Origin of the sequence: Massilia sp. TSP1-1-2 (genome assembly GCF_049896185.1) — a bacterium.
Taxonomy (GTDB): domain Bacteria; phylum Pseudomonadota; class Gammaproteobacteria; order Burkholderiales; family Burkholderiaceae_D; genus Telluria_A.
In genome coordinates, this window is record NZ_JAFCTU010000039.1 from 1 (window position 1) to 52029 (window position 52029).

Below are 52029 nucleotides of genomic sequence, written 5' to 3' on the forward strand. Positions count from 1 at the left end.
TAGTGTGTTTCGAGATACTCACATCATATCAAGCACTTACGGCATTCTTGCCCTTTTTTATGCAAAATCCAGGCTAGTCTACCCTTGCCCATGTCGGCCCTTTATCTCCAGTGATTGCAATTCGTTCCAGAACAATTTGGTGACCGTGATTTCCCGGAGGATTGCACAGCATATTTGCGTTTGCACGGATCTGATACGCAGCGTTGGGCATGTTGCCTATCATAACGTAGACAAAAGTTGTACGCAGCGAATCCCGAGTCCATGCGGTCCGCATAATTGTTTTTAAGTGCTAATCGAGATTTCGCTATTCCGGTCTTAAAACGATGCATAATGAAAACGCTACAGTTAGTAACAATGAACTTAGTACCCTTGCAGTTGAATCTACATTCCCTTCGCCGTCCACCACGATCAATCGTCCACTGAAGGTGACAATATGAAATTAGGTAGCGCCACGATAATTTCTTTCCTGACCCTTGCTGTTGTCTCCGTTGCTGCGGTCGCTGCCCCAGGCACACCAATTGGAGGAATCATCGTCAAAGGCGGGAAAAATCCGGGAGGGCAGATGCTTGTGTTGGGGACGACAGATGCCGAGGGCAAATTCAAGATTAAGTTTGCGGAGAGTGGCGACTACAAGCTTGAATTCGTTGGCAGAGTGAACAAAAATTTGGTTGCGCGGGGCGCCGACGACGTAGGTCTTGAGTATGCTGTACGAGCGGTCGCTGACACGCAGAAGCTACTTCAAGGCGCAAGTCATACAGCACGCTTTTCGAGCAACCTGGGAAATGCTCAGCTTGTGGTAACGGTGCCAAAAGGTGGTGCCGAGATTGCCGGAGTGCTCCAAACCACCAGCCCAGTCGAGGCCGGCCCATCGGCCGAGCGCGCTATTAATGAGAGCGGCGTAAGCGTGAAGTCATCGAAACCGAAGGGTAGCAAGTGATCTCGAACCAAGCCGAGTACGGAATTTTCGATGAAGGTCACATCCACACGCGTGCCTGTTCCAGGGTTTCAGCGGCACTACTGCGCGCCTTCGCGACCCAGATAGTACCAGTACTCCTGAGTCCAGGTAGCGCATCAATAACGGTCTGATTCGCGCAGCTTTCGAATGAATTCCCCTGCTGACTCTGTCTGCGGAGTCATCTGTGCGCGGTGTTCGGCAAGACTGGACATTTGCTTGCGCGCAGGCTCGCTGGGCACGAGCTTCACAACCGCACGCCCACGCTTGGTAATCGAAATTTCCTCGCCGGCTTCGGCCAAGCTGATCAAGCGACTCAGTTGTGCCTTTGCCTCGGCAAGCGTATAGGTGGACATCGTTCCCGCCTGACTATTCAGATGATCATCTGCTCATAGCACGTGACTCAGTCGCGGGAGCCTGTCGTCCCGACGCCTACACTTTACGATCGCGCCGGGCCACATATATATGCGCGAAAGAATAGTCAGTCCGAGCCATCATAAATCTCGCCCTCATCACCGGATACGAACGCGGCCAGCTCAGAGGCAAGCAGCAAGGCGGCAGACATAATGGGATCATCACGGAAAGTAGAAGACGGCGCCTTGAAAGAAATTTTCCCTCGATTCCAATGAAACACTCTCGCCCATTGGCCTTCCACCAAGATTGCTACGGTCCCGTCCTGGCCTTGCACGGCGATTTTTGCTCCGGTCACGGGGTTTATGGCTGTTGAATTCGCCTCATCCAATTGACGCTCGCCGTGCGCTGTTACGGTCGCAATCCATTCCACCAGTTCAATCGGATCTTCGCGCTCGATGTGCAGTCCGTATGCCACTACTGTTCTCCTGATGTCGAATTCGGCGGCGCCAAGTCGCCACTGTTTTGGCGCGCCAGCACATCATTAACGATGAGAAGCCTTGCGTGAGTTGCACGAACGGTCAGCAAGGCCGGTCTCGCCAATCGAAGTCCATCTGGCGCGCCGTGCTTGTCGCAAGGCGATGATCGACAATCCGCGCTACCAGATGAAGGCTCATGTCGATGCCAGCGGAAATGCCGGCGGAGGTAACAACGTGGCCTTCGTCCACCCAGCGTTGCCCATCGAGCACGTTCACCGAGGGAAACATCGCCTGCATTTCCGCGATATCTTCCCAATGGGTTGTCGCTGCCTTCTTTTCCAGCAAACCAGCTTTGCCCAGGAGAAACGCGCCGGTACAGATGGAGGCCGTGATCCGGGCGCTCCTGGAGCATGCTTCGATCCATTTGGACACTTGCGGCTTGGCCAATTCTTCAGTGACGATTCCGCCCGGGACGATCAACAAATCAATGGGGGGATGATCCTCAAAGTCATAGTCCGGAACCACACGCAGACCGGCGCGTGCCCGCACTGTTGCCTTCGATTGAGCCACCGTGAAGACATCGAAGGTCGAGGTTTCGGTGCCGTGAAGTCGTTTGAACACCCGCGATGCGGTACTGAACACTTCATAAGGGCCGGCGAAATCCAGCACCTCTACGTTCTCGAACAGAAAGATGCCCACCGTGCATACCATGCCCACTCCGTAAATCAGTAGCGCATAAAAAGCGACATGACCATGCCGGCCACGACAATGAGCGGAATGAGCGCCGCAGCCAACGCAATCCCGGCGCGCACCTTGGCAGTACGAAGGGCGTAAGCGGCCAGGCCTATCGCAGCAATGAGGCTTAGCGCCCCCGCAAAAAACACCGCCGTCGACCATTTCCGCGCTGCTTCAACCTGCTCGCGTGCATCCGGCGCAGGATCGCCCATCTGGGAGAATACCCCGAACAGCGCCAGCGGCCACGCCACAGCAACAAGAATGAGGGCCAGGTTTGCTGCCGTCGTTTTTTTCATGATCCGCCATATGCAAGATGACTGCGAGTGAGCACGTCATGCATCGGCATGCCGTTCAAAGTGCAGACGGTCGTACCACACGCCGCCAAGCTCGAAACTGCGCTTGGAACGGCCGTACTGCACGAACCCATTGCGCTCCAGCACGCGCACCGATGCTGCGTTTTCCGCGCGCGCATCGGCCTCGATGCGCAGCAGGCCAAGCTGGCTGAAAGCAAGCGCCACGACTTGGCGCACTGCCTCGCTGGCATAGCCCTTGCCGCCTGCCGACTCTGCAATGCGATAGCCCAGGACGGCAGAATGATAATGCGCGCGCTTTACTCCGCTCAGGTTGGCCCTGCCAACAAGGTCACCGGCGTCGTCCTTTACCAGAAACTGGTAGCCACGATCGTGGGCGGCATCGGCGAGCGCTGTTTCAATTGCTTGTGCCACGCCTGCGGCTGAATAATAGGAAGGCAGCCTTGCATTGATGTTCGCTTCGAAAAACTGCCGGTTCCTCAATTCAAAATCAAGCAGTTCACGAACATCAGAATGGCCCGGAGATCTCAAGGCGACCGTCGCGTCGGCCACATTAGAAGCCATCAACATTCATCCTATCTGGATCCAGGTGGTCTTCAGTTCGGTGTACTTGTCGAACGCGTGCAGGGATTTGTCACGCCCATTGCCCGACTGCTTGTAGCCGCCAAAAGGCACGGTGATATCGTCGCCATCGTACTGGTTCACATGCACCGTTCCCGCCCGCAGCGCGCGCGCAGTCTGGATCGCCTTGCTGATGTCGCGCGTCCACACGGCCGCCTGCAGGCCATACGGCGTGCCATTGGCCTGTTTTACCGCATCCTTGATGTCGGTAAAACTGAGCACCGACAGCACCGGGCCGAAAATCTCTTCCGAGGCGATGCTCATCGAACTGTCGACCTGGTCGAACAAGGTGGGCGCGACATAAAAGCCGCCCGTTTCCGTGCGCGCCGCAGCGCCGCCGAACAGCAGCTTGGCGCCGGCCTGCTTGCCCTGCTCGATGTAACCCATCACGGTCTTCATCTGTGTGGCGTCGACAATGGCGCCCATTACGGTGGCCTCGTCGAGCGGATCGCCCGGCTGGTACTGGGGCATCAGTGGCAGCGCTTTTTCCAGGAACGCATCCTTGATCGATGCTTCGACAAACAGGCGCGAAGGCGCGTTGCAGCTCTCGCCCTGGTTGAAGTAAATCGAGCCGATGGCGGCTCTGACGGCGGCGTCAATGTCCGGGCAGTCGGCGCACACGATATTGGCCGACTTGCCGCCCAGCTCAGTCCAGGCGCGCTTCAGGTTCGACTGGCCCGCCATCTGCAAGATCTGCTTGCCGACCTTGGTCGAGCCGGTAAAGCCGATGCAATCGACATCCATGTGCAGCGCGAGCGCGGCGCCAGCCTCGTGCCCGTACCCCGGAACGACATTGAACACGCCGGCGGGAATGCCCGCCTCGAGCGCGATCTCGGCCAGGCGCAAGGCCGTCAGAGGCGACTTTTCAGACGGTTTGAGGATCACGCTGTTGCCGGCGGCGAGCGCCGGGGCGATCTTCCAGGCGGCCATGATCATCGGGTAATTCCACGGCACGATGGCGGCCACCACCCCGACCGGCTCGCGCGTGATCAAGGCCAGGCTGTTGTCGGCGGTGGGCGCGATTTCATCGTAAATCTTGTCGATCGCTTCGCCATACCAGCGGATGCAGTTGGCCGCCGCCGGCACGTCCACGCTGCGGCTGTATTTGATCGGTTTGCCCATGTCCAGCGTTTCCAGCAGCGCCAGCTGATCGGTATTGGCCAGCATCAGGTCGGCGAACCGGATCAAGGTGCGCTTGCGCTGCGCGGGCGACTGGCCGGCCCAGCGCCGGTCCTCGAAGGCGGCGCGGGCGGCGGCCACGGCGTCGTCCACGTCGGCCGCCTGGCAGCGGGCGATGGCGCCCAAGTTGCGCCCGTCGATGGGCGAGATATTGTCGAAACGCTGTTCAGTCCTGGACCACACCCGCTCGCCGCCGATGAATGCGCGTCCGTCCGGCTTGACTGCCGCTGCCTGGTCATGCCAATTTGTTGCCGCCATTATTGTCTCCTCGCTGGATTTTGCCCTGGCGCGCCGTCGATATGGCGCACCCCGTTTGCCACAGTGTCGCATGTTAGACACTGGACCAAGTTTTCATTTTGACCAGTGTTTTGTCCCGGTATAATCCTCAGGTTTTGCCGCCGGCCATTCTTGCCAAAAATCAATATCAGACTTTGTTTTCCTGGGAGTGACGATACATGAATTACACACTGATTACCTGCGTGGTGATCTATCTGCTCGCCACGCTCGGCATTGGCGTCTGGGCCGGCACCCGCATTAAAAACACCGCCGACTTTGCCGTCGCCGGGCGCAGCCTGCCGCTGATCATGGTGGTGACCACCACCTTCGCCACCTGGTTCGGCGCCGAAACGGTGATGGGCATCCCCGCCCGCTTCGTGCAGGGCGGGCTCAATGCCGTCGTCGAAGACCCGTTCGGCGCAGGCTTTTGCCTGATCCTGGTGGGCATGTTCTTTGCGGCCCGGCTGTACAAGCTCAATTTGCTCACCATTGGCGACTACTACCGCCAGCGCTACGGCAAAGGCATCGAGATCTTTTGTTCGGTCGCTATTATTTTAAGCTACCTCGGCTGGGTGGCCGCGCAAATTACCGCGCTCGGCCTGGTGTTTACGGTACTGACCAACGGCGCCATGAGCGAAGCGGCCGGCATGATCGTGGGCACGCTGGCGGTGCTGGTGTATGTGGTCGCGGGCGGCTTTCTGGCCGTGGCCATCACCGACTTCATCCAGATGATCGTGCTGGTCATCGGCCTGTCCATCATCGCCTATTTCGCGGCCGACCTGGCCGGCGGCGCGGACCAGGTGTTCGCCATGGCAAACCGCGACCACCTGTGGAAGTTCCTGCCGCCGCCAAAGTTCCATGACATGGTGTTCTTCCTGGGCGCGGCCGTCACCATGATGCTCGGCAGCATTCCGCAGCAAGACGTGTTTCAGCGCGTCATGTCGGCCAAGAACGCGCCCACCGCGCGCGCCGGCGCCATGATCGGCGGTGCGAGCTATATCTTGTTCGCCTTTGTGCCGATGTTCATCGTTGCCAGCGCCGTGCTGGTCATGGGCCAAAGCGGCGTGGACATGGTCAAGAATGATTATCAGCGTCTGTTGCCCACGTTCGTGATGACCAAGATGCCTTTGATGATGCAGATTATTTTCTTTGGCGCGCTGCTGTCGGCGATCAAGAGCACCTCGTCGGCCACGCTGCTGGCGCCGTCGACCAGCTTTGTCGAGAACATCCTCAAGCACCTGCGTCCAGGCATGACCGACAAGCAGCAACTGCTGGCGGTACGCGTGTCGATTGTCGTGTTCGCGGCCCTGGTGCTGACCTATGCGATCAAGATGCACGGCACCTCCATCTACGAGCTGGTCTCGAGCGCTTATCAGGTCACGCTGGTGGCCGCCTTTGTGCCGCTGGTGATGGGCATGTACTGGCAGCGCGCCACCACGCAAGGGGCGATCGTGTCGATCGCCGCAGGCTTGATCACCTGGATCCTGTTCTTCCCGCAGCTGACAACGTGGGGTGAGCATTTCCCCGGTCAGCTTGCCGGCTTGATTGCAGCGTTCATCGGGATCGTTATCGGTTCGCTGATGCCGCAAGTGCTCGGAGACCGCAAGGTGCCGTAGGGCGTAAAAGCGCAAGCGCATTACGCCAATGTTCGCGTCAACGTGACGCGGACATTGGCGCAATGCGCTGCGCTTTTGCGCCCTACGGGTTGCGTCGTGGCAGAATCGGTTCGCTGATGCATTACATCAACGTGACGCGGACATCCTGGTTTTACATCCAGCCGCGCTGCTGCAGGTCGGCCAGCGTGGCGTCGAGGCAGAACCGGATCTTAGCGACCATCTCGTCGATCTGTGCGCACGTCATCACCAGCGGCGGCGCGATAATCATCCGGTCGCCGACGGCGCGCATGATCATGCCATTCTCGAACATGTGGCCGCGGCAAATCATCCCCACCGACTGATCTGGCTGAAAATACTCGCAGTCGTGCACATTGGCTGCTTTCTTGCGCACCAAATTCAAGCCCGCGACAAAGCCGCAGCTGTTGGCAAAGCCCACCAGCGGATGGTCTGCCAGCGCGGCGAACTTGGCCTTCAGGTATGGCCCCGTTTCCAGCGCCACCTTCTCGACCAGCTTTTCCTCGAGCAGGATATGCAGGTTTTCAAGCGCCGCCGCGCATGCGACCGGGTGGCCCGAATACGTGAAGCCGTGATTGAAGTCGCCGCCTTTATCGATCAAGACCTTCGCAACCCGGTCGCCCACCAGCACGCCGCCAAGCGGCACATAGCCCGAGGTCACGCCCTTGGCAAAGGTGATCAGATCGGGCTTGATCTGCATGAGCTCCGAACCGAACCAGGCGCCCAGGCGGCCAAAGCCGCAAATGACTTCATCGGCAATGAGCAAGATGCCGTACTTGTCGCAGATGCGCTGGATCTCCGGCCAGTAAGTGGCCGGCGGGATGATCACCCCGCCCGCGCCCTGCACCGGCTCGCCGATGAACGCGGCCACCTTGTCGGCGCCCACTTCCAGGATTTTTTTCTCGAGCCAGCCGGCGGCCACCAGGCCAAATTCGTTTTCGCTCATGCCCTGGCCTGACTCAAGGTAGTTCGGCTGGCCGATATGCTCGATCCCGGGAATCATCCCGGCCTGCTCGTGCATCCCTTCCATGCCGCCCAGGGCCGATCCGGCCAGCGTGCTGCCGTGGTACGCGTTGTAGCGGCTGATGATGGTGTGGCGGCCCTGGTAGCCCATCAGGTCCCAGTAGCGGCGCACCATGCGCAGGTTGGTGTCGTTCGCTTCCGAGCCCGAGCCGGTGAAAAACACGTGGTTGAACTGCGGCGGCGAGAGCTCCACCAGCAGAGCGGCCAAGCGCACGGCGGGCACATTGGTGGTGTTGAAAAAGCTGTTATAAAACGGCAGCGTCTCCATCTGCTTGTAGACGGCTTCAGAAATGCGGGTGCGCCCGTAGCCGACGTTCACGCACCACAGGCCCGACATGCCGTCCAGGCTCTTGTTGCCTTCCGAATCCCACAGGTAGATGCCATCGCCGCGCACCATCACGCGCACGCCCTTTTCCTTCAGGGCGGCGTGGTCGGTGAACGGATGCATGTAGTGCTGCGCATCGAGCTTGCGGATCAATGCGGTGTCGTAGATTTCATGAACGGCCGCCTTGACGCCGGCAAGGACGGCAGCGGCTGGTGCTAAGGATTGTAGTGGCATGATGGACCTCGGTTTCGTGTTGATGTTCAGACGTGGAGCAGCAAGTGTTCGCGTTCCCACGGACTGATGACGGTCATGAATTCCTGGTGCTCCAGGTCCTTGATGGCCGAATACACGTCGATGAAGCGCTCGCCGAGCACGGCGCGCAGCTTGTCTTCGGCGCGCAGCATGGCCAGCGCTTCGGGCAGGCCTTGCGGCAGTTCGAACGGCATCTCGTAGGCGCTGCCGGTCATCATCGGGGTCGGCTCGAGTTGCTCGGTCATGCCCAGGTAGCCGCAGGCGAGCGTGGTTGCCAGCGCCAGGTAGGGATTGGCGTCGGCGCCGATGATGCGGTTTTCCACGCGCCGGTCCTGCACGCCCGATTCGGGCACGCGAAAGCCCACGGTGCGGTTGTCCAGGCCCCACTGGATGTTGATCGGCGCTGCCGTATGGCGCACGATGCGGCGGTACGAGTTCACATACGGCGCGACGATCGCCATCGCCGACGGCATGTAGCGCTGCAGCCCGCCGATGTACTGCTTGAACAGGGGCGACGCGGAACCGTCTTCGTTGCTGAAGATGTTCATGCCGGTCTTGGTGTCGACCACGCTCTGGTGCACGTGCATGGCCGAGCCGGGTTCGCCGGCCATCGGCTTGGCCATGAAGGTGGCGTACATGTCGTGCTTGAGCGCCGCTTCGCGCAGCGTGCGCTTGAAGAAAAACACCTTGTCGGCCAGGCCCAGCGGGTCGCCGTGCTGGAAGTTGATTTCCATCTGGCCGGCGCCGATCTCGTGGATCAGGGTGTCGACGTCCAGGTTCATCAGTTCGCAGTAATCGTAGATGTCTTCGAATAGCGGATCGAATTCGTTCACCGCATCGATGGAGTACACCTGGCGGCTTGTTTCAGCACGTCCGCTGCGCCCGATGGGCGGCTTCAGAGGCAGGTCCGGGTCGATGTTCTTGGCCGTCAGGTAGAACTCGAGTTCAGGCGCCACGACCGGCTTCCAGCCCTTGTCGGCGTACAGCTTGAGCACGCGGCGCAGCACCGTGCGCGGCGCGAAGTCGACCAGTTTGCCGTCCGAAAAATAGCAGTCGTGGATGACCTGCGCGGTCGGGTCAACCGCCCACGGCACCATGGTGATGGTGGTCGGGTCGGCCTTGAGAATCATGTCGCGGTCGGTGGTGGAAATGGCGCGGTCGTAGGCGCCGTCGGCGATCGGGTAGTTGCCCGTCACGGTCATGCCCAGCACCGCCTCGGGAATGCGCATGCCGCGCTCCTGCGTGAACTTGGCGCGCGGGAGGATTTTGCCGCGCGCGACGCCGGTCAGGTCGGGAATCAGGCATTCAATTTCGGTGACTCGTTTTTCATTGAGCCACAGGTCCATGTCTGTATAGGTAAAGTTTTCGCGAATTGCCATGATTGTCTCTCGGTAGTCTTGCTCAAACGCCGGACGAAAAACGTCCCGTGCGTACTATGGATGCTGGCGCGCTTGCGTGTCTGCGGGCGAAGCTAAGGAACCGGCGCGCCTTTTTTTGCGCAAAATGCGCGGCAGGCGTCGCCGAACGCGCCGAACATGCGCATCGAGTCGGGGTTCTCAAGCAGCCGCCATTCCGGGTGCCACTGCACGGCCAGCGTGAAGCCGGGCGCCGCAGGCACCGAAAACGCTTCGACCAGGCCATCGTCGGAGCGCGCTTCGATCGCAATCCCGTCGGCCAGGCGGTCCACGCCCTGGCCGTGCAAGGAATTGACCGCTATGTCGGTGGCGCCGCCCAGGATGCGCTGCAGCGTGCCGCCCGGCGTGAGCGTGATGCCGTGCGCTGGCGCGTACTGCGCCTCGAGCGGCAGCGCCGGGTCTTCGCGGTGGTCCATCTTGCCCGCCACCTCCTGCACTGCCTGATACAGGCTGCCGCCCAGGGCCACGTTCAGCTCCTGGAAACCGCGGCACACCGCAATGACGGGAATGCCGCGCTTGATCGCCTCGCGGATCAGGGGCAGCGTGGTGGCGTCGCGCCCGGGGTCTTGCGGCAGTTCGGGGTCGTACACGTCCTCGCCATAGTGGCTCGGGTGGACGTTGCTGGCCGAACCGGTCAGCATGATGCCGTCGCAGGCATCGAGGATGCTTGCCAGGTCAAGCGCATCGCCCAGCGCAGGGACGATCAGCGGCGTGCAGCGCGCCCCGAGGACGACCGCATCGACGTATTTGATCTGCGCCGCGTAATAGGGATGCTCGCCTATGGCGCGGGTGCATGCTGGAACGAGAACGATGGGACTGCGCATAAAGCCTGCCAGTGTAAAAGTGCGGCACTCAGCACCATCATAAAGCCAATTCGGGACGATTGCGAGTGCCGATTGATGTATATCGAACAAGTGCCTAGCATACTTGCTTATGGCGAAGGATGCCAACACGCCGGGCTCTTTTCCTTACCGAAAGGCAATGGAGCGGAGCACGCAAGCTTGCCAATTGGGCTAACATGGATGATCTTCCTCCGACTCAGAAAGCCGATCATGCTGAACCTGAAAGACCCTACCCTGCTGCGCCAGCAATGCCTGTTAGATGGCGAATGGTGCGATGCCAACGATGCGAGCACCATCACCGTGTTCAACCCGGCCACCGGCGAGCAACTGGGCACGGTGCCGCACATGGGCGCGCTCGAGACCAAACGCGCGATTGACGCCGCCAACGTCGCCTGGCCCGCGTGGCGCAAAAAAACGGCCAAGGAGCGCAGCGCCATCTTGCGCAAGTGGAATGACCTGATGCTCGCCAACGCGGACGACCTGGCAGTCATCATGACGGCCGAACAGGGCAAGCCTTTGAGCGAATCGAAAGGCGAGATCGTTTATGCGGCTTCGTTCATCGAATGGTTTGCCGAAGAAGGCAAGCGGGTGGCGGGCGACACGCTGCAGTCGCCCTGGGCCGACCGGCGCCTGATGGTCACCAAGGAGCCGATCGGCGTGTGCGCGGCCATCACGCCGTGGAACTTCCCGGCGGCGATGATCACCCGCAAGGTCGGTCCGGCGCTGGCCGCAGGCTGCCCGATGGTGGTCAAGCCGGCCGAGCTGACGCCGTTTTCAGCGCTGGCGCTGGCGGTGCTGGCCGAACGCGCCGGTGTGCCCAAGGGCGTGTTGAGCGTCATTACCGGCGACTCCAAAGCGATCGGCGGCGAAATGACCAGCAACCCGATCGTGCGCAAGCTGACCTTTACCGGTTCCACCCAGGTGGGGCGCATTTTGATGCAGCAGTGCGCGCCGACAATCAAGAAGCTGTCGCTCGAATTGGGCGGCAATGCGCCTTTCATCGTGTTTGACGACGCCGACCTCGATGCGGCGGTGGAAGGGGCGATCGCGTCCAAATACCGCAATGCGGGCCAGACCTGCGTGTGCGCCAACCGCCTGTATGTGCAAGATGGCGTGTACGAGCAATTTGCCGAAAAGCTGGTCGCTGCCGTGGGCAAGCTCAAGGTCGGCAACGGCCTGGAAGAAGGCGTCACGCAAGGGCCGCTGATCGAAGAAAAGGCGGTCGTCAAGGTCGAGGAGCACATCGCCGACGCGCTGGCCAAGGGCGGACGGCTGCTGGCCGGCGGCAAGCGCCATGCGCTGGGTCACAGCTTTTTTCAGCCGACCATCATCGCTGATGTGACGTCGGCTATGCAGGTGGCTTCCGAGGAGACTTTCGGGCCGCTGGCGCCGCTGTTTCGCTTTAAAACCGAGGACGATGTGATCGCGATGGCGAACGACACCGAGTTCGGGCTGGCGGCCTACTTTTATTCGCGCGACATCGGACGCGTGTGGCGCGTGGCCGAGGCGCTGGAAAGCGGCATGGTGGGCGTGAACACGGGGCTCATTTCGAACGAGATCGCGCCGTTTGGCGGCGTCAAGCAGTCGGGCCTGGGGCGCGAAGGATCGACCTACGGGATCGAGGATTATTTGGTAATCAAGTACATTTGCATGGGTGGGATTTAATCTGGAGTTTAATCCGGAATCTAATCTGGATATTCATTGTATTTTCGGGCGTCGCCGCGCACTTTGTCGGCCGGGTATTTGGCGCGGTTGAGGATCATTTTCTCCTCGACCGCGGCGCCCAGGTCGACATCGAGCTTGTCGGCCAGGCGCACCAGGTAGACCAGCACGTCGGCCATTTCGTGGCGCACCTGTTCGAGCTTGGCGGGGCCAAGTTCGGCGGCCCCGCCGCTGTGCAGCCACTGGAAGTGTTCGAGCAGTTCTGCCGCTTCCACGCACAGGGCCGAGGACAGGTTCTTGGGCGTGTGGAACTGGTCCCAGTCGCGTTCGGAAACAAAGGTGCGCACGGTGTCGCGGATGGTGGTCAGGTCATGGCTCATCGCTTTATCCAATGGTATTGCCCGCATCGTCGCACAAGGTACGCCCCGTATGTCGGAAAAGCGTAGCGCATTCCGACAGGTGTCCACGGGACGCGAACATGTCGGAATGCGCTTCGCTTTTCCGACCTACGGACCTACGGCCCATGGCGGCGCAAAGCTGGAATGCGCTTTACACAGTGTATTCCTCGAGCCGCGACACCAGCTTGGGCGCCAGTTCTTCCGCGCCGCTCACGCTCATGCCCAGGTCGCGCAGCAGGCCGTCGTGCAGGCCATACACCCAGCCATGCACTGTCAACTCCTGTCCGCGCTCCCACGCGTCCTGCACCACCGTCGTCTGCGCGGTATTGACCACCTGCTCCGTCACGTTCAGTTCCACCAACCGGTTCGCGCGCGCGCCCGAGGCCAGCGATTCGCCCAGATATTTCTCGTGCTTTTGCGAGACGTCCTGCACGTGGCGCAGCCAGTTGTCGGCCAGGCCGATGCGCTTGTTGACCATGGCCGCATGCACGCCCGAGCAGCCGTAGTGCCCGCAAATAATGACGTGCTTGACCTTCAGCACGTCAATGGCAAACTGCAGCACCGACAGGCAATTCAGGTCCGAGTGCACCACCACGTTGGCGATGTTGCGATGGACGAACAGCTCTCCCGGGGCCAAGCCAAGCAGCTCGTTGGCGGGCACCCGGCTGTCGGAACAGCCGATCCACAAATACTGGGGTGACTGCTGGTTCAGCAGCGATGTAAAGAAGCTCGGGTTGCTGGCAACCATCGCCGCCGCCCAGTCCTGGTTGCGGGTAAACAGAGCCTGAATGTCTTGTTCTGATTGCGTGGTCATGTGGGATCCGTCGAGTCAGTATGATTATCATAGGGTGGAACAACGAAGCGCCTTCCACCAAAGGCACGCGTCAAGGCGACGCATGCCTTTGGTGAAAGGCGCTTCGCCTCTTCACCGTACAGTAGCGCACCTTGCGGGTGCGATATTTTACTCGAAAAAATCCTTCACCTTGTCCATCCACCCTTTGCTCTGCGGGCTGTGCTTGGCGCCGCCCTCGGCGGTTAGGCGTTCGAATTCCTTGAGCAGGTCTTTCTGCTTGTCGGTCAGCTTGACGGGCGTTTCTACCGCCACGTGGCAGAACAGGTCACCCGCGTAACCGGAACGCACGCCCTTGATGCCCTTCGCTTTCAGTCGGAACGTCTTGCCCGATTGCGTACCTTCGGGGATGGTGAACGATACCTTGCCCGACAGCGTAGGCACTTCGATCTCGCCGCCCAAAGTCGCCTTGACGAACGAAATCGGCATCTCGCAATGCAGGTCGTCGCCTTCGCGCTGGAACACGGTGTGCGCCTTGATGTGGATCTCCACATACAGGTCGCCCGCCGGCCCGCCGTTGGTACCCGGCTCGCCATTGCCAGACGAGCGGATGCGCATGCCGTTGTCGATACCGGCCGGGATCTTCACTTCCAGCGTCTTGTTGCGCTTGATGCGTCCCTGGCCGCCGCATGGTGCGCACGGATCGGTAATGACCTTGCCGTTGCCGTGGCACTTGGGGCAGGTCTGCTGGATGCTGAAAAAGCCCTGCTGCATGCGCACCTGGCCGTGACCTGCACACGTGGTGCAGGTGGTCGGCGACGTGCCCGGCTTGGCGCCCGTGCCGTGGCAAGTGTCGCACTTGTCCCAGCTTGGCACGCGGATGGTGGTGTCGAAGCCGTGTGCTGCCTGCTCGAGCGTGATCTCGAGGTTGTAGCGCAGGTCGGCCCCGCGGTAGACCTGGGGACCGGCACCGCGCCCGCGGCCGGCGCCACCGCCGAAAATATCGCCGAAGATGTCGCCGAAGCTGTCGGCGAAACCGCCGCCGCCAAAGCCGCCGGCGCCGCCGCCACCCATGTTCGGGTCCACGCCCGCATGACCGTAACGGTCATACGCTTCGCGCTTTTCCGGATTGGTCAGCATCTCGTACGCTTCTTTGACTTCCTTGAACTTCTCTTCCGATTCCTTACTGTCCGGATTGCGGTCCGGATGGTATTTCATCGCAAGCTTGCGGTACGACTTCTTGATTTCTTCATCCGAAGAATTCTTTGCGACCCCAAGGATCTCGTAAAAATCTCGCTTTGCCATTTGTCGGCACCTTGCTGTGTGACTGAATCTGAAACACTGACTCGTTTATGCAAAAAAACCGAGCCGCAATGGGCCCGGCCGTATCTGGAGGCAGGGGCGCGCGCCCCTGCATCTGCTACTTGGCGTCTTTGACTTCCTTGAAGTCGGCGTCCACCACGTCGTCTTGCGCCTGCTTGCCCGCGTCCGCGCCTGGCTGCTGCTGGCCGGCGTCGCCGCCCGCTGCTTCCTGCTTGGCCTGCATGTCGGCATACATCTTTTCGCCCAGCTTTTGCGACGCGGTCGACAGTGCTGCCACCTTGGCGTCGATCTCGGCCTTGTCGCCGGCCTTGATCGAGCCTTCAACTTCGGTGATCGCCGCTTCAATGGCTTCCTTCTCGCCGCCTTCGAGCTTGTCGCCGTATTCGGTCAGCGACTTGCGGGTCGAGTGCACCAGCGAATCGGCCTGGTTGCGTGCTTCGGCAAGTTCTTTCACTTTCTTGTCTTCTTCGGCGTTCAGTTCAGCGTCTTTCACCATCTTCTGGATTTCCGCTTCCGTCAGGCCCGAATTGGCTTTGATGGTGATCTTGTTTTCTTTGCCGGTGGCCTTGTCCTTGGCGCCGACGTGCAAGATGCCGTTGGCGTCGATGTCGAAGGTCACTTCAATCTGTGGCGTGCCGCGCGAAGCCGGCGGAATGCCCTCGAGGTTGAATTCGCCCAGGCCCTTGTTGCCGGCAGCGATTTCACGCTCGCCCTGGAAGACCTTGATCGTCACGGCAGGCTGGTTGTCGTCGGCCGTCGAAAACACCTGGCTGAACTTGGTGGGGATGGTCGTGTTCTTGTGGATCATCTTGGTCATCACGCCGCCCAGCGTTTCAATACCCAGCGACAGTGGCGTCACGTCCAGCAGCAGCAAATCCTTGCGCTCGCCCGACAGCACGGAACCCTGGATCGCGGCGCCGACAGCGACGGCTTCGTCCGGGTTGACGTCCTTGCGCGGCTCTTTGCCGAAGAATTCCTTGACCTTTTCCTGCACCTTTGGCATGCGGGTCATGCCGCCGACCAGGATGATGTCGTCGATGTCGGATACCTTGACGCCGGCATCCTTGATCGCCGTCTTGCATGGCTCGATGGTGGCCAGAATCAGTTCCTCAACCAGCGACTCGAGCTTGGCGCGCGTCATTTTCAGGTTCAGGTGGACCGGCGCGCCGTTCGCCATGGCGATGTACGGCTCGTTGATTTCGGTCTGCTGCGACGACGACAGTTCGATCTTGGCGCGCTCGGCCGAAGCCTTGATGCGCTGCAGGGCGATCGGATCTTTTTTCAGATCCAGGCCGTTAATCTTCTTGAATTCGTCGATGATGAAGTCGATGATGCGCTGGTCGAAGTCTTCGCCGCCGAGGAAGGTGTCGCCGTTGGTCGAGAGTACTTCGAACTGCTTTTCGCCGTCTACGTCAGCAATTTCAATGATCGAGACGTCGAACGTGCCGCCGCCCAGGTCATACACGGCGATCTTGCGGTCGGCCTTGTCGTTCTTGTCCAGGCCAAACGCCAGTGCGGCGGCGGTCGGCTCGTTGATGATGCGCTTGACGTCCAGGCCCGCGATCCGGCCGGCATCCTTGGTTGCCTGGCGCTGCGAGTCGTTGAAGTATGCCGGCACGGTGATGACCGCTTCCGTGACTTCTTCGCCAAGGTAGTCTTCGGCCGTCTTTTTCATCTTGCGCAGCACTTCTGCGGAGATTTGCTGTGGCGCGAGCTTTTTGTCGCGCACGCCGATCCATGCATCGCCGTTGTCGGCTTTGAGGATCGAATACGGCATCAGGCCAATGTCTTTCTGGACTTCTTTTTCGTCGAACTTACGGCCGATCAAGCGCTTGACCGCGAACAGCGTGTTCTTCGGATTGGTGACCGCCTGGCGCTTGGCCGGCGCGCCAACCAGAATTTCGCCATCTTCCTGGTAAGCAATAATGGAAGGCGTCGTACGCGCACCTTCAGCGTTTTCGATTACCTTTGGCTGACCATTTTCCATGATCGCGACGCAGGAGTTAGTTGTTCCCAGGTCGATACCGATAATTCTGCCCATGATGTTTTCCTTTTATTTACTTAGTTTCAGATAGCTTGGATATTTGGTAAAACGGCGCGCTTTCAAGACCTTGGAGCGCGGCAGGCGGACTTTATTTCGCCTGCGCCGCCGTGACGATGGCTGGCCGCAGCAGGCGGTCAGCGATCATGTAGCCCTTTTGCAACACATTGACGACGGTATTGGCTTCCTGCTCGGCGGGCACCACGGCCACGGCCTGGTGCTTCATCGGGTCGAGCTTGTCGCCCTGGACTGGCAGGATTTCAACCAGGCGGTTCTTTTCGAACGCCGAGGTCAGTTGCTTGAGCGTCATTTCGACGCCTTCCTTCAGGGACTCGACCGACGGGGTCTCGACCTTGAGCGCCATTTCCAGGCTGTCGCGCACGGGTACCATGGCCTCGGCGAAGCTTTCGATGGCAAATTTATGGGCCTTGCTGACGTCTTCCTGGGCGCGGCGGCGGATGTTTTCGCCCTCGGCCTTGGCGCGCATGAATGCATCGTGCATTTCCGCGAGTTTGGCTTCGGTGGCGCTCAACTGCTCTTCCAGGCCGGGTGCGCCGGCTTCAGGCGCGAGGGCCTGATCAATTTCTTCCTGAGTCGCGGACACTTCTTGGTTTTCTTGGTCTTGCATCGAAAAAACTCCTACTATCAATGACTTAGCTGTTAATTGACGTGTCGTGCTAACCACACAGCCCCAAAGATGGGGATGTTAGCTACAGTTTCAAGGGATATAAGTACGCGCCGCTCTGTGTGCAATGTTACAAATCTTACCAAATGGGAGATTCACTTCTGCGCGCGACGGATTACTATGTACTTAAGCGCGCAGGCCTGCGAATTGTCGCTTGCCACGCGTCCAGGAGTTCCCGTCATGAAGTTGCCGCTCATTGCCATTAGCGTCGTCGCCTACACCGTGCTTGCCATGGCGTGGATCGTGTACGCCGGCTTGACGCCTGTCCACCCGCTATTTTAGCAGGCCGGGCCGCCAGGCTCAGCTTGCGCCCAGCTTGACGGCATTGGCGCGCCCCGCTTGGGCATCCTTCAGTTCGGCTTCGCGTTGTGCCGACGTCAGCATGGTCGGCCAGCCCAGCAGGTGTTGCTCGGCCACGTCGGCCAGCGCCGCGATCCACGAGTCGGCCTCGTTCAGGCAAGGTATATAGTGAAAGTCGCGTCCGCCCGCCCCGATGAAGTCGTGCCGCGCTTCCATCGCGATTTCTTCCAGCGTTTCAAGACAATCGCTGGTAAAGCCCGGGCAGATCAGGTCGACCCGCTTGAACCCTTCCTGCGCCAGCTTTTGCAGCGTGGGCGCGGTGTAGGGTTGCAGCCACTCGGCCTTGCCGAAGCGCGACTGGAACGTCACCAGGTACTGCTGCTCGGACAAGCCCAATTCGGTGGCCAGCAGGCGCGCCGTCTTGTAGCATTCGCAGTGATACGGGTCACCCAGCATCAGCGTGCGCTTGGGCACGCCATGAAAACTCATGATCAGCTTGTCGCCGCGCCCGTTCGCTTCCCAGTGCTTGAGCACGGTGTCGCGCAGCGCGCCGATATACGCAGGATGGTCGTGATAGTTGCGGATCAGGCGCAGTTCGGGCACGTTGCGCACCTTGGCGTAGTGGGCGAACACCGCGTCGTTGATCGAGGCGGTGGTGGTGCCGGAATATTGGGGATAGGCGGGCAGAATCAGCACCCGCTCGCAATGCTCGGCCTTGAGCCGGTCCAGCACCTCGGCCAGCGAGGGCGAGCCGTAGCGCATCGCCATCACCACGCCGACCTTGTGGCCGCGCTGGCCGAGCGCGCCGCGCAGCAGCGTCGCCTGCTTTTGCGTGTGCACCTTGAGCGGCGAGCCTTCCTTGGTCCAGATCTGCGCGTACTTGGCGGCCGATTTCGACGAGCGAAACGGCAAAATGATCAGGTTCAGAATCAGCCACCAGACGGCGCGCGGGATTTCAACCACGCGCGGGTCCCACAGGAATTCTTTCAGGTAGCGCCGCACGGCCGGCGCGGTCGGCTCGTCCGGCGTGCCCAGGTTGACCAGCACGACGGCGGTCGTGCCCACGGTCCCGTGGGTGTACGGTGGTTCTTTGCGATAGGCCATGGTTGATCTGGAGAGTGAGGGCGAAGGAACGATATTATCCTAGATTACCGTGTTGCTCGTCGGATCGTCCGCGAACCGGGGTCAGATCACTTCTGCCGATGGGACAAAGTGGTCTGACCCCTGTTCACAGGCAACTATTCGTCCACATGCGCCGGCACTGCGGTTGGGAATGGCATGCGCGCCATGCGCGAGCGGGTGCAAGAACAAGGCGGAACGCTCGAGCATGGCCACTGCCGCCCCGGGTTCGCCCCTGTGCCCGAAGATAGAGTCATGAAACTCTGCCAGGCATCAGAACTGGCGATGCACCTTCAGCACGCGACCATAGCCGACCGTGCCGGTTTCCCACAGATTGAACTCGTCGTTGTGCTTGAAAAACGGCAGCGCGAGGTCGGGAAACAGGAACTCGACCTCGAGCGTGCGCGACGCGCCCAGTTCGAAGCCCGTCTCGCGCGGCAATTCGCACCTGAACGAAAAATGCTGCCCGCGCGCGCTCAGAATGCCCCGGTACTCGCCCCCCGGCAGCGCTTCGGCGCGCCCGCCCCGCTCGGTGGTCAGCAATTTGAGCTTGACGGTAATGTCGGCAATGATGGGATTGTTCACAGGGCGATTGAGAGTTAAGGAGCGAGGCCATTATAGATTCTTACCGGCCCGCCATTCCAGCCTTTTCAGGCGGATGTGACAATCGCCGCCGTCGCCCGCCGCACCACGGGCAGGATTAGCAGCAGCACGGGAAAGGCAAACTGCCACGACCAGGCCCAGGCCCGAATCCACATCGCGGCCACGCCCGGGACGAGCCCGACCGCCTGCAATAACTTGAACCAATCGGTACGATTATGTAAAGGGCAATCAGGACGCCAGCAGTTCGCGCGCGTGCTTGCGCGTGGTCGCCGTGATTTCCAGCCCGCCCAGCATGCGCGCCACTTCTTCCACCCGCGCCTTGCTGTCCAACACGTCGATGTGCGACACCGTCTTGCCGCCCGCGGTGGTGTCCTTGGCCACCTGGAAATGCTGGCTGGCCTGGCTGGCCACCTGCGGCAAATGGGTCACGCACAGCACTTGCCGCTCCTGCCCCAGGCGCTTGAGCAGGCGCCCCACCACTTCGGCGACCGCCCCGCCGATGCCGCTGTCGACCTCATCGAAAATCAGGGTCGGCGTGGTCGTCGCATTCGAGGTGATCACGGAAATGGCCAGCGCAATGCGCGCCAGCTCGCCTCCCGAGGCCACCTTGGCCAGCGGGCGCGGCGCCACGCCGGCGTGGCCGGCTACCAAAAATTCGACCTGCTCGACGCCGCTCGCGCTCGGCTCGCAGGGATTGAGACCCACGACAAAACTGCCGCCCGTCATGTTCAATTCCTGCATCGCGGCCGTCACCTGGGTGCTGAGCAATTTGGCCGCCGCAGTGCGCGTTTTGGACAACTTGCCGGCCGACGTCACATAGCTGGCCATGATTTTTTCTTCCTGCTTGCGCAAGCCGTCCAGGTCGGTGGCGTCGGCCAGCTGCTTGAGCCGTTCGGACAGCACGACGTATTCCCCGGGCAGGTCTTCGGGCGCAACGCGAAACTTGCGCGCGCTGCCGTGGATCGCTTCCAGGCGCGCTTCCACCTGGCGCAGACGCTCCGGATCGAGATCAACCCGGTCCAGGTAATCGTTAAGCGCATACACGGCTTCCTGCAGCTGGATCAGGGCCGGCTCCATGCAGTCGAGCACCGGCTGCAGCTGGGCGTCGATGGCCACCAGCTTGCCCAGCTTGATGTTGAGCGACGAAAGCTGCGACAGGATCGGATGGTCCGATTCGGAGATCGCCGCCAGCGCCTCCTGCGCGCCTTCGAGCAAACTGGCCGCGTGCGACAGGCGGCTGTGCTCGTTGCCGATCTCGGCCCATTCGCCCGGCTTGACGGCCAGCTTTTCCAGTTCGCCCACCTGCCACTCCAGCCGCTCGCGCTCCATCAGCACGTTCTTGGCGTTGCTCTCGAATTCTTCGCGCTGCCTGGCCAGCGCGCGCCAGCTTTTGTAGAACGCAGCCACCTGCTGCGCGTCGCCGGCCGCGCCGGCATCCTTGAACGCGGCCTGGTTGTCGAGCAGCGCGCGCTGGGCCTCGGTTTTGAGCAGCGACTGGTGCGCGTGCTGGCCGTGGATGTCGACCAGCATGTCGCCCAGGTCGCGCAGCTGGGTGGCGGTGGCCGCGATGCCGTTGATGTAGGCTTTCGAGCGCCCCGCATTGTCGATCACGCGCCGCAGCAGCGCGCCGCCCTCCTCCAGCGCGAATTCATTTTTGACCAGCCATGCCTGCGCCGCGCCGCCGACCGCAAAATCGGCCGTGATGTCGGCCTTGGACGCGCCTTCGCGCACCACGCTGGCGTCGCCGCGCCCGCCGAGCGCCAGTTGCAGCGCGTCGATCAGGATCGACTTGCCGGCGCCGGTCTCGCCGGTAAACACCGAGAAGCCGCTTGAAAACTCAAGTTCGATCGCGTCGACAATGACGAAATCGCGAATGGAAAGTGTACGCAGCATGAGTCTTTTGAAGTGATGGTGGTCGGCGGGGTGGCGTGCGCCTAGCGCAGCTTGCCTTCACCCGAGGGGTATTCATTCCAGTGCAGCTTTTCGCGCAGCGTGTCGTAGTAGCTCCAGCCCTGCGGATGCAAAAACGTGATGTGGTTGGGCGAGCGCGAAATGACGATCCGGTCGCCGTGCAGCAGGCTGGCAAAGGTTTGCATGTCGAAGTTGACGCTCACGTCGCGCCCGCTGACGATTTCGATCACGATCTCGCTCGAGTCGGGCACCACGATCGGCCGGTTCGACAGCGCGTGCGGCGCAATGGGCACCAGCACGACGCCGTTCAGGCTGGGGTGCAGCAGCGGGCCGCCGGCCGACAGCGCGTACGCGGTGGAACCGGTGGGCGTGGAAATGATCAGGCCGTCGGAGCGCTGGTTGTACATGAAGTTGCCGTCGACGGTGACCATCAGTTCGGCCATGCCGGCGCCGGCGCCGCGCGCCACCACCACGTCGTTGACGGCCAGGCCGGAGGCGATCTGTTCGCCGCTGCGCATGACGCGCCCTTCGAGCAGCGTGCGGCGTTCCGAATTGGCGTTGCCGTTCAGGATTTCAGCCAGCGCCGGGATCATGCGCTCGATCGGGATATCGGTCATGAAGCCCAGGCGGCCCTGGTTAATGCCGATCAGCGGCACGTCGAACGGCGCCAGCTTGCGCGCGATGCCGAGCATGGTGCCGTCGCCGCCCATCACGATCGCCGCGCAGGCGCTCGCGCCGATGGCCGCTACATCCACCACCTGCAGACCGGTCGGGCCCACGTGGGCGGCCGTTTCCGCCTCCAGCACCACGCGGTAGCCGGCCCCTTCAAGGAACTGGACGATGCGCGCGATCGCTTCGTCGATGCCGGCGGTATTGGGCCGTACGACGAGCGCGATGGTTTTTTGCGTTTCAAGCGTAGCTGGCATAGAAATCTCGGCGGTGAGGGAGTAGCGACACGCAGGAGATTAACCCATATCGGTGGCTTCTGCCAGCCAGAGGCGTGGGCAGCAATGCTGTATGCATGAACAGTATAATCCCGTGGACGGCTTTCCGGCAAGCGCCAAGGCTATGCCATGACGGCGATTGCGTACGATGCGAAGATGCCGGCCAGGATGCTCAGCAGGTGCAGCAGCGCCAGCACCGCCCAGCGCACAAACGTCTTGGCGCGCGAACCGCCGTAGACGCGCCGCATTGCCAGCGGCAGGTAGACGATGAGCCAGACGGCCAGCGCAAAGTCGAGCAAGCCGACGTTCAGGAAACTGGCCAGCAAAATCAGGCTGAACATGGCAAAGGCAAAGGCGTTGGTGTGCAGCGCGAACAGCAAGTGTTCGCCGTAGCGCCGGCCGGAACCTGCGTACAGCAGCTTGAGATAAGCGGCAAACAACGGCATCAGGATGAACATTGCGTAGGGCACGTAAGCGAAAAACGCGGCGCCGAGCAGTTTGCTCTGCTCGGCGGCGGGCCGCGCGTTGAAGGCCTTGAGCTTTTGTTGGAGCGGCGCGGGAACCGCGCGCAGGATCATCAGTTCCGGGCCCCCCGGGTCGGCCTGTTGGATGGTGACCATCGGCTCGCCCGTGGCGGCTTGTTCGTCGACCTTGCCCACCGGCGTGCCGGCCAGCTTGAGCACGAAGAAAAACAGGATGCTGAAGGTCAGGTACACGCGCAGCGGCTGCACGTAACGCACGCGCCGTCCGGCGATGTATTCCGCGCTCAGCAAGCCGGGGCGCAGCAACAACTTGCGCACCGTGGTCCACAGCTTGCCTTCGAGCGCGATGTAGTGGCCGACGAATTCGTGGATGAATTCGCCGGCGCTGGGCACGTGCAGCGTGGTTTCTTGCCCGCACAATGCGCAGTAGTGGTAGCTAACGGCTGCGCCGCAATTGTGGCAGTTGGCAGTTTCTTCGTCGTGCGGGGCCGGATGGGTTGTCACTGATGTCTCGTCGCTGTTGCGGAAGGCAAATGTTACCGGTTTTGTTGGGAAAAATACATCATTCAATTGCGCGACCATCAAGTTGGCGCCGGGATAACATGCGGCCATTCACAAACCGAAGGAGCAGCATATGGTAGCCGAGACCCCGGACCGGAAGATTAACACGGACGTAAAGGTGAAGGATGATGGCGTAAAGCGCCTGCCGCACGAGCGCGACGAGTCGCCCAATGGCACCGATACCGACCCGCGCGGCGTGATGAAGCAGGCCGCCGACGACCTGGCCCAGGGCCTGGTTGACACCGACTTGCATGGCATGCGCGGCGTGGAAGAGAGCGTGGCCGGTAGCGGATCGAGTACCGGATCGGGGCAGGCAAGGCCGCGCGAGGATGCCAAGGATGGCATGCGGCATCATGATTCGGTTGTGCCGACCAATACCAAGCCGGAATAATTGGCCGCGAAAAAATGGGACACTTGGCCACAGCGTCACCTGCGGACGATGGGATTGCAGCATCTTTTGTCGCTCAAAGGTATGTGCGGCCCCGTACAGATACTGGTCACAGCGCAGTCCATCATGGCTGCACATTCATTTGCAAGGAGCACATCATGATCAAACGTTCAGGCAGCGCCGTCTGGAGCGGCGGCATCAAGGACGGCAAGGGAAATATTTCCACCCAGAGCGGCGTGCTCGACAACACGCAATACGGTTTCAACACGCGCTTTGAAGACGGCCCCGGCACCAACCCGGAAGAGCTGATCGGCGCGGCGCACGCGGGTTGCTTCACGATGGCACTGTCGGGCAAGCTTGGCGAAGCCGGCATGACCGCCACGAGCTTGAACACGACCGCCACCGTCACGCTGGAAAAGCAGGACGCCGGTTTTGCCATCACCGCCGTGCACCTGAACCTGGTCGCCAACATTCCAGGCGCCAACCAGGAAGCCTTTGACGCGGCCGTGCTCGACGCCAAGCAAAACTGCCCCGTGTCCAAGCTGCTCAACGCCACCATCACGCTCGACGCCCGCCTCGAAGCGTAAGCGCCGTCAGCACGCCGTCAGCACGCCGTCAGCAAACAATCGTCCGAGCGCTTAGAATCGCATCTTCTCCCTCTTTCAAGGATTACGATGCGCATTCTGCATACCATGCTCAGGGTTGGCAACCTGCAGCGCTCGATCGATTTCTATACCAAGGTGCTCGGCATGACTTTGCTGCGCACCAGCGACAATCCCGAATTCAAATACACGCTCGCCTTTGTCGGCTACGGCGGCAATCCGGATCACGCTGAGCTGGAACTGACCTACAACCACGGCGTAGAGACCTACGAGATGGGCACCGCTTACGGCCACCTCGCCATCTCGGCCGATGACATCGTCGCCGCCTGCGCCTCGGTCAAGACCAACGGCGGCAACGTCACACGCGAGCCCGGTCCGGTCAAGGGCGGCAGTACCGTGATCGCTTTCGTCACCGATCCGGATGGCTACAAGATCGAGCTGATCGAGCGCAAGGATGGCGCCCGTGCCGGGGGCCTCAACGGGCCTGGTTAAATCCCCACCACTTCCTTGATACAGCCGTACAGCGCGTCCCACTTGAACGGTTTGAACATGTAGCCATCAGCGCCCGCCTTCAAACCCTTCATCACCTGTTGGTCCGACACTTCGGCCGTCACCATGACGACCGGCACCCGGGCCCAGTCGTCCTTGCGCCGGATGACGCCGAGGATGTCGAAGCCGTCCTGGCCGGGCATGCCAGGCAAACCGATATCGAGCAGCACCAGGTCGGGCGGCGCGCCGTCGTTTACGATGGCCAACGCGGCCGGCACATCGCCGGCAACCTGCACGAGCATGCCTTTTTCGGTCAGCAGCAGCACCAGCAGTTGGGCCAGTTCCTCATCGTCTTCCACCACCAGTGCCTTGCGTCCGACTTCGCCGCCGGCCCGGCTCGACCCCGTCTTGGTACCGTAAGAATAAAAGCCCGATGAGCGCAGTTCGCTCGCCCCGCGCCGCGCCGCGGCCCATACCTGCACGCTTTCCTGGGGCGACAATTCCTCCACCGTGAGCGTCGGCAGCGCCTCCGGAAAGTCACTGCCGTCCAAACTTGAGGAGGGCGTGAATGCAATCGTATCGGCATCGTTGCGGTCATGCTCAAAGACGCGTATCAGTCCATGCTCGACCAGCGCGGCCAGCACCGGCGCATACTTCCCTTCCACCAGCGCGCCACTGTCGATCAGCTTGCGGACGCTTGCCGTGCCGTTGATGAGTGCCAGGACGCGCGCATGTTCGCGCGCCAGATTCTTGCCGCCAGATCTGAACTCGCCCATTCCCTTGGCGGTCTTGCTGTAGACAGTCGATGTATCCATGGTCTCTCCTAGCTTGCCGTTTGCATGATATTCAGCAGTCGCGCCACTTCCTCGACGTCGGCAGCAGTGCGCGTTTTCTGCCCGAGCAGGTCTTCCAGCAGCAGTTCGATCAAGCCTGCCTGCTCGCCCAGGGCATCGCACCCGAAGGAGCCGGCAGCGCCGGTCAGCGAATGGAGCAGCCGGTGCAGCTCGACCCAGTTGGCGTCGATGGCGGGGTCGAGGCGGCACAGCGCCAGCGCCGCATGCATTTTTTCGTAGCGCACCGGCAGCCGTCCAAGGAATACCTTGGCCAGCACGTCAAATTTGGCCTGTACGGCTTTTTGTTCGGGCGTCATGGCGCGGCCTGTTCGAACAGCGTGCGCACCTGCTGCGCGAGCAGCATCGGATCGAACGGCTTGGCGATCACGCCAATGGCGCCGATCGATTTGTAATAGCTCACTTCCGCCGCCTGCACCTTGGCGGTCATGAAGATCACCGGCGTGGCGGCAGTGGCGGCAATTGTGCGCAGCGCAGCCAGCGTCGCCGGACCGTCCAGGCCTGGCATCATCACGTCGAGCAGGATCAGGTCCGGGTTCAAGCCGGCAGCGGCCGCTTGCAGTGCCTCCTGGCCCGAACTGCAGGTGCGCAAAGTCATTCCGCCGACTACTTCCAGCGCCATCTGCGCCACCATCTGGATGTCCGGGTCATCCTCGACGTACATTACAAGCCTGATCTCACGCATGGTTTCTCTCGCATGTACGATGCGTTCTTATCTTGTGGTTCATGGTTGCTCGCTCGCCAGCGGCAAGTCGAAATAGAACTCGGTGCGCATCCCCGGCACGCTGGTAAAGTCGATCGTGCCGTGGTGCTTTTCAATGATCGCCCGGGAGATGTTCAGGCCCAGTCCCGTGCCGCCCTTCTGGCGGCTGTCGGTGGCGTCGGCCTGCGCGAACTTCTGGAAAATCCGGTCGCGAAATTGTTCCGGAATGCCCACCCCGTGATCGGTCACCGACACGCGCGCCACGCCGGCCAGCCGGCGCAAACGCACTTCAACCACATCGCCTGACGGGGCGAACTTGGAGGCATTCGAGAGCAGGTTGATCAACACCTGCAGCAGGCGGTCGGTGTCGACGGCAGCGCGCGTTTCACCGGCGTCGGCGCGCAGGTCGAAGCTGACCTGGAACTGAGCGGCGTAGGCGTTGGTGGCCGCCACCGCCTGCTCGATCAGCGGCAGCAGCGGCTGCACCACGGCCTCAAAACGCATGCTGCCCGATTCGATTTTTTCAACGTCAAGCATGTCGTTAATGAGGCGCACCAGGCGATCGCAGTTCTTGGTGGCGATATCGAGCAGGACCATGGCCGTCGTGGGAATGGCACCGGCGGCACCGCCGGCCAGCAGGCCGAGCGAACCGCGGATCGACGTCAGCGGCGTGCGCAGTTCGTGCGACAGGGTCGAGACGAACTCGTTTTTCAGCTGCTCGATTTTCTTGCGCTCGCTCAGGTCCTGGGCAATGACGACAAAGCCGGCCAACACTTGCTCGTCCCACACCGCCGACACCGACAGCATGACCGGCAGGCGCGAGCCATCCTTGCGCACGTAGGTCCATTCGCTTTCGTCGCGCCTGCCGTCGCGCGCATTGGCGACGATGGCGTCGGCCGGCGCTGCGAGCGGGTGGCCCAGTTCGGCCGCCAGCGCGGCGCCGCGCGCGGCCAGCTCGGCCGGATCGTGCAGGACGGCCAGCGAGCCGTGCGCCTTCATGTCAGCCGCGGTATAACCGAGCATCCGCTGGGCGCCGGCATTGAACATGGTCGGTTTGCCCTGCAGGTTGACAGCGATGATCGCGTAGCGGGTACTGTCGAGAATGGCTTGCTGCAGACCGAGCGTTTCGGCCAATTGGCGGTTGGCGCGCTTTACGTCTTCGCTCGAGCGGCGCCGGTTCGAGATGTCGCGCACCAGGCCGGTGAAGGCGCGCCGATCATTGATGCGCATTTCACTGACCACCAGGTTGGCCGGGAAGCGCTCGCCATTGCTGCGCTCGACGAACACCTGACGGTTGAGCGACTTGCCGTTCTGGATGCCGTTTTTCGCGAGCACTGCGAGATCGCGCGCCAAACCGGCGCGGTAGTGCCTGGCCGCCAGGCGCATGATTGGCTGGCCGATGATGTCCTCAGGCCGGTAGCCGAAGATGCGCTGCGCGGCCGGGTTGAAGGTTTCGATCGTGCCCTTGTCGTCGATCGTCACGATGGCGTCGCCTGCGTGTTCGACAATTGCTTGCAGGCGCGACTCTTTTTCGTGGCAGATCGCGGTTGCCTGCTTGAGCGAATACAGGTTCAATTCCGTCTCGGCCCACTGCGCCAGGTCGCACAGCGCGCTGACGTCAGCGCTTGAAAAATGGCGCGCCTGATGGTCGATCAGACACAGCGTGCCGACGCGCCAGCCGCCCGTATCGTGGATGGGAATGCCGGCGTAAAAACCGATATGCGGCGCACCAGTAACCAGCGGATTGTCGGCAAAGCGCGGGTCGGCCCTGGTATCGCCAACGATCAGCGGCGCCGAGTTCAGGATCGCATGGGCGCAGAAAGCAATACGGCGCGGCGTTTCGGCGAGCGCCAGCCCGGCGTGCGACTTGAACCACTGGCGGTTGCTGTCGATCAGCGTGACCAGGGCAATGGGAACGTTGAACATGCGCTGCGCGCTGCGGGTGATGCGCTCGAAGCGTTCATCGGGCGGCGTATCGAGCAAGTTCAGTCGGCATAGGGCCGACAGGCGTTCGACTTCGTCGGCGATTTCTGGTGGTTCAAGCAAAATAACATTTCCTGCGCAATGTATTTACGCGGCATAAATGCGCCGAGTCCGGTCTTAACTATAGCGCGAAAGAGAAGCTGTGACAGCAGATACGCGAATGCGCAGGCGCGCTGGGTAGCGATTGGGGACGCAGTGCAAGACGGTCACGGCAAAAGTATAGTGGGTGCACGTAAAAAAGCGCCCCGCGAGGCGCTTTTCCGAGAGCTTGCTTGCCTACTTCACCAGCAGATTATTCACCGGTACCAGATCGGCTTCGCGCAGCGAACCTGCGGCCGACTTCAGGCGCAAGCCATTCATAATCGTGTCGTAGCGTGCGCGCGACAGGTCGCGGCGCGTCAGGTACAGCTGGCGCTGGGCGTTCAACACATCGATATTGATGCGCACGCCAACCTGGTAGCCCAGCTTGTTCGACTCGAGCGCTGACGTGCTCGACACTTCGGCCGCCTGCAAGGCGCGCACCTGCGCCAGCCCACTATTGACACCTAAAAACGCCTGGCGCGCGCCCAGGGCAGCGTTGCGGCGCGTGGTCTCGAGGTCGTTGCGCGACTTGTCTTCGAGCGCGATCGATTCCCGCACCCGGCTGGTGACGGCAAAGCCGTTGAACAAAGGCAGGCTGTATTGAACGCCGATCGCGTTGCTGTTGTTCGTGCCCGACACGTTGTACTGGCCGCTGTTGCTCTGACGGCGCGCGTTGGCGACCAGGTCGAGCGTCGGATAATGCCCGGCGCGGCTTTTCTGGATGTCGCGCTTGGCCGATTCATACGCCAGTTCGGCGCTGACCACGCCATAGTTCGCGCTCTCGGCCGAGCTGACCCACGGCTCGATCGCCGCCGGCTGGGGCGCGGCGAGCACCACGCCCGGCTTAAGCGGGACGAGCACGGTCGGCGCGGCGCCAATGATGGCCTGCAGCGCGCTGCGCTTGTTTTCCAGGTCGTTGATGGCGGCAAACTCCTGCGCCACGACCAAGTCGTACGCGGCCTGCGCTTCGTGGGTGTCGGTGATGGTCTGGGTACCGACTTCAAAATTGCGCTTGGCCGAGGCCAGCTGCTCCGTGGTTGCCGTTTTTTGGGCGCGGTTCAGTTCCAGCGTATCTTGCGCGGCCAGCACGTCGAAGTACGCTTGCGAGACGCGCGTGATCAAGTCTTGCTGCGCCTGCGCGAACTGCGCTTCGCTCAGCGCCTGCTGCAGTTTGCTCTGCTGGTAAGTCTGCCAGTTCGCCCAGCGAAACAGCGGCTGCTGCAGCGACAGCGTGTGGGTGGTGGTGCGATATTGCTGGCTGGTGCCGGTGATGATGCCGTTCGCGCCCAGCGCGCCCTCGTTCCATGGGGACGAATCGCCGTCGTTCCTGACGATGCTGCCGTCCAGGCCCACGGTAGGCAGCAACAGGGAGCGGCCCTGGGTTGTCTTTTCCCGGCCGACGGCCAGCGAAGCACGCGCGCTGGCAAAAGTTGCGTCGTTGGCCAACGCCTGCTGGTAGACCTGGATCAGGTCGGCCGCCTGTGCACTAATCGAAAGAAATGCGCTGGCGATCAGCACGGCGATATGGGATTTCTGCATTACATTCTCCGTTGGAGTCATCATCAAAAGGGTTAACCATTACAGCCGTTCCCGCACGCCGCATTTGCCAACTGTCGTCAGTCAATACTTCGGCATTGCCGGGTCTACCTGTACCGCCCAGGCGTGAATTCCGCCCGTCAAATTAAACGTCTTGCCAAAGCCATTGCGCTCCAAAAAGGCCGCCACCTGCATGCTGCGCGCGCCGTGATGGCAGATGCAGACAATCTCTGTATCCTCGTCCAGTTCTTCGATGCGCGCCGGTATGGTGCTCATCGGGATCTGGGTCGAACCGGCGATCTTGCAGGTTTCAAACTCCCAGTTTTCGCGCACGTCCAGCAGCAAGGGCTGGGCGCGGGCGGGATCGGCCAACCATGCCGACAGTTCGGGGGCAGTCAGGTGGTTCATCGCTCAGAAGGTAAAGCGCGAGTGCTTGACCGAGTCCGACAGCAGCTTGACGTTGGTCTCGAACACCTTGACGGTGTCGTACGCCGTTTCCGACAGGCGGGTGATCACTTGCGCCGTCATGACCGGCGCCTGGCCGATGATGGCGGCGATGCGTCCGCCTACCTTGATCTGCTTGAGGAAGGCTTCCGGCAGCGCCTCGAGCGCACCGGAGATGACGATCACGTCAAACGGCGCGCCCGCGTTCCAGCCCTGCGCGCCGTCGCCCAGTTCCACCGTTACGTTGCTCAGGCCGGCACGGGCCAAATTGGCCTGCGCCAGTTCCTTGAGCGCCGGATTGATTTCGATCGTCGTCACGTGGCGCGCCTTGTGCGCGAGCAGGGCTGCCATGTAGCCCGAGCCGGCCCCGATTTCCAGCACGTTCTCGTGCTTTTTGAGCTGGACTTCCTGCAGGATGCGCGCTTCGATCTTGGGCGTGAACATCGCTTCGCCACTTCCGAGCGGGATTTCGGTGTCGACAAAGGCCAGCGCTTTGTGCGCGGCCGGCACGAAATCCTCGCGCTTGACGACCAGCAGCAGATCGAGCACGTCCGAATCCAGCACGTTCCAGGGACGGATCTGCTGTTCAATCATGTTAAAGCGGGCTTGTTCGATATTCATCTATGTACTCGGTGAGAAAATGATAATGCGATATTTTATCGTTGAACGGCCTTAGTTCCCACATCTTAACGACATGGGCCCTCAGATCGCCGGAAATTGCGACAGTCTGCAGTTTAAAGGTAATGAAACCCCGGCAATGACGGACCTGCCGTTGTGGCCGGGTCAAAGGGGGGCCGGCGCGGTCAGCAGGCCATGCAGCGCCATGTCGAGGAAGGCTTCGAGGAACACCATCGGATCGAGGCCGCCCTGGCTGCACGGACCGACCGAATGCTTCCAGGTGATGAGCATGAGCATGGGCGCGATCAGCACCTGGGTCATCACGTTGACGTCGACGGGCCGAAATTCGCCCCGGGCGATGGCGCGATCGAACATGCTGGCGATCATGCTGGTGCTGCGGTTAATGACTTCTTCCTGGTAAAACTGTGCAAGATCGGGGAAATTACCCGCTTCCGACATCACCAGCTTGATGATGCCGGAGGCCTTGGTGGCTCCCAGGCGTTGCCACCAGTTCATCAGGACGCAGCGCATCAGGTCGGCGGAGTGGCCGTCGTAGCTGGAAATGATGTCCTCGGCTTCGCCCAGCGCGGGCACGATGGTGTCGCGCACCACGGCCTTGAAGAGCTCTTCTTTATTCGTGAAGTACAGGTACAAGGTGCCCTTGGACACGCCGGCGCGGCGGGCCACGTCTTCCAGGCGGGTGGAAGCGTAGCCGCGCTCGACGAACAAGTCGAGGGCGGCGGCCAGCAGCTCCTGCGGGCGGGCGTCTTTGCGGCGCTCCCAGCGCGGCTTCATTTCAAAAGGGCATTGCATGCTTCAATCCGGTAACTTACTTGCGAGTCATTAATATAGACCGGTGGTTGCTAAGCGTCAAGGTACTGACGCTGTTGATACGCGCTTGATTGTTGACTGAAATAATAGCCCCTTGAATAGCGACTGCAGCCACAATAAACGACTCTTGAATCAGGCCGCTACAGGGACGACTGGTTCGTGCCCGACGGGAGGCTATTGATTAGGTAGCGCCGCGCGAATCATTTTCAAGTGGCACAGACGACAACAGCACGCTGTCTTTGCCGCCATAGATCTTTCGGAAGCGCAGATAGCCAGCACGGTTCTTGCCGGCGTATGGCTCGCGGCCTTTTGTAATCATCGGAGGTATTTCCTTGCCACCCGCAGTATAGGCATTCGCCAGCTTGAGCTCTTCAGGCGTGAGCTCCATACTATCCTCAGGTCGACGGATACGTCCTTGCCGCATATCCATGCCGAATGTTGCCTTCATTTGGGCCGCGCGAGCGCGCAAGCGCGCACCTTCATCGCGCTTGAAGCAAAGCTCGTCGAGCTTTTCTTTTGTTGCCTTCACCGAGTCAGGGTTGCCGGGAATAATTTTGAACCATGATCGTGAATCATGCACATATTCGTCGAACATGACCGCCACGGCTTCCGACACAGTTGGATATGGCTGATACCACCGAGCGATCTCCTCCCATTCGCTTTTGTGGTCGTTTGAAAATCCGGCTAGCTGCTGCTCAGGTTTGAAATTCTTGCCCGCATTCCCCTTCCATTCCTCGAAATCGGCGATTTCCTGCTCAAATTCCAGGAAGGCACTGTGAAAATCGTTTTTATCGAGCATGTTGCAGCGACTGTAGAATTGGGTCCGCTCGATTGGCGTTTTTCCTGTTGATCGCCGTGACAGGCGCCACTCCATCTGCAAGCGCGCCTGTTCACGCATGATGGCGGTCAGCGAACCACTCTTCACCTTGCATACAGCCAAGTAATTATTCAGGTGTTCGATGGTCGCCTTCTGAATCGCGAAACGGCCCTTCGCCACCTCTGATGCATATTCAAGTTTCAAGGGGACGCCAGCAAGCCTGGCCATCTTGTACATGACCGCTAGAGGAATCCGCGCCAGCATGTCGGTTCCATCTCCCAACTTGCCTTTGCCTTGCTCCTGGGGAGCGTAACCGCAGCCAAGGTCAGAATGGACGCCCGGAATGACAATCTCCCACCAGTTCGGCTGAAGCTGTCCTTCCACGGAGATGGAATCCGATGGAAAACTGCGGCGCAGCTCGTGAGCCGCAACCAGGTGCACGCATGGAACACCGGGAGTCACACGCAGGCTGTGCTCCGTGTCGGCCCACGCGCCATGCCCGTCGAACAATTTCAACAATGGGACGTTACCGAAGGAATTGCCAGCACCAACAGAGGCGACGGTGTCGTACAGCCCCAGGAAGTCGAACGACACGCGAAAGCCACCCAGAGTGTGCGTGTGCTTGGCGTTAGTCATTTGCGCATCAAGTTCACACAGGCTGATCATCCAGTTATTGAACGCCCTGGCTTGGGTGGCTCCGCGGGAAAATCCAAAGGTGGAGATGTGAATCGTCTTGACCGTCCCCGGACCGACCATGTAGCCGCCCGACCCTTCTTCGGTGATCATGAATCCGCTTATCGCTGCATGCAGTCGCTCCAGCAACGCTTTAAAGTCCATTTTAGCGTGGAGCTTCTCACCTTGTAACACATGATTATTTGCAAGTTCTCCTCTCGCCCGGAGCAGTTCTCGGCGTTGATGGGTGAGGGCAATCCTTTTCACTAGAAGCAGCGCTTCAGGAGGGGCAATCAAAGGCGCCTTCAGATAGAAGCGGTGTAAATTATTAATGGCCTGAATCATTGTCCATACGATCCTGCGCTCGCCAAACAGGCCTGCGGCGCCGCCGCCAATACCGTCTACCCCCTCGCCGCTATCTTGGACTGCTTCAAATTTGGAGGCAACGCCGGGAATGTAGACCTTGAAAAAATTATTGAACTGATCTGGCTTGTACGTCCAATCAGTCGAACGGGGAAGGATTTTAGGCACGCACAGGCCGGGATAGCAATCGTACAGGCGCGCGACGTTGGAGTGGTTATTGCCGCCATTCTCGGCATCAATGTAATTGTTCTTGGTGCCATCGAAGAAGAACCCAAAAAAGAGGTTTGTCTTGCACGATTCACCGGGCTTGCCGAATTCTGGTTGCTCGCGTAGCTCGTATTTTCTCAAGTCGCGTAGCTCTGTCTCAGAGAAAAATTCCTCCTTGCTCACAGGGTTAAGGAAATTTAAATCAATGCCTGGAACAAGCATCGTCCCAGCTGCTGGTCTATTTTTCATGGCTGTGCGGTCTTCACTCGCTTCAATTTCTCCTGGGCTGCCACAAGTACCGTCTGATACTCCTCACGCAGAGAGGCAAGAAATGCGGGGTCTCCTGGCCCCTTATAAGTCTTCAATGTCTCCGCTTCGCTTACCATCCGGTGCGCCCACATTTCCTTCCCGTGTTCGACTGGCCGATTTTTCAAGTCTGATAGGGAGCTTTCAGATAGATCGACATCCGATTGCGCTTCTTTCAAAAACCGTGCGTGGAGGATTCGCTGATACGCTAGGCTCGGCACTGGCCAGCCTTTTATTTTACCGGGCCATTGCGGGTGGTCCGGCTGGAAATTACTCGCTACAAGGCTATATTCGTCGACTGCTGTGCGAAGTATCCACAGCTCCGCAGCCTTGCCCTTCTCGTAGGCTGGAATGTCAAGCACAAAACTCTTTTTTTCTGAAGACAAACTTTTCTCCGGCGTCGGCGCGATCCAAACCGTGGCTTTCAGCTCCGCCTTCAGGCCAGGACGCCATTGCTTGGGTAGATTAAAACAGCACACCGTCCCGCCTGCTGCGAATGCCGTGATCGCTTCTTCGCCCGCGCCGTTTTCTTTGTCTGCCGGATCGACAAGCACAAAACCAAATTCTTGCTCAGTATAATTAACGCCATGAATACCCACAGGTACCCGCCCGTCGTCCGGGCGCTCTGGCTTGGCGCATGCAGTTAGCATCGGCAAGACCAGCACCGCACCGGCTACGGCTAAGCGCAAACGATTGATCCATAAACTCATACATTCTCCATCACGGTTGGCACCGAATTTATTGAGCTTGTCCGCCATTGCGGCAGGCTAGACAAGCTTCTATCTATCACCCGGGCCGGCAACGCGCTCATATCACCCTTCGCGTACCTATTCTTTCAGAATCGGCTTCCCATTTTCATGGCTGTGTGGCCTTCACGCGCGCCACGTTATCCTGGGCTTCGACCAGGCCGTTCAGATACTCCTCACGCAGCATGGCAAGGAACGCCGCATCTCTTGGGCCTTTATATGCCTTCAATGCATCAGCTTCGCTCACCATTCGATGCGTCCACGCTCTCATTGCGCTTTCGACTGGCTGTCTTTTTAGGCCAGCCAGCAAGCTTACGTATAGATCGACGTCCGATTGTGCCTCTTCCAAATACTTTGCGTGGAGAATCTTCTGATACGCCACGCTCGGCACCGGCCAGCCTTTTGTTTTTCCAGGCCATTGCGGATGATCAGGCTGGAAGTTACTCGCTACAAGACTATATTCATTGTCTGCAGTGCGAAGTATCCACAGCTCCGCAGCCTTGCCCTGCTCGTAGGCCGGAATATCGAGCACATAGCTCTGTTTCACAGAAGACAAATTTTTGTCCGGCGTCGGCGGAATCCAAACCGTGGCTCTCAGCTCCGCCTTTAGGCCAGCACGCCATTGCTTCGGTAATTTAAAACAGCACACCGTGCCGCCTGCTCCAAACGCAGTGATCGCCTCTTCGCCAGCCCCATTTTCCTTGTCCTCCGGATCGACCAGCACAAAACCAAATTCTTGCGCAGTATAGTTAACGCCATGAATACCCACGGGTACCCGCCCATCGTCCGAGCGCTCCGACTTGGCACATGCAGTTAGCATCAGCAAGACCAGCACCGCACCAGCTTCGGCCAAGCGCGAGCGCAAACGATAGATCCATAAACTCATACATTCTCCATCATTATTTGGCACCCTCTCCGTTCAGCTGTTCGCCAAACTGGTGCGCCATTGCGCCAGGCTGGCTAGGCTATTGTGCCCGTGGCGCGCGACATGCTCGCACCACTCTTCTCGCAAGTCGTCTTCCAAACCCGCTTGCCTTGCCGTGGTGAGCGCAGCACTGACGGCTGCATGCAAGAGCGAGTGCGCAAGATCGGATTCAAACCCACTGTATGCAAGGCGGAACAACACTTCATCAGGCGCGGCGTCATCAAGGATTGCTCCGAACTGAACGTCGTCCAGCACTGCGTCCGCCTCCACCGCGCTTACCGTCCCTGCCACCTCCAAATCAGCCCAGTTGCCATCCCTGCCGATATACGACCAGAAATGCATACTCCCTGTGAACCGGGCGCGCTGGTCCGCGCGGAGCGCTGCAAAACTGCCCGGCAAGCGGCGTGTGTCGGGAAATCGAAAATTGAAGCGCTGCCCATCATTTTCGATGATGCACCAGGCCGCGAGCCGCGCACCCAACTGTTCCAAATTTTCCGTGGTGGCGATGGCACTGACCATCGGCCAGCCACTGCAAGTCCTAAGCTTTGCATCCAGCTGTTCGATCAGCGCGCCGCCTGCCGGCTTGATCAACACAAGGAACGGTGAAACATCCCTGACCGCGTCAGTGCAGCCTGGCAGCGTTTCAAACAGAAGATAAAACGGCACGTCTGTGCTGCTTTGGAAAGGCTTCGAGCGGTACAGCCCCGGGAGAAATGCACCGTCCAGCAGCAGGTAGAGGTGGCACTCATCGGGCAGGTCATCTGCTCGCTGTGCCAACTGGGCTATCGTTTCAGGCTGGTGCGGATCGATAAACATGATTTATCCGACCACCGTGAAAGCGGCCGCCGCCGCGAGGGACTTACGCAGGCACTCCACGCAAATGCTCCGGGGGAGCTCTGGCATCGCCATTGGGCGCCGCTCCGGTCCGAGAAAGCTCTTTTTGCCGGCATGAATAGTAATCTTGCCCGGACACTGCACGACGATATTGCCACCGTCGATAGTGATGTTGGCCCCTCCAGCAGTCGACAAACTGATGCTCTTGGCGGCGGCCCAGTCGATATGCGCATTCGCGCTAATCACATTAACCTCGTTGCGCGCCTGCACCTTAAGCGTGTCGCTCTGCGCCTGGATATCAATCGCGTCCTTGGCCGTAACTATCTGCAGGCCGACATTGTTCTCCCCCGCCTTCACTGCGCCGCCCAGCACGCCTATAGCCTGACCGCTGTGCACCCGCATCTGGCCGCCGGTAATGAGTTGACTGTCCTGCCCGCTCATGAGCGTCACGGTTTCGCCGTTGGCCAGTTGCACGCTCTGCCCTGCAGTAACTCCCAGGCCGCTCTTGGCCGCGATGGCGATGATGGCGTCCGTCGCGTGGGGCAGCTTGCCGTCGGCAGGTTTCGTCTCTTTGCTGCCGGCGTCCGCTTTGGCCTTAGGCAGCGTCTCGGTGCTAACCATGCCCGATACCGCCGTCAGCAGCGACTTTAGTGGCGCGGCCTGTTCATCGAGCACGCTGGCGTTGGCCTTGGCAGCGCCCACGTGCGCCGCCAAGGCCACTGTTTCGTGCTTTTTGGCCGCACCACTGAACGTTTCGCCCAATGCGACCGCTTGCTTAAGCATGGCGATCGCCGGCCCGTTATCGCCCGCGGCATCGCGTGCGCCGGCATTGTGATTGATCTTGTAACTGGTGATGAGCAATCCGGCCCCGGCACGCACCGCGCCATAGGCGTCGGTCCGCAGCTCGGCGCCATGACCGCGGAAACTGCCGCGATAGTTGTCTGCGCTGTGGATCAGATGACCAAGATTGAGCTCGCTGGCGGCGTTGCTGCTCTTGAGCTGAATGCGGCCTTGCCCATCGGTGTCGTCGAACAGCAACTGGTTGTAGCCCGACGCGCCAAACTCCTTGCTGCGCACGCCCCACTGCGCCGATCCGTTGCGATGGCCTTTGCTGTCGCTCGAGGCGCCATGCCACAGCGGGCTATTGCCGCCGGCGATATTGCCCTTTGCAGACGTCGCGTGATCATGGGCCGGGTCGAAGCGCGCGGACTGGCTTTCGCCGCCGCTCTGGCCGGCAGGCGTCGGCGCCAAGCCGCCTTCGCCCTGGCCGTTGTACAAGGCGCCGACAATAATCGGACGGTCTATATCATTTTCAAGGAACTGGACGAGTACTTCCATCCCGATTCGTGGCAGAAACTGACTACCCATCCCACCGCCGGCTGAACGCTGCGCCACGCGCACCCAGCAGGTGGCCTCGATGTTGTCCTGCCAATGAAAGCGGATGCGTACGCGGCCAAGTCTGTCGCAGTACAGTTCATCAGCGCCATTGGCGCTGTCGTTGCCGTCAGGGCCAACGACAATCGCGCTTTGCGAGCCCAGTGCGGTCGGACGTGGATGCTTGCGCCCGGCACTGTCAGGCAACTGCGGGCGCCATGGAACATCAGCCGCTATCGCTTCGAAGCAATTCGCATAGCCCGTCTTGCATGCTTGCGCAACAACCAAAGCGAAATCACCGGGTCTGTTGTCACGCACAATCTCCTGCAGCAGTTCCGGAATGGGCCCGAACAGTTCGGCCAACGCTTGCTGGGCAGGCGACGGCAGGTTGTTGACGCCGACACTGGCAACGCGCACTACCGTGAACGAAGGAGTTTCACCCAGGCGCTGCAACGGGGCATCGAGAATGGTCAAGCGCGTCCCGGCCCGCAGGGTGCGCAAGGTGGAGCGGCCGCCCCACAGTTGGCTGCGCGCTTCGTGCCCTTCCATCTGCAATTGCGAGTAGCGCTGCGCCTGATCCGCATCCGCGAAGGCAAAGTGCCCAGGCGCGTCGAACGATTCAAGCGGGGGAATGCTACTGCCATTTTGCAGCCTCGACGGCGTACTCGCGCCCACCACCTGTTTGGATTTGTAATCGTAACTGAGGACGGTCGTCAGCGAAGTGCTAACCGAGCGCTCGGCGCGCAAACCCTGCACGGTATCCTGACGTTCGCCAGCGCGTGCATTGTGAAACCGAATACCGCCGTCGGCTTCGCTGCTGGCGTCTCGCGGCACGGCGCTCAACTGCGTGCTGTCGGCAAACAGGACCACACCAACACCGTCCTCCGATTGTTCAAAACGCCAAGCCAGGCCTTCCCCGGTCAGAACGCGCTGCACGAAGTCCAGATCAGTTTCGCGATACTGACAACAATAGCCGCGCAGCGGTGCCGCTGCCATGAACGGGCCAGTTTCGTCGCTCCAGCGCCAGATGGCCAGTGGCAAATAGGCTGCAAATACCGACTCGACAATCTCAATCACGGACTTGTCTTGCCACACGCGGCTGTTGCGAACTTGGCTCATGCGCCACATCCATGGCGACAGCCGCAAACGGTAGCGCGCCAAGCCGCCTTCACTACCAAGCATGGACGCTTCGCTGATGTCACCGCTAAAGCTGCTGCGCGTGCCATCGGCCAGACTGATTCGAAGGCAGGCCTGCTGTCCGAGCAGCCGGGCCAGCTCGAGATGCGCGTTAGTCGACAACACGATCACGTCACGCGCACCCACTGCCTGGACCGCCTCGTCCGCGGCAAACGCTTCCACAAGCAGCCCGCCCGATCCCAGCTCGCGTGCACTAGCGCCAACGTCCAGAGCGTACAACCTGGTCGTCGTGGAGAACTGCGCGAGGGCAGTGTTGATCAGTTCTGTCAGGTCGGCACTCATGTGGCCTTTCAGATAAGAAAAAAATTGAAATGTCGAGATCAGCGAAGGTGTGGCGCCAGAACCTTTCTTTAAATACAATATTACACTGCATTATCCTGCGTTGACCATTTCTTTTCGTTATCTGCTGACGAGCACACAGCCGTAAAAAATTGTAAGATATACAATTCTCACCACCAGCCTCTGCCATGACCACCGCTCTCCAGACCAGCCACCTCGCCACGCTCAAGGCCATCGGCATCATCAACGCCAGCCATGTGCGGCGCGCGCTGGCCCATCCACAACTTGCGGAACTGGACGCCTATCCCGACCTGCCGCATCACCTGGTCTGGCTGGTATGCCGCGACATCCTGACCGAAGACCAACTGCGCCAGGCGTGCCGCCACGTCACCGCGACCTATTCGGGCGACGAACTCGATCGCCACAACGCGGTGCTGGCCGAGACGATCGCGCTGCTCGACAGGCTGCGCGACAATTTCAACCAGCAATGGATCGACACGCTGGTGACCAAAAACCTGATTACCGAAGCCGAAGGCGAAAGCGCGCTGGCGAACGTGTCGACCGAAAATGTCCTGGCCTCGCCTGCCGCCGCCCTGGCCTGGATGACCATGGCCGACGTCATCAGCGGCGAGCGCCTTAATGAAATTCGCGCCACGGCCGACCAGGGCAGTGCCGAGCGCCGCGCCATCCTGGCCGAGGCCGAAGGCATCTTCGCCCAGGCCAATGCCGCCGCCCGCAGCATCTTTTGGCGCGAACTGTTCCCCGGTCCGCGCTGGCTGTGGATCGCCGCCCCCGTCCTGTTCCTGGGCTTGATGATCTGGATCAGGTGACCAGGACGGCAGCTTGCTTCCGGCCCGCATGCATCAGCCGTGCGACAAATCGTCCAGGATCGGACAATCGGGACGCCCGTCGCCGTGGCAGCGCGTGGCCAGCGTTTCCAGCGTGCGGCGCATGGCCTGCAGGTCGGCAATTTTGCGATCAAGTTCGTCGATATGCTGCCGGGCCATCGCCCGCACATCCTTGCTGGCGCGCTGCTTGTCCTGCCACAGCGCCAGCAAGGTCTTGATCTGGTCGAGCGAAAAACCGAGCGCGCGGCCGCGGTGAATGAACTGCAGCACTTGCACGTCGCGTGCGTCGTAGATGCGGTAGCCCGCGCTGGTGCGCAGCGCGGCGCCGATCAGGCCAATGGCCTCGTAGTGGCGGATCATTTTGGCTGAGACGCCCGACGCTTTTGCGGTGTCGCCGATATTCATACCGTTCCTTTCGGGCGCCAGCGTTTGAGCAGCAGCGCATTCGATACCACCGACACGCTCGACATTGCCATCGCGGCGCCGGCAAGCATGGGGTTGAGCAGGCCAAAGGCGGCCAGCGGCACGCCCACGGCATTGAACACAAACGCCCAGAACAGGTTCTGGCGAATCTTGTTGTAGGTGCGGCGCGAGATGTCGATCGCGTCCACCAGCAGGCGCGGATCGCCCCGCATCAGCGTCAGGCCGGCAGTGTGCATGGCCACATCGGTGCCCCCGCCCATGGCAATGCCGATGTCGGCGGCAGCTAACGCCGGCGCGTCGTTGATGCCGTCGCCCACCATGGCCACCCGCAAGCCCTGCGCCCGCAGGCCGGCAATGAAGCGCGCTTTGTCTTCGGGCATAAGCTGGGCATGGACCTCGTCGATGCCCAGCAGCGCGGCGATATGCTGCGCGCTACCCTGGTTGTCACCGGTAAGCATGACGCTGCGCACGCCCGCCGCGCGCAGGCGCGCGACCGCTTGCGCGCTCTCGGGCTTGAGCGTGTCGCCAAAGGCGAGCATGCCGAGCAATCTGGGCACAGGGCCAAGCTCGGCCAGCCACGACACGGTCTCGCCGGCCTGCTCATGTTCGCGCGCCAGGTCGGCCAGCGCGCCATCATCAGCCCCATCGACACCATGCTGCGCCAGCATGCGCGCGCTGCCCAGCGCCAGCGCCACGCCGCCCACGCTGGCTGTCACGCCCAGCCCGGCCACGGCCTGGGTCGCGCTGGCCATGGCCGGAACGATACCCGCTTCGCGCGCGGCCTGGCCTACGGCGCGCGCCAACGGATGCTCGCTACCCAGTTGAACCGCCGCGGCCAGCGCCAGCAGCGCATGGTCGTCGCCGTCCAGTGCGCGCCACGTGGTCAGGCGCGGCTTGCCGGCCGTGAGCGTGCCGGTTTTATCGAACGCCATCACCTGCACGCCATGCAGCAGTTCCAGCGCTTCGGCATCCTTGATTAGGATCCCGTGGCGCGCGGCCACGCCAGTGCCGGCCATGATGGCGGTGGGTGTGGCCAAGCCCAGCGCGCACGGGCAGGCGATGACGAGCACCGCCACCGCATTGAGCAGCGCCACGCGCCAGTCGCCGCCCAGGCTCCACCACAGCGCAAACGTGGCCAGCGCGATCAGCACGATGGCCGGCACGAACACCGCGCTGACCCGGTCCACCATGCGCTGGATCGGCGCCTTGCCGGCCTGGGCGTCTTCGACTGCGCCGATAATGCGCGCTAATACGGTCTGCGCGCCCACCGCGCCGGCGCGCGCCACCAGTAGCCCTTCGCCATTGACGGCGCCGCCCACCACTTGGTTGCCGGCAGTTTTTGCCACCGGCAGGCTCTCGCCAGTCAGCATCGATTCGTCGGCGTGGCTTTGCCCTTCGATGACCACGCCATCCATCGGGATGCGCTGGCCGGGACGGATCACAACCTCGTCGCCCACACGCAAAAAGGCGATTGGCGTCACGCGTTCGGCGCCGTTGACGCGCACCGTTGCCGTTTCGGGTCGCAGCGCCTGCAGCGCGCGGATCGCCTCCGTGGTCTGGCGCTTGGCGCGTGTTTCAAGCCATTTTCCAAGGCGCACCAGAGTGATGACCACCGCCGCCGCCTCGAAGTACAGGTGCTCGCCGCCCTGCCCCAGCCATTGGTAAACACTGAGGCCATAGGCAGCGCTGGTGCCGAGCGCCACCAGCAAGTCCATGTTGCCGCTGCCGGCGCGCAGCGCCTTCCAGGCGGCGCCGTAAAAGCGCGCGCCGATCCAGAACTGCACCGGCGTGGCCAGCAAAAACTGCAGCCAGCCGGGCAGCATCAGGTGCACGCCGGCCAGCGCGGCCAGCATGGGTACGATCAGGGGCAGCGTGAGCACGGCGGCCAGAGCGATCTGCCACGATTCCGGTGCGGCGCCCGCCTTTGGCGTGACGTCACTGGCAGCGGCGCCGTAACCGGCCTTTTCGACGGCGGCAACCAGCGCCGCCGGCGCGACGGCGCTGCCGTGCGCATACACGGTGGCCCGCTCGGTCACCAGGTTGACGCTGGCGTCGACCACGCCGGGCACGGCGCGCAAAGCGCGTTCGACCCGCCCCGCGCACGAAGCGCAGGTCATGCCGCTGACCGAAATCGCGGTCTCTACCGGGATGTCGCTGCGTTCAAGGGTGGTTGTGCTCATGGCCGATCTCCGTGCAAACTAGTTACGGCCATCATCGACCTTCCCATTATAGTAAGGTCAAGCGGCGCGCGCACGATACAATCGGCTTGACCTTCCCATAGTGGCAACGTCCAGAATAGCATTTGCCATCTTCCCGCAAGGAGCATCACATGATTACACTGAACGTACCGGACATGAGCTGCGCGCACTGCTCAGGCGTTATTACCAAGGCGCTGCGCGCCCTCGACCCGGCTGCCGTCATTGGTTTCGAGATGCACAACCACCAGGTGCAGGTCGACACCACGCACAATGCCGCCGCGGTCATCAACGTCATGGCGGCGGCCGGCTACCCGGCTACGCTGGCCTAGTCGTGCGCCATGCTCTCTGCTACCTGGCCGCGCTGTTCGCGCTGAGCGGCTGCGCCTCGCTCTCGGCCGACGGCGGCCAGGACGGCGTGCGCCGCCTGGTGCACGAACGCGGCGGGCCGGCCGCACCGGCGCGCGCGTCGCTCGCGGCCCTGCTCGCCCAGCCGCTGAGCGCGGAGAACGCGGTCAGCATCGCGCTGCTAAATAACCGCGGCCTGCAGGCCAGCTACGCGGAGCTGGGCATCGCCGAGGCCGACCTGGTGCAGGCCGGCCGGCTGTCCAACCCCGCCTTCAGCTTTGGACGCCTGCGCGGTGGCGACGGCGTCGATATCGAACGCAAGCTGATGCTGCCGGTGATTGGCCTGCTGACCATGCCGCTCACGCGTGCGCTGGAACAGCGCCGCTACGAGCAGGCGCAGCTGCGCGCTGCCGCCGAGGTGCTGCGCGTGGCCGATGAAACGCGGCGCGCGTGGTACGGCGCCGTCGCGGCCGGGCAAACTGCGCACTACATGGAACAGGTGCAAAGCGCCGCTGAAGCGGGCGCCGAACTGGCGCGCCGCATGCTGGAGGCGGGCAACTGGAGCGCCTTGCAGCAGGCGCGCGAGCAAGCCTTCCTGGCCGACGCGGTGGGCCAGCTGGCACGCGCGCGGCAGGCGCAGGTCGCCGAGCGCGAAAAGCTGATCCGGCTGATGGGATTGTCGGGCGCGCAAACGGGTTTTGTGCTGCCGGAGCGCCTGCCCGACTTGCCCGCCGCTCCGCGCACCATCGGCAACGCCGAAGAACAGGCCATGGCCAACCGGCTCGACATCCTGATGGCGCAAAAGGAACTGGCCGGCCTTGCCACATCGCTGGGCCTGACGCGTGCAACCCGCTTTGTCAATCTGCTCGACGTGAGCTACCTGCACAACAGCGAAGCTGGCGGCGCGCGCGCCACGGGGTATGAAATATCGCTTGAAATCCCCCTGTTCGACTTTGGCGGCGTGCGCGTGGCCAGGGCCGAAGCGACCTACATGCAGGCGCTGCAGCGCGCCGCCGCCGGCGCCATTGACGCCCGGTCGCAAGTGCGCCTGTCGTACGTGGCCTACCATAGCGCCTACGGCGTCGCGCGCCACTACCGCGACCAGGTGGTCCCGCTCAAAAAGCGCATCTCCGACGAGCAGCTGCTGCGCTACAACGGCATGCTCATCAGCGTGTTCGAACTGCTGGCCGACGCGCGCGAGCAGGTCGCCAGCGTCAACGCCGCCATCGAAGCGCAGCGCGATTTCTGGATCGCCGATTCGGCCCTGCAGGCCGCCATGACGGGCGCTGCGGGCCAACACTGACAAGGAAGCGAACAATGGTTACACGCAGGAGTTTTTTCAAGAATGCGGGTGTGGCAGCGGTGGCCGGCGCGGTGGTCAGCCGGGTGGGCGCCGCTTCGCTGCCGGAAGCGGTCACCATGGAAAAAGCCGCCACCGCGCCGCCGCTGCATCCGCCCACCGGGCGGCCGTACAATCCGGTCGTCACCCTCAATGGCTGGACACTGCCGTGGCGCATGAAGGACGGGGTCAAGCAATTTCACCTGGTGGCCGAACCGGTGGTGCGCGAAATCGCGCCTGGCATGAAGGCGCGCCTGTGGGGTTACAACGGCCAGTCGCCGGGGCCGACCATCGAGGTCGTCGAGGGCGACCGCGTGCGCATTTTCGTCACCAACAAGCTGCCCGAGCACACCAGCGTGCACTGGCACGGCCAGCGCCTGCCCAACGGGATGGACGGCGTGACCGGCATCACCCAGCAGGGCATCGGCCCGGGCAAGACGTTCATGTACGAATTTGTCGCGCGCCGCCCGGGCACCTTCATGTACCACCCGCATGCGGACGAAATGACGCAAATGGCGATGGGGATGATGGGGATGTGGATCACGCATCCGAAAGACCCGCACTTCATGCCGGTGGACCGGGATTTTTGCCTGTTGCTCGCTTCGTACGACATCGACCCGGGCAGCTACACGCCCAAGGTCAACACGATGACCGACTTTAATCTGTGGACGTTCAACAGCCGCGCCTTTCCCGGCATCGATCCGATGGTGATGCGCCAGCACGACAAGGTACGGATCAGGGTCGGCAACCTGACCATGACGAACCACCCGATCCACATCCACGGGCACGAGTTCACCGTCACCGGCACCGACGGCGGATGGGTGCCGCCGACGGCGCGCTGGCCGGAAGTGACGACCGACGTCGCGGTGGGGCAGATGCGCGCGATCGAGTTCATCGCCGACGAGCCGGGCGACTGGGCCTTCCACTGCCACAAGTCGCATCACACCATGAACGCCATGGGGCACGACGTGCCCACCATGATCGGCGTGGACCAGAAGGAGGTGCTCGGCAAGATCAACAAGCTCATTCCCGACTATATGGCCATGGGCGAGAAGGGCATGGCCGACATGGGCGACATGGAAATGCCGCTGCCGGAAAACACGCTGCCGATGATGACCGGGAGCGGGCCGTTCGGGGCGGTCGGCATGGGCGGGATGTTTACCACCATGAAGGTGCGCAAGGGGATCGCGCGGGGCGACTACCAGGACCCGGGCTGGTACCGCCACCCGCCGGGAACGGTGGCGCGCGAAGTCAGCGGCGGTGCGCCGCAGCCGGTCAGCGCGCCGGACAAGGCGGCGATGGCGGCCAAGCCCGGCGAGGCGGTAATCGAAGTGACCAAGCCCGGGGGCAAGCATCACCAGCATTGATGGCGCGTTTGCAGGATCATAAAAAGTAGGTCGGAAAAGGACGCAGTCCGCATTCCGACATGCGTCTCGACGGCCCATGTCGGAATGCGCGCTGCGCGCTTTTCCGACCTACTCACTCGCCAAGCGTATACTCCATGCATGACGCCGCCCCTAAGCTGCCGTCCCGGCTGCGGGGCGTGCTGCACCGCTCCTTCCATCACTTCGCCCATCCCCGGCATGCCCGGCGGCAAAGCGGCCGGGGTTCGCTGCATTCAATTGCGCGATGACAACGGCTGCGCCATCTTCGGCCAACCCGAACGGCCCGCCTTTTGCGCCGGCCTGCAGCCATCGAGCGAGATGTGCGGCGCCACCCGCGAGCATGCCATCGCCTGGATTACGGCGCTGGAACTGGCCACCGCGCCCGCTTAGCCGCAGTGAACTTCCCCGCCCGGGCGCACTCCAACTGCTCAGCAAACGATTTTTTCGGCGAAGATCGCAAAGTTGCGGCCTGGATTGGTGCAAATCTGCGGGGCCGGAACGGTCAAGCAGCGTGCTCGTGGTAAGCTTCGACCCCGCAGCACGCCGCCTTCCGGCCCGATTTTCCTCATTTACCGAAAAAACGTTTCATGGATATTATTCTTGCGATAAAAGCGATCGTGATGGGCCTGGTCGAGGGCTTCACCGAGTTTTTGCCCATTTCATCGACCGGCCACCTGATCCTGGCGGGCAGCCTGCTTAACTTCACCGATGAAAAATCGAACGTCTTCAAGATCGTCATCCAGGCTGCCGCCATGTTTGCCGTCTGGTGGGAATTCAGCGCCCGCATCAAGGCAGTTTTCGCCGGCATGTTCAGCGACCCCAAACAGCAAAAATTCATTCTCAACCTCGTGGTCGCCTTCCTGCCGCTGGCCATCCTCGGCCTCTTGTTCGGCAAGCTTATCAAAACCATGCTGTTCCATCCGGTGCCGGTGGCTATTGCGTTCATTGTCGGCGGCTTTGTGATTCTGTGGGCCGAGGCGCGCCAGAAGGCCAACCCAACCGCCGTGCGCGTGCAAAGCGTGGACGACATGACCATGCTCGACGCGCTCAAGGTCGGTTTTGCCCAAGCGCTCGCGCTCATTCCCGGCACCAGCCGCTCGGGCGCGACCATCATTGGCGGCATGCTGTTCGGCCTGCCGCGCAAGGTGGCCACGGAATTTTCGTTCTACCTCGCCATCCCGACCATTCTGGTCGCTACCGTATATGACCTGGTCAAGCACCGCGCGCTGCTCACCTCCAGCGACGTGCCCCTGTTTACCATCGGCTCGCTGGCCGCATTCATCTCGGCCTTCCTGTGCATCCGCTGGCTGCTGCGCTACATCTCCAGCCATGACTTTACCGTCTTCGCTTGGTACCGCATCGCCTTTGGCGTGCTGGTCATCGCCAGCGCGCATTACGGCTGGGTAGTTTGGGCAGAATAATGGCCCCCGACACCGGCGCGCGCGCACTTCATCTGCTGGAAACCGTTTTCGGTTATCCAGCCTTTCGCGGCCAGCAAGGCGAAATCGTCGAACACGTGGCCGGTGGCGGCGACGCGCTGGTCCTGATGCCTACCGGTGGGGGCAAGTCGCTGTGCTACCAGATCCCGGCCTTGCTGCGCGACGGCGTGGGCGTGGTCGTGTCGCCGCTCATCGCGCTGATGCAAGACCAGGTCGACGCGCTGGCCGAAGTGGGCGTGCGCGCCGCCTTCCTCAACTCTACGCAAACGTACGAAGAGTCGATGCGCATCGAGCGTTTGGTGCGCACTGGCGAAATCGACCTGGTGTACGTGGCGCCCGAGCGCCTGATGACGCCGCGCTGCCTGGACCTGTTCGACGCTTCGCGCATTGCGCTGTTTGCGATCGACGAGGCGCACTGCGTCTCGCAATGGGGCCACGACTTCCGGCCCGAATACATCAAGCTCTCGATCCTGCACGAGCGCTTTCCCGACGTGCCGCGCATCGCGCTCACCGCCACCGCCGACCAGCAGACCCGCGCCGAAATCGCGCTGCGCCTGCAACTGGGCGACGCGCGCCAGTTCGTGTCCTCGTTCGACCGCCCCAACATCCGCTACCAGATCGTCGAGAAGGGCAACGGGCGCAAGCAACTGCTCGACTTCATCACCACCGAGCATGGCAGCGACGCCGGCATTGTCTACTGCCTGTCACGTAAAAAGGTGGAAGAAACCGCCGAATTCTTGAACGAAAATGGTATCCGCGCCCTGCCCTACCACGCCGGCATGGACTACCCCAAGCGCGCGGCCAACCAGTCGCGCTTTCTGCGTGAAGAGAGCATCGTGATGGTCGCGACCATCGCCTTTGGCATGGGCATCGACAAGCCGGACGTGCGCTTCGTGTGCCACCTGGACCTGCCCAAGAGCATAGAGGGCTACTACCAGGAGACCGGCCGCGCCGGCCGCGACGGCATGCCGGCCAGCGCCTGGATGGCCTACGGCCTGCAAGACGTGGTGCTGCAGCGGCGCATGATCGACGAATCCGAAGCCGACGAAACCTTCAAGCGCGTGCTGTCGATGAAGCTCGACGCCATGCTGGGCCTGTGCGAAACGCTCAGCTGCCGGCGCATGCGCTTGCTCGAATACTTCGGCGAGCAGTCCACCCCGTGCGGCAATTGCGACACCTGCCTGGTGCCGCCCGTGTCGTTCGACGGCACGGTGCCGGTGCAAAAGCTGCTCTCGACGATCTACCGGGTCGACCAGCGCTTTGCCGCCACCCACGTGATCGAAGTGCTGCGCGGCGTGGAGACCGACCGCATCAAGCAATGGCACCACGATTCGCTGTCGGTGTTCGGCATCGGCAGCGAACGCGCCGAAGCGGAGTGGCGCGCCATCTTGCGCCAGGCGATCGCGCTCGGCCTGGTCACGGTCGACCATGAAGTGTTCAATTCGCTCAAGCTGACCGACGCTGCGCGCCCGGTGCTCAAGGGCGGCCAGAAGGTGCAGCTGCGCCAGTACCAAAAACCCGTCAAGCCCAAGCGCACGGCGAGCGCGGGCAAGCCGCATATCGAGATGGACCTGTCCAAGTCGGAGCAGGAAATTTTCGAGAAACTGCGCTGGTGGCGCGTTGAAACGGCGCGCGTGCACAATGTGCCGGCATACGTCATCTTTGTTGATGCGACGCTGCGCGAAATTGCCAAGGCCAAGCCGACGTCGCTCGAACAACTGCGCGGTGTGACGGGCGTGGGCGAAAAGAAGCTGGTGTCGTACGGCGACGAAATCGTGGCCATGATCATGGAGATGAGCTGAGCATAGCGCAGCCGCAGGTGAGGCTCTTGCTTGACCATTCACCATGACCGAACCTTTGCACCCATCCCACAGCGCGCATCCGGCAAACCAGTCGCTGGCGATGCGCCGCCCGTTCCTGCTGGCGCTCGCGCTGTCGCTGGGCGCGACCATCTCGCTGGGGTTGTCGCGTTTTTCCTACGCCTTGCTGCTGCCGGCCATGCGCGACGACTTGGGCTGGAGTTATTTTCTATCCGGCTCGATGAATACCGGCAATGCGCTGGGCTATTTCATCGGTGCGCTGCTGACACCGCTCCTGATGCGCCATTGCCGCGCGCAAACGCCCCTGGTTGGCGGCGCGCTGCTGGCCGGCGTGGTGATGATGCTTTCCGGTTTCGTGGTCGACGCCAATCTGCTGATGGCGCAGCGGGTGCTGGCGGGCGTGGCAAGCGCTTTTGTCTTTATCGCCGGCGGGGTCTTGGCGGCACGTTTGGGTTCGCTCCATCCGGGCCGTGCGGGCCTGCTGATCGGCATTTACTATGGCGGGACCGGGTTCGGCATTCTCCTGTCCGCCTTGCTGGTGCCGTTTGCCTTGTCCAGCGCCGCCTTGCGTGCCGCCGCCCATCCTTGGCAATGGGCGTGGGTCGCGCTGGGCGCCGTCTGCCTGTTGGCAACCGTGGTGATGGCGCTGGTGGTGGCCAGGATCGACGGCACGCCGGCCGCGCGGGGCACCCAAGGCCACTTCCGCATCCGGCCGTTTGCCTACGGGCTGGCGGGCTACCTGATGTTCGGCGTCGGCTATATCGCCTACATGACCTTCGTCATTGCGCTACTAAAGGAGCAAGGCATGCGGCCCGAAACCATTACCTGGTTCTACGCGGCGCTCGGCGTTGCGGTGATGGCGTCATCGCGCATCTGGGCGGGCATGCTAGACCATTTCAACGGCGGCCAGTCGATGGCGATATTAAACGCGCTGCTCGGCGTGGCGACCATCTTGCCCGCGTTGACACAGTTCGCGCCGCTGGTGTTCCTGTCGGGCCTGTTGTTCGGCGCCATATTTCTCTCGGTGGTGGCCTCCACCACCGCGCTGGTGCGGCACAACTTGCCGGCGCACGCCTGGTCCGCCGGCATCAGCGCTTTTACTACCGTGTTTGCGTTCGGCCAGATCATCGGTCCGTCCATTGTCGGCTGGATCGCCGACGGACCGGGCGGCTTGCAGCGCGGGCTGATTTTTTCCGCGCTCGCCTTGTTCATTGGCGCAGCGCTGGCCTCGCGCCAGCGGGCGCTTTAAAGAGCGGGCAAGCGGCTACTTCTTGATGAAGACCAGGTCCCACACGCCGTGGCCTAGCTTGATGCCGCGGTTTTCAAACTTGGTCAGCGGACGGTAGGCGGGCTGCGGCGCATAGCCTTCCGCCGTGTTTTGCAGCAGCGCTTCGGCGCCCAAGACGTCCAGCATCTGGATCGCGTAGTCTTCCCAGTCGGTGGCGCAGTGCAGGTAGCCGCCGGGTGCGAGGCGCTCGGCCAGCAGCTTGACGAACGGCCCCTGCAGCAGGCGGCGCTTGTTGTGGCGCGCCTTGTGCCACGGGTCCGGGAAGAACACGTGCACGCCGGCCAAGGACGCCTCCGGGATCATCTGGTTGAGCACTTCGACGGCGTCATGCTGAATCAGGCGCAGATTGGTCAGCTCCTGCTCGCCAATCTGCTTGAGCAGGCTGCCAACGCCGGGCGTGTGCACCTCGACGCCGATGAAGTCTTTTTCCGGCATGCCCTTGGCGATGTGGGAGGTGGTGTCGCCCATGCCGAAACCGATCTCCAGGATCACCGGCGCCGTGCGGCCGAAGGCGGCGGTGAAGTCGAGCGGCGCCTTGGCGTATTCGATCAGGTACTTGGGCCCCAGTTCTTCGAGCGCGCGCGCCTGTGCGATCGACAGGCGGCCGGCGCGCGTGACGAAACTGCGGATGCGGTGCTCGGTCGGGTCGTACATCATGGGGCGGTTGGGGGTATCTGCGGACATGGGGTCAGTGGAATAAAAAGGCCGGACGGCATTATATCGCACTGCCTCGCAAGCCTTTGAACCAGTGCGGCATAGATGCCTTAATTGATGGCTGGTGCCGGCGGTATAATTGTTGCGCTTCAACCAATTTTGTGGAAAATATGACAAAGCGTGACGTTGACAGTACTTGAAGGCCGCGTGGCACCACCGCAAGAAAAGCCTTGGACACCACAAAGGAAAAATCGTGGGTAGGAAAAACACTCGCAATCTGAACATGCCGCCACACATGCACCCGCGCACACAACGCAGCGGCAAGGTCTACTACTACATGCACACCAGCGACAAGCCACGAAAGGAAATCGCACTCGGCAGCGACTTCATTCTAGCGCTGCGGAAGTATGCTGATCTGAACGTTTCAGATGCTCCAAAAGAGGCTGCCCATTTTAGCGACGTCATCACGAAATATCAGGTGGAAGCTCTACCGAAGCTAGCACCGAACACGATCAAAATGTATCGCTCGGACATCATCAAGCACATCGGCGCGTTTTTTGCAGACGCGAAGTTAAGCCAGATAAGGCCCATGCACATCAAGCAGTTTCTTGATGACCACATCGGGGTTCTACGCCGGAACCCCCGAAAATTTTGTCACTCGAAATCCAGCGCGGCCAGGAGCGCGTTCAGGTCGATCATCTTGCCATTACCTATCGCACGTGGGGTGCCCTGCGCTCGTGTGACCTAACCGAACACAGTAAGCGCGATATTTACCCCACCGCTGACGACCGTTGGCTGCAGCGATCATGATTCAGCGACGCGAAGTTGAACGG

General features: G+C 61.5%; 51 protein-coding genes. 15 read left to right on the forward strand and 36 right to left on the reverse strand.

The window, feature by feature from the left end; translation table 11 throughout:
• Positions 1-433: 433 nt before the first annotated feature.
• Positions 434-937, forward strand: a complete 504-nt coding sequence (locus tag ACP7BV_RS23455) for a hypothetical protein (protein WP_426107214.1) — start codon at positions 434-436, stop codon at positions 935-937.
• 134 nt (positions 938-1071) lie between these two features.
• Here the strand turns inward: ACP7BV_RS23455 and ACP7BV_RS23460 are convergent, their stop codons facing one another.
• The 6 genes from ACP7BV_RS23460 to ACP7BV_RS23485 all read right to left on the reverse strand — a co-directional run bounded on the left by ACP7BV_RS23460 (position 1072) and on the right by ACP7BV_RS23485 (position 4886).
• Complete coding sequence (locus ACP7BV_RS23460) at positions 1072-1308, reverse strand: type II toxin-antitoxin system Phd/YefM family antitoxin (protein WP_426107215.1); 237 nt, start codon at positions 1306-1308, stop codon at positions 1072-1074.
• A gap of 125 nt (positions 1309-1433) precedes the next feature.
• Complete coding sequence (locus ACP7BV_RS23465) at positions 1434-1781, reverse strand: hypothetical protein (RefSeq protein WP_426107217.1); 348 nt, start codon at positions 1779-1781, stop codon at positions 1434-1436.
• 103 nt (positions 1782-1884) lie between these two features.
• Entirely contained in the window at positions 1885-2481 is a 597-nt protein-coding gene (locus ACP7BV_RS23470; RefSeq protein WP_426107218.1) for a DJ-1/PfpI family protein, read from the reverse strand.
• Positions 2482-2507: 26 nt separating this feature from the next.
• Positions 2508-2813: a hypothetical protein gene (locus ACP7BV_RS23475; RefSeq protein ID WP_426107220.1), complete on the reverse strand. Its 306-nt coding sequence runs from the start codon at positions 2811-2813 to the stop codon at positions 2508-2510.
• A 36-nt stretch (positions 2814-2849) separates the two neighbouring features.
• Positions 2850-3392, reverse strand: coding sequence for a GNAT family N-acetyltransferase (locus ACP7BV_RS23480; protein WP_426107221.1), 543 nt, complete (start codon positions 3390-3392; stop codon positions 2850-2852).
• Positions 3393-3398: 6 nt separating this feature from the next.
• The gene (locus ACP7BV_RS23485) at positions 3399-4886 is read right to left on the reverse strand and encodes an aldehyde dehydrogenase (RefSeq protein WP_426107223.1); all 1488 of its coding nucleotides are present in this window, start codon (positions 4884-4886) and stop codon (positions 3399-3401) included.
• Positions 4887-5083: 197 nt separating this feature from the next.
• Between ACP7BV_RS23485 and ACP7BV_RS23490 the strand changes: the two genes are divergently transcribed.
• Positions 5084-6520, forward strand: a complete 1437-nt coding sequence (locus ACP7BV_RS23490) for a sodium:solute symporter family protein (protein WP_426107224.1) — start codon at positions 5084-5086, stop codon at positions 6518-6520.
• Positions 6521-6671: 151 nt separating this feature from the next.
• Here the strand turns inward: ACP7BV_RS23490 and ACP7BV_RS23495 are convergent, their stop codons facing one another.
• The 3 genes from ACP7BV_RS23495 to ACP7BV_RS23505 all read right to left on the reverse strand — a co-directional run bounded on the left by ACP7BV_RS23495 (position 6672) and on the right by ACP7BV_RS23505 (position 10374).
• Complete coding sequence (locus tag ACP7BV_RS23495) at positions 6672-8117, reverse strand: aspartate aminotransferase family protein (protein WP_426107225.1); 1446 nt, start codon at positions 8115-8117, stop codon at positions 6672-6674.
• Between the two features lie 26 nt (positions 8118-8143).
• Positions 8144-9514, reverse strand: a complete 1371-nt coding sequence (locus ACP7BV_RS23500; RefSeq protein WP_426107226.1) for a glutamine synthetase family protein — start codon at positions 9512-9514, stop codon at positions 8144-8146.
• Between the two features lie 92 nt (positions 9515-9606).
• The gene (locus ACP7BV_RS23505; protein WP_426107228.1) at positions 9607-10374 is read right to left on the reverse strand and encodes a gamma-glutamyl-gamma-aminobutyrate hydrolase family protein; all 768 of its coding nucleotides are present in this window, start codon (positions 10372-10374) and stop codon (positions 9607-9609) included.
• Positions 10375-10602: 228 nt separating this feature from the next.
• Between ACP7BV_RS23505 and gabD the strand changes: the two genes are divergently transcribed.
• Positions 10603-12057, forward strand: coding sequence for an NADP-dependent succinate-semialdehyde dehydrogenase (gene gabD, locus ACP7BV_RS23510; protein ID WP_426107229.1), 1455 nt, complete (start codon positions 10603-10605; stop codon positions 12055-12057).
• Positions 12058-12077: 20 nt separating this feature from the next.
• Here gabD and ACP7BV_RS23515 read toward each other — a convergent pair whose 3' ends face one another.
• The 11 genes from ACP7BV_RS23515 to ACP7BV_RS23565 all read right to left on the reverse strand — a co-directional run bounded on the left by ACP7BV_RS23515 (position 12078) and on the right by ACP7BV_RS23565 (position 23154).
• Entirely contained in the window at positions 12078-12434 is a 357-nt protein-coding gene (locus ACP7BV_RS23515; protein WP_426107231.1) for a nucleotide pyrophosphohydrolase, read from the reverse strand.
• Positions 12435-12603: 169 nt separating this feature from the next.
• Positions 12604-13266 carry a carbonate dehydratase gene (gene can, locus ACP7BV_RS23520; protein WP_426107232.1) on the reverse strand — a complete coding sequence of 221 codons (663 nt, stop codon included), beginning with the start codon at positions 13264-13266 and terminating at the stop codon, positions 12604-12606.
• Between the two features lie 147 nt (positions 13267-13413).
• Positions 13414-14547 carry a molecular chaperone DnaJ gene (gene dnaJ, locus ACP7BV_RS23525; RefSeq protein WP_426107233.1) on the reverse strand — a complete coding sequence of 378 codons (1134 nt, stop codon included), beginning with the start codon at positions 14545-14547 and terminating at the stop codon, positions 13414-13416.
• 115 nt (positions 14548-14662) lie between these two features.
• Positions 14663-16606, reverse strand: a complete 1944-nt coding sequence (gene dnaK / locus ACP7BV_RS23530) for a molecular chaperone DnaK (RefSeq protein ID WP_426107235.1) — start codon at positions 16604-16606, stop codon at positions 14663-14665.
• Between the two features lie 91 nt (positions 16607-16697).
• Complete coding sequence (gene grpE / locus ACP7BV_RS23535; RefSeq protein WP_426107237.1) at positions 16698-17234, reverse strand: nucleotide exchange factor GrpE; 537 nt, start codon at positions 17232-17234, stop codon at positions 16698-16700.
• 357 nt (positions 17235-17591) lie between these two features.
• Positions 17592-18695, reverse strand: a complete 1104-nt coding sequence (hemH, locus tag ACP7BV_RS23540; RefSeq protein WP_426107239.1) for a ferrochelatase — start codon at positions 18693-18695, stop codon at positions 17592-17594.
• Between the two features lie 288 nt (positions 18696-18983).
• Positions 18984-19295, reverse strand: coding sequence for a hypothetical protein (locus ACP7BV_RS23545; protein ID WP_426107240.1), 312 nt, complete (start codon positions 19293-19295; stop codon positions 18984-18986).
• Between the two features lie 65 nt (positions 19296-19360).
• On the reverse strand, positions 19361-19504 hold the full coding sequence (locus tag ACP7BV_RS23550) for a DUF2798 domain-containing protein (RefSeq protein WP_426107241.1): 144 nt from the start codon (positions 19502-19504) through the stop codon (positions 19361-19363).
• 37 nt (positions 19505-19541) lie between these two features.
• Positions 19542-21206, reverse strand: coding sequence for a DNA repair protein RecN (gene recN / locus ACP7BV_RS23555; protein WP_426107242.1), 1665 nt, complete (start codon positions 21204-21206; stop codon positions 19542-19544).
• Positions 21207-21247: 41 nt separating this feature from the next.
• Positions 21248-22150, reverse strand: coding sequence for an NAD kinase (locus tag ACP7BV_RS23560; RefSeq protein WP_426107244.1), 903 nt, complete (start codon positions 22148-22150; stop codon positions 21248-21250).
• Between the two features lie 140 nt (positions 22151-22290).
• Positions 22291-23154, reverse strand: coding sequence for a DUF3667 domain-containing protein (locus ACP7BV_RS23565; protein ID WP_426107245.1), 864 nt, complete (start codon positions 23152-23154; stop codon positions 22291-22293).
• 130 nt (positions 23155-23284) lie between these two features.
• Between ACP7BV_RS23565 and ACP7BV_RS23570 the strand changes: the two genes are divergently transcribed.
• From ACP7BV_RS23570 to gloA, 3 genes are all read left to right on the forward strand, one after another.
• Positions 23285-23602: a hypothetical protein gene (locus ACP7BV_RS23570; RefSeq protein WP_426107247.1), complete on the forward strand. Its 318-nt coding sequence runs from the start codon at positions 23285-23287 to the stop codon at positions 23600-23602.
• A 155-nt stretch (positions 23603-23757) separates the two neighbouring features.
• On the forward strand, positions 23758-24186 hold the full coding sequence (locus ACP7BV_RS23575) for an OsmC family protein (protein WP_426107249.1): 429 nt from the start codon (positions 23758-23760) through the stop codon (positions 24184-24186).
• Positions 24187-24273: 87 nt separating this feature from the next.
• Complete coding sequence (gene gloA, locus ACP7BV_RS23580) at positions 24274-24693, forward strand: lactoylglutathione lyase (protein WP_426107251.1); 420 nt, start codon at positions 24274-24276, stop codon at positions 24691-24693.
• Here gloA and ACP7BV_RS23585 read toward each other — a convergent pair.
• From ACP7BV_RS23585 to ACP7BV_RS23645, 13 genes are all read right to left on the reverse strand, one after another.
• A complete protein-coding gene (locus tag ACP7BV_RS23585) occupies positions 24690-25505 on the reverse strand; it encodes a response regulator (protein ID WP_426107252.1) in 816 nt (271 codons plus the stop codon). The two genes, gloA and ACP7BV_RS23585, sit on opposite strands and share 4 nt — an antisense overlap.
• A gap of 8 nt (positions 25506-25513) precedes the next feature.
• Entirely contained in the window at positions 25514-25840 is a 327-nt protein-coding gene (locus tag ACP7BV_RS23590) for an Hpt domain-containing protein (RefSeq protein WP_426107254.1), read from the reverse strand.
• Complete coding sequence (locus ACP7BV_RS23595) at positions 25837-26226, reverse strand: response regulator (protein ID WP_426107255.1); 390 nt, start codon at positions 26224-26226, stop codon at positions 25837-25839. The genes ACP7BV_RS23590 and ACP7BV_RS23595 overlap by 4 nt, the downstream gene beginning before the upstream one ends.
• 39 nt (positions 26227-26265) lie before the next feature.
• The gene (locus ACP7BV_RS23600) at positions 26266-28290 is read right to left on the reverse strand and encodes a PAS domain S-box protein (RefSeq protein WP_426107256.1); all 2025 of its coding nucleotides are present in this window, start codon (positions 28288-28290) and stop codon (positions 26266-26268) included.
• A gap of 213 nt (positions 28291-28503) precedes the next feature.
• A complete protein-coding gene (locus tag ACP7BV_RS23605) occupies positions 28504-29847 on the reverse strand; it encodes a TolC family outer membrane protein (RefSeq protein ID WP_426107258.1) in 1344 nt (447 codons plus the stop codon).
• Positions 29848-29928: 81 nt separating this feature from the next.
• Complete coding sequence (locus ACP7BV_RS23610) at positions 29929-30252, reverse strand: rhodanese-like domain-containing protein (RefSeq protein ID WP_426107260.1); 324 nt, start codon at positions 30250-30252, stop codon at positions 29929-29931.
• A 3-nt stretch (positions 30253-30255) separates the two neighbouring features.
• On the reverse strand, positions 30256-30909 hold the full coding sequence (locus tag ACP7BV_RS23615; RefSeq protein WP_426107261.1) for a protein-L-isoaspartate O-methyltransferase family protein: 654 nt from the start codon (positions 30907-30909) through the stop codon (positions 30256-30258).
• Between the two features lie 162 nt (positions 30910-31071).
• Positions 31072-31719, reverse strand: coding sequence for a TetR/AcrR family transcriptional regulator (locus ACP7BV_RS23620; RefSeq protein WP_426107262.1), 648 nt, complete (start codon positions 31717-31719; stop codon positions 31072-31074).
• 199 nt (positions 31720-31918) lie between these two features.
• Entirely contained in the window at positions 31919-34045 is a 2127-nt protein-coding gene (locus ACP7BV_RS23625) for a T6SS phospholipase effector Tle1-like catalytic domain-containing protein (RefSeq protein WP_426107263.1), read from the reverse strand.
• Positions 34042-34812: a DUF3304 domain-containing protein gene (locus ACP7BV_RS23630; RefSeq protein WP_426107265.1), complete on the reverse strand. Its 771-nt coding sequence runs from the start codon at positions 34810-34812 to the stop codon at positions 34042-34044. The genes ACP7BV_RS23625 and ACP7BV_RS23630 overlap by 4 nt, the downstream gene beginning before the upstream one ends.
• A 145-nt stretch (positions 34813-34957) precedes the next feature.
• Positions 34958-35734, reverse strand: coding sequence for a DUF3304 domain-containing protein (locus ACP7BV_RS23635; protein ID WP_426107266.1), 777 nt, complete (start codon positions 35732-35734; stop codon positions 34958-34960).
• A 33-nt stretch (positions 35735-35767) separates the two neighbouring features.
• Positions 35768-36589 (reverse strand): DUF4123 domain-containing protein, encoded by an 822-nt coding sequence (locus ACP7BV_RS23640; protein ID WP_426107267.1) that lies wholly within the window; start codon positions 36587-36589, stop codon positions 35768-35770.
• Between the two features lie 3 nt (positions 36590-36592).
• Entirely contained in the window at positions 36593-39460 is a 2868-nt protein-coding gene (locus tag ACP7BV_RS23645; protein ID WP_426107269.1) for a type VI secretion system Vgr family protein, read from the reverse strand.
• Positions 39461-39645: 185 nt separating this feature from the next.
• Here ACP7BV_RS23645 and ACP7BV_RS23650 point away from each other — a divergent pair, with 185 nt between their 5' ends.
• Positions 39646-40287, forward strand: a complete 642-nt coding sequence (locus ACP7BV_RS23650) for a hypothetical protein (RefSeq protein WP_426107270.1) — start codon at positions 39646-39648, stop codon at positions 40285-40287.
• A 33-nt stretch (positions 40288-40320) separates the two neighbouring features.
• On the opposite strand, the gene cueR is transcribed toward ACP7BV_RS23650, so the two are convergent.
• Positions 40321-40710 (reverse strand): Cu(I)-responsive transcriptional regulator, encoded by a 390-nt coding sequence (cueR, locus tag ACP7BV_RS23655; protein ID WP_426107272.1) that lies wholly within the window; start codon positions 40708-40710, stop codon positions 40321-40323.
• Positions 40707-42908 (reverse strand): heavy metal translocating P-type ATPase, encoded by a 2202-nt coding sequence (locus tag ACP7BV_RS23660; RefSeq protein ID WP_426107274.1) that lies wholly within the window; start codon positions 42906-42908, stop codon positions 40707-40709. The genes cueR and ACP7BV_RS23660 overlap by 4 nt, the downstream gene beginning before the upstream one ends.
• A gap of 149 nt (positions 42909-43057) precedes the next feature.
• Here ACP7BV_RS23660 and ACP7BV_RS23665 point away from each other — a divergent pair, with 149 nt between their 5' ends.
• From ACP7BV_RS23665 to ACP7BV_RS23695, 7 genes are all read left to right on the forward strand, one after another.
• A complete protein-coding gene (locus ACP7BV_RS23665; protein WP_426107276.1) occupies positions 43058-43255 on the forward strand; it encodes a heavy-metal-associated domain-containing protein in 198 nt (65 codons plus the stop codon).
• A 2-nt stretch (positions 43256-43257) separates the two neighbouring features.
• Positions 43258-44574 (forward strand): TolC family protein, encoded by a 1317-nt coding sequence (locus ACP7BV_RS23670; RefSeq protein ID WP_426107277.1) that lies wholly within the window; start codon positions 43258-43260, stop codon positions 44572-44574.
• A 14-nt stretch (positions 44575-44588) separates the two neighbouring features.
• Positions 44589-45977 (forward strand): multicopper oxidase family protein, encoded by a 1389-nt coding sequence (locus tag ACP7BV_RS23675; RefSeq protein ID WP_426107278.1) that lies wholly within the window; start codon positions 44589-44591, stop codon positions 45975-45977.
• A 138-nt stretch (positions 45978-46115) separates the two neighbouring features.
• Positions 46116-46385: a YkgJ family cysteine cluster protein gene (locus ACP7BV_RS23680; protein ID WP_426107280.1), complete on the forward strand. Its 270-nt coding sequence runs from the start codon at positions 46116-46118 to the stop codon at positions 46383-46385.
• A 197-nt stretch (positions 46386-46582) separates the two neighbouring features.
• Positions 46583-47416 (forward strand): undecaprenyl-diphosphate phosphatase, encoded by an 834-nt coding sequence (locus tag ACP7BV_RS23685; protein ID WP_426107281.1) that lies wholly within the window; start codon positions 46583-46585, stop codon positions 47414-47416.
• A complete protein-coding gene (gene recQ / locus ACP7BV_RS23690) occupies positions 47416-49236 on the forward strand; it encodes a DNA helicase RecQ (protein ID WP_426107282.1) in 1821 nt (606 codons plus the stop codon). Before ACP7BV_RS23685 ends, recQ begins: the two co-directional genes overlap by 1 nt.
• Before the next feature lie 43 nt (positions 49237-49279).
• Positions 49280-50503 carry a YbfB/YjiJ family MFS transporter gene (locus ACP7BV_RS23695; protein WP_426107284.1) on the forward strand — a complete coding sequence of 408 codons (1224 nt, stop codon included), beginning with the start codon at positions 49280-49282 and terminating at the stop codon, positions 50501-50503.
• 15 nt (positions 50504-50518) lie between these two features.
• Here the strand turns inward: ACP7BV_RS23695 and trmB are convergent, their stop codons facing one another.
• A complete protein-coding gene (gene trmB, locus ACP7BV_RS23700; protein ID WP_426107286.1) occupies positions 50519-51199 on the reverse strand; it encodes a tRNA (guanosine(46)-N7)-methyltransferase TrmB in 681 nt (226 codons plus the stop codon).
• A gap of 193 nt (positions 51200-51392) precedes the next feature.
• Between trmB and ACP7BV_RS23705 the strand changes: the two genes are divergently transcribed.
• Positions 51393-51944, forward strand: a complete 552-nt coding sequence (locus tag ACP7BV_RS23705) for a hypothetical protein (RefSeq protein ID WP_426107285.1) — start codon at positions 51393-51395, stop codon at positions 51942-51944.
• Positions 51945-52029 lie beyond the last annotated feature (85 nt).

Excerpts from the sequence above, each read along its gene's own strand:
- ACP7BV_RS23455 (WP_426107214.1), top strand. The coding sequence starts at position 434 with ATGAAATTAGGTAGCGCCACGATAATTTCTTTCCTGACCCTTGCTGTT.
- ACP7BV_RS23460 (WP_426107215.1), bottom strand. The coding sequence starts at position 1,308 with ATGTCCACCTATACGCTTGCCGAGGCAAAGGCACAACTGAGTCGCTTG.
- ACP7BV_RS23475 (WP_426107220.1), bottom strand. The coding sequence starts at position 2,813 with ATGAAAAAAACGACGGCAGCAAACCTGGCCCTCATTCTTGTTGCTGTG.
- ACP7BV_RS23480 (WP_426107221.1), bottom strand. The coding sequence starts at position 3,392 with ATGGCTTCTAATGTGGCCGACGCGACGGTCGCCTTGAGATCTCCGGGC.
- ACP7BV_RS23485 (WP_426107223.1), bottom strand. The coding sequence starts at position 4,886 with ATGGCGGCAACAAATTGGCATGACCAGGCAGCGGCAGTCAAGCCGGAC.
- ACP7BV_RS23490 (WP_426107224.1), top strand. The coding sequence starts at position 5,084 with ATGAATTACACACTGATTACCTGCGTGGTGATCTATCTGCTCGCCACG.
- ACP7BV_RS23495 (WP_426107225.1), bottom strand. The coding sequence starts at position 8,117 with ATGCCACTACAATCCTTAGCACCAGCCGCTGCCGTCCTTGCCGGCGTC.
- ACP7BV_RS23500 (WP_426107226.1), bottom strand. The coding sequence starts at position 9,514 with ATGGCAATTCGCGAAAACTTTACCTATACAGACATGGACCTGTGGCTC.
- ACP7BV_RS23505 (WP_426107228.1), bottom strand. The coding sequence starts at position 10,374 with ATGCGCAGTCCCATCGTTCTCGTTCCAGCATGCACCCGCGCCATAGGC.
- gabD (WP_426107229.1), top strand. The coding sequence starts at position 10,603 with ATGCTGAACCTGAAAGACCCTACCCTGCTGCGCCAGCAATGCCTGTTA.
- ACP7BV_RS23515 (WP_426107231.1), bottom strand. The coding sequence starts at position 12,434 with ATGAGCCATGACCTGACCACCATCCGCGACACCGTGCGCACCTTTGTT.
- can (WP_426107232.1), bottom strand. The coding sequence starts at position 13,266 with ATGACCACGCAATCAGAACAAGACATTCAGGCTCTGTTTACCCGCAAC.
- dnaJ (WP_426107233.1), bottom strand. The coding sequence starts at position 14,547 with ATGGCAAAGCGAGATTTTTACGAGATCCTTGGGGTCGCAAAGAATTCT.
- dnaK (WP_426107235.1), bottom strand. The coding sequence starts at position 16,606 with ATGGGCAGAATTATCGGTATCGACCTGGGAACAACTAACTCCTGCGTC.
- grpE (WP_426107237.1), bottom strand. The coding sequence starts at position 17,234 with ATGCAAGACCAAGAAAACCAAGAAGTGTCCGCGACTCAGGAAGAAATT.
- hemH (WP_426107239.1), bottom strand. The coding sequence starts at position 18,695 with ATGGCCTATCGCAAAGAACCACCGTACACCCACGGGACCGTGGGCACG.
- recN (WP_426107242.1), bottom strand. The coding sequence starts at position 21,206 with ATGCTGCGTACACTTTCCATTCGCGATTTCGTCATTGTCGACGCGATC.
- ACP7BV_RS23560 (WP_426107244.1), bottom strand. The coding sequence starts at position 22,150 with ATGCCAGCTACGCTTGAAACGCAAAAAACCATCGCGCTCGTCGTACGG.
- ACP7BV_RS23570 (WP_426107247.1), top strand. The coding sequence starts at position 23,285 with ATGGTAGCCGAGACCCCGGACCGGAAGATTAACACGGACGTAAAGGTG.
- ACP7BV_RS23575 (WP_426107249.1), top strand. The coding sequence starts at position 23,758 with ATGATCAAACGTTCAGGCAGCGCCGTCTGGAGCGGCGGCATCAAGGAC.
- gloA (WP_426107251.1), top strand. The coding sequence starts at position 24,274 with ATGCGCATTCTGCATACCATGCTCAGGGTTGGCAACCTGCAGCGCTCG.
- ACP7BV_RS23585 (WP_426107252.1), bottom strand. The coding sequence starts at position 25,505 with ATGGATACATCGACTGTCTACAGCAAGACCGCCAAGGGAATGGGCGAG.
- ACP7BV_RS23590 (WP_426107254.1), bottom strand. The coding sequence starts at position 25,840 with ATGACGCCCGAACAAAAAGCCGTACAGGCCAAATTTGACGTGCTGGCC.
- ACP7BV_RS23595 (WP_426107255.1), bottom strand. The coding sequence starts at position 26,226 with ATGCGTGAGATCAGGCTTGTAATGTACGTCGAGGATGACCCGGACATC.
- ACP7BV_RS23605 (WP_426107258.1), bottom strand. The coding sequence starts at position 29,847 with ATGCAGAAATCCCATATCGCCGTGCTGATCGCCAGCGCATTTCTTTCG.
- ACP7BV_RS23610 (WP_426107260.1), bottom strand. The coding sequence starts at position 30,252 with ATGAACCACCTGACTGCCCCCGAACTGTCGGCATGGTTGGCCGATCCC.
- ACP7BV_RS23615 (WP_426107261.1), bottom strand. The coding sequence starts at position 30,909 with ATGAATATCGAACAAGCCCGCTTTAACATGATTGAACAGCAGATCCGT.
- ACP7BV_RS23620 (WP_426107262.1), bottom strand. The coding sequence starts at position 31,719 with ATGCAATGCCCTTTTGAAATGAAGCCGCGCTGGGAGCGCCGCAAAGAC.
- ACP7BV_RS23625 (WP_426107263.1), bottom strand. The coding sequence starts at position 34,045 with ATGAAAAATAGACCAGCAGCTGGGACGATGCTTGTTCCAGGCATTGAT.
- ACP7BV_RS23630 (WP_426107265.1), bottom strand. The coding sequence starts at position 34,812 with ATGAGTTTATGGATCAATCGTTTGCGCTTAGCCGTAGCCGGTGCGGTG.
- ACP7BV_RS23635 (WP_426107266.1), bottom strand. The coding sequence starts at position 35,734 with ATGAGTTTATGGATCTATCGTTTGCGCTCGCGCTTGGCCGAAGCTGGT.
- ACP7BV_RS23640 (WP_426107267.1), bottom strand. The coding sequence starts at position 36,589 with ATGTTTATCGATCCGCACCAGCCTGAAACGATAGCCCAGTTGGCACAG.
- ACP7BV_RS23645 (WP_426107269.1), bottom strand. The coding sequence starts at position 39,460 with ATGAGTGCCGACCTGACAGAACTGATCAACACTGCCCTCGCGCAGTTC.
- ACP7BV_RS23650 (WP_426107270.1), top strand. The coding sequence starts at position 39,646 with ATGACCACCGCTCTCCAGACCAGCCACCTCGCCACGCTCAAGGCCATC.
- cueR (WP_426107272.1), bottom strand. The coding sequence starts at position 40,710 with ATGAATATCGGCGACACCGCAAAAGCGTCGGGCGTCTCAGCCAAAATG.
- ACP7BV_RS23660 (WP_426107274.1), bottom strand. The coding sequence starts at position 42,908 with ATGAGCACAACCACCCTTGAACGCAGCGACATCCCGGTAGAGACCGCG.
- ACP7BV_RS23665 (WP_426107276.1), top strand. The coding sequence starts at position 43,058 with ATGATTACACTGAACGTACCGGACATGAGCTGCGCGCACTGCTCAGGC.
- ACP7BV_RS23675 (WP_426107278.1), top strand. The coding sequence starts at position 44,589 with ATGGTTACACGCAGGAGTTTTTTCAAGAATGCGGGTGTGGCAGCGGTG.
- ACP7BV_RS23680 (WP_426107280.1), top strand. The coding sequence starts at position 46,116 with ATGACGCCGCCCCTAAGCTGCCGTCCCGGCTGCGGGGCGTGCTGCACC.
- ACP7BV_RS23685 (WP_426107281.1), top strand. The coding sequence starts at position 46,583 with ATGGATATTATTCTTGCGATAAAAGCGATCGTGATGGGCCTGGTCGAG.
- recQ (WP_426107282.1), top strand. The coding sequence starts at position 47,416 with ATGGCCCCCGACACCGGCGCGCGCGCACTTCATCTGCTGGAAACCGTT.
- ACP7BV_RS23695 (WP_426107284.1), top strand. The coding sequence starts at position 49,280 with ATGACCGAACCTTTGCACCCATCCCACAGCGCGCATCCGGCAAACCAG.
- trmB (WP_426107286.1), bottom strand. The coding sequence starts at position 51,199 with ATGATGTACGACCCGACCGAGCACCGCATCCGCAGTTTCGTCACGCGC.